Source organism: Intrasporangium sp. Soil_C_50 (assembly GCF_057656595.1).
The window spans coordinates 912896-967836 of record NZ_JBDGKB010000001.1 but is presented as its reverse complement, the minus strand read 5'-3'; the positions used below and the strand labels follow the sequence as shown (position 1 = coordinate 967836).

Genomic DNA, 54941 nt, shown 5'->3' with positions numbered 1-54941 from the left:
CCGCTCATCAAGGACGACGTCGCCCAGCTGCGGACGCTGTCGACGACGCTCAACAAGCCCGCCAACGTCAAGGAGTTCGAGGACTTCATCTCCTCGGCACCGAAGCGAATCGAGACCCTGACCCGCACCGCGACGTACGGCTCGTGGTTCAACTTCTACCTGTGCCGCTTCGACACGAAGACCCCGAGCCTGCCGGGCGTCACCCCCTCGTACGACGTCGCGGCCGCGAGGTGCCAGCCATGAGATCGCGCAGTGTCCCCTTCCGCGAGCGCAACCCGGTGCCGATCGGCATCGCCGGGCTCGTCGTCATCGCCCTCATGCTCTACCTCGCGTTCAACGCCTCGAGCCTGCCGATCATCGGCGGCGGCACCGGCTACAGCGCGGCCTTCACCGAGGCCGGAGGAATCCGCCCCGACGACGACGTCCGCCTCGCCGGCGTCAAGGTCGGCAAGGTCACCGGCGTCGACCTCGAGGGCTCGCACGTGCGAGTCGACTTCGTCGTCACCGACGACGCGGTCGAGCTCGGCTCGCTCACCGGCGCCTCGATCCGGATGAAGACGCTCCTCGGGGCGAAGTACGTGGCGCTCGACCCCAAGGGCAGCGGGCAGCTCGACGCCGGGGCCCAGATCCCGACCTCGCGCACGGTCAGCTCCTACGACGTCATCAACGCCTTCCAGGACCTCACGACCACGACCGAGCGCATCGACACCGACCAGCTCGCGAAGTCGCTGACGGTCATGGCGACCGAGTTCCGCGACAGCCCGAAGTACGTCCGGTCGACGCTAGACGGCCTGTCCCGCCTCTCGCGCACCGTCGCGAGCCGCGACGAGCAGCTCTCCGCGCTGCTCCAGCGCGCCAACCGCGTCACCGGGCTGCTCAAGAGCCGCAACGAGCAGGTCGGCACGCTGATCCGCGACGCCGACGCGCTCATGGTCGAGCTGGCCAAGCGGCGCGAGGAGATCCGCACGCTCTTCCGCAACACCTCCGCACTGGCCCAGCAGCTGACCGGCCTGTCGCGCGACAACCGGGCCCAGCTCAAGCCGGCCCTCGACGAGCTCGACCAGACCCTCGCCCTGCTCCAGAAGCACGACGCCGACCTCCAGAAGACGATCAAGCTCATGGCCCCCTTCACCCGCGTCTACGCCAACACCCTCGGCACCGGCCGCTGGTTCGACACGTGGGTCAGCAACCTCGTCGTGCCGGTCGGCACGCCGGGCCTGTCCCTGCCCGGCACGTCGCTGCCGCAGCTGCTGGGAGGTGGTCGCTGATGGCCGGCACCGGCACCGCTGCCCGCTCGCGCTCGCTGCTCACGACACTCGTCGCCGCGGTGGCCGTCGTGACGCTCGCCGCCGGGGCGTACACCTTCTGGCCGCGTGCCGAGCAGACGAGCGTCAGTGCCGACTTCACCCGGGCCGTCGGGCTCTACCCCGGTTCGGACGTGCGCATCCTCGGCGTCCGCGTCGGGCAGGTCGACACCGTGGTGCCCCAGGGCGACCACGTGCACGTCACGTTCAGCTACGACTCGAAGTACCGCGTGCCCGCCGACGCCAAGGCCGCGATCGTCGCGCCGTCGCTCGTGTCCGACCGGTACGTGCAGCTGCTGCCGGTGTTCACCTCCGGGCCGGCGCTGACAGCCGGCACCCGGATTCCCTTGGAGCGCACGGCGGTTCCCGTCGAGCTCGACCGGGTGTCGCAGAGCCTCGACGACCTCATGGTCGCCCTCGGCCCCGACGGGGCGAACAAGCAGGGCGCGCTCTCGCAGCTGCTCGAGACGTCGGCCGCCAACCTCGACGGCAACGGCACGAAGATCAACGGCACGGTCCACGACCTCTCCGCGGCCCTGTCGACGCTGTCGGGCAGCCGCGAGGACCTCTTCGGCACGGTGAAGAACCTCCAGTCCTTCACCTCGATGCTCGCCACGAACAACGACCAGGTGCGCCGCCTAAACAGCGACCTCGCCACCGTGGCCGTGCAGCTCTCGGCCGAGCGCGACGACCTGAAGTCGGCGCTGAAGAACCTCGGCGTCGCCGTCGACGAGGTGCAGTCCTTCGTCCGCGACAACCGCGCGGTCATCAAGACCGACCTCGACCGCGCCGTCACCGTCACCGGCTCGCTCGTCAAGCAGCGCGACGCCCTCGCACAGGTGCTCGAGAACGCGCCGACGGCCCTGTCGAACCTGCAGAACGCCTACCACCCGCAGACCGGCACGCTCGACACCCGCAACAACGCCAAGGGCCTCGACGACCCGCTGCTGCTCGTCTGCTCGATCCTCACCGGGCCGACGAAGACCGGCAACACCAAGCTGTGTGACACCCTGCGCTCGGCGCTCGTGCTCAAGCTCCCGCAGCTGCCGTCGCTGCCGAGCGGGACCCTGCTGCGCGGCACGCCGCAGCCCGGCGGCCTCGTCGACCTCCGTGGCGCCGACCCGTCGCTCGGTGGCCTCCTCGGGGGTGGTCGGTGATGACCCCTGTGACCTGCCAGGAGATTCCGATGCGTACGGTCCGGACCGTCCTCAAGGCCACCGCGACCGCCGTCGTCGCGTGCCTCGCCGTCGGGGGCTGCAACGCCTACGACCTGCCGCTGCCCGGTGGGGCCGGCGCCGGCGACGACGCCTACACGGTCACCGCCGAGTTCTCCGACGTGCTCGACCTCGTGCCGCAGTCGTCGGTCAAGGTCAACCAGGTCACCGTCGGCACGGTCGAGGACATCAGCGTCAACGGCTGGACCGCGACGGTGCGGATGCGCCTGCCGCGCTCGGTCGTGCTGCCCGACAACGCGACCGCCGAGCTCAAGCAGACCTCGCTGCTCGGTGAGAAGTACGTCGCGCTCGCGCCGCCCACCGGCGTCCCGCCGCAGGGGCGCCTGTCCGATGGCGACCGCATCCCGCTGTCGCGCACGACGCGCAACCCCGAGGTCGAGGAGGTGCTCGGAGCGCTGTCCCTGCTGCTCAACGGCGGCGGCGTGGCGCAGCTCAAGACGATCGAGGCCGAGCTCAACAACGCGATGCGCGGGCGCACGTCCGACATCCGCGACGTCATCGGCCAGCTCGACACGTTCGTCGGTGGCCTCGACGCGCAGAAGTCCGAGATCGTGCGGGCCATCGACGGCATCGACCGGCTGAGCAAGACCCTCGCCGACCACCGTGACGACATCGGCAAGGCGCTCGAGGAGCTGCCCAAGGGTCTGAAGATCCTCGCCGACCAGCGCCAGCAGCTGACCGCGATGCTCACGGCCCTGGACCACCTCGGCTCGGTCGGCACCCGGGTCATCAAGGGTTCCAAGGCCGACCTCGAGGCCAACCTGCGCGCGATCAGCCCGATCCTGCGCCAGCTGAACAAGGCCGGCGACGACCTGCCGAAGAGCTTCCAGCTGCTGCTGACGTATCCCTTCCCGAACAACGCCCAGTCGACGATCCGGGGCGACTTCACCAACCTCTGGATCACCCTCGACGCCAACGTGGGGACCATCGCCGACAACCTCGGCGTCGGCAAGCTGCCCACCGGCGGCCTTCCGTCGCTGCCGGGCGTGCCTCTGCCGTCGGTGCCCTCGGTGCCGAAGGTCCCGGTGCCCTCGGTCCCGGGGGTGCCCGTGCCCACGACGCTTCCCGGGCTGCCGCTCGGCCCGTCGGCATCCGGCTCGGGCCCCGACGGCTCGGCCTGGTCCTCACTCTTCCCGACCGGAGGCTCCCGGTGATCACCCGTACCGTCCGCATCCAGCTGACCGTCTTCGCGCTGCTGACCGTCGTGCTCGTCGCCGTGCTGTCGGCCAACTACGTCGGACTCACCGACAAGATCATCGGCGGCAGCTACGTCGTGTCGGCCGACCTCGCCGAGTCCGGCGGCATCTTCGTCGGCGCCGAGGTCACCTACCGCGGTGTCACCGTCGGACGCGTCGAGGCAATGCGATTGTCCGGCAACGGAGTTCGCGTCGACGCGCGACTCGACCGGGGTACCGAGGTGCCCAAGGACACCAAGGCCGTCGTCGAGAACCGTTCGGCCGTCGGCGAGCAGTACCTCGACCTCCAGCCGCGCACCGACCGCGCGCCCTACCTGGCGGCGGGCGACGTCGTACCCCGCGACGACACCGCGTTCCCGATCCGCATCGACCAGCTGCTCCGGCACGTCGACCGCACTGTCGCCTCGGTGCCGCGCGACGCCCTCGTCACGACGGTCGACGAGCTGGGCGATGCCTTCGCGAACGGCGGCTCCGACCTGCAGCGCCTCGTCGACTCCGGAGACGCCTTGACCACCGCCGCCACGCAGGCCCTGCCCGAGACGACGCGCCTCATCGACGACGGCCGCATCGTCATGACGACGCAGAAGAAGAGCGGCGACGACATCCGCACCAGCGTCGCGGGCTTCGCCGACGTCGCGGACGCACTGAAGCAGGCCGACCCCGACCTGCGCCTCGTCCTCGACCGCGGAGCCGTGGCCGTCAACCAGCTCGACGGGCTCATCGCCGAGAACAAGCAGAGCCTGGCGGCCCTGCTCGCGAACTTCATCACCATCGGCAACGTCACGACGGCCCGCCTCGACGGCATCGAGCAGATGCTCGTCACCTACCCCGACGTCGTCACCGGCGGGTTCACCGTCATCCCGGGCGACGGCACCGCCCACTTCGGGCTCGTGCTCAACGCCGACAACCCCAAGGCCTGCGAGGCGGGGTACGGCGGCACGAAGAAGGTCGAGCCCCACCAGACCCAGAACCTGCCGCCGACGAACTTCGACGCGCACTGCGCGGCGGCCCGCGGCTCGGGCGTCAACGTCCGCGGTGCCCAGAACGAGCCGAAGCCGCGTCCCGGCGCCCAGGGCGGCGCGAGCTACCCGATGGCCTTCGGCGCGACGCCGGTCGCGCTCGGCAACCCGGCCGTGACCTCCGACAGCCCCGCCTCGTTGTCCGTTCAGGCACCGGTCGCCCCGACCGGTGGACCCGGTTCGACAGCGAACCCGACCAGCACCACCGACAACGGACCGAGCTGGCTCTGGATGATGCAGGAGGCGCTCCGGTAGGCGCCCCACCCGCACCACCCAGGGCACCCAGGCCTCGGGGCCGGTGACGGAAGGACACCCCTCGAATGACCACGGTCACCCACCAACCCTCCGGCAGGCGCGACCCCGCCTCCGACGAGCCCCACGTCGCCGACGTACCGGACGCCCCGGACACGCCTGACGCTCCCGACGCGTCCGACGGCCCGGCGGGCCCCGACGCCGAGCAGTCCGAGCCGGGTGAGCAGCGTGACGTGCGGCGCGCCCGGACGTGGCGGCCCACGCCGCGCGTCCTGTGGGCGCTCGCGGCGGTGCTCGTCCTCGCGGCCGTCGCGGTCGCGGCGACGCTCGGACGCTCGGCCTTGCAGGCCCGGCAGGCCGACGAGTCGCGGGCCGCGGCGCTCGCAGCCGGCAGGCAGATCGCCGTCAACTTCGTGACGATGCGGGCCTCGACCTTCGACGCCGACACCAAGCGCGTCCTCGACGAGGCCACCGGTCAGTTCCGCACCGAGTACGCCTCGACCCTGGCCCAGCTCAAGCCCGTCGTCACGGCGAACAAGACGGTCTCGACCGTCGAGCGCGCCGAGGCCTCGCTCGTGTCCTCCGACGACGACTCGGCCCGCGTCATCGTCGGGGTCGTGGCTCCCACGACCAATGCGTCGACGAGCACCCCGGAGAAGAAGACCTACCGCCTGCGCCTCGACCTCGTGCGCGTCGGCGACGCCTGGAAGGTGAACGCCCTTGACTTCGTCAGCTGACACCCGCCGGACGCCGCAGCCCGCCGCGTCGGCCAAGACCCCATCCCGCCGCCGCGTCGCCGGGTCTCGACGCCGCGAGCCCGCCGGCGCGGACCGCCGCCCGGACGCGCTGCGCGCCGTCACGGCGCCCGCTGCGCCCGAGAACCCGAGCACCGATGTCCCCATCGACGCCCCCATCGACGCGCCCGCCGGCCGCACCACCGAGGCGGCCGCCAAGGACGCGACGCCCACCCCGGAGGCACCCGAGGTCGACGCACGCGCTGGGGACACGGCGTCCGACATGTCCGAGGCGGCCGACGGGTCGACCCCGCGCCACCGGCTGTGGCCCGCCGCCACGGCGGCCGTCCTCGCTCTCGCGCTGCTCGTGACGACGCTCGTCCTGTCGCTGCGCCCGAGCGTCTCCGACGCCGACCGCGGCGCGGCCGCCGGTTCGGCCCGCACGACGCTCGAGAGCCTCCTCAGCTACACCGGCACCACCTTCGACCAGCACGTCGCCCAGGTGACGCCGCAGCTCGACTCGCCCTTCCGCGAGCAGTTCGCCAAGGTCGCCACGGCCGACATCAAGCCGATGGCGGTCAAGAACGGCGCGACCGTCCAGGCCAAGGTCTACGACGTCGGCGTCATGGACACGACCGGCGACGGCGGCGAGGGCACCACGGTGCGCGTCATGGCCTTCGTCAACCAGGCGACGACGACGAAGGCGAGCACGACCCCCGCGATCGACCAGAACCGGGTCATCGCGACGATGCGGAAGGTGGGGGAGCGCTGGCTCGTCAGCGACCTGGCCGCATTCTGACGGGGGCTGGTCCCGGGCGTCCCCAGGGGTCGTCCGGGACCGGGGCCGGGGTGGCCCGCGGGTTGGCATACTGCCCCCTGTGAAGCTCATCCAGGCCAATGGTGTCCCCGAGTCCCTCGCCCGCGTCGACGCGCCGCAGGCCCCTCCGGTCCGGGTCGGACTCGTGCAGCACGCGTGGGTGCAGGACCCCGCCGCGCTCGTCGAGACGCTGCGTGACGGCATCCGCACCGCCGCCGAGGCCGGTGCCTCGGTCGTCTTCCTGCCCGAGCTGACGCTGTCGCGCTACCCGGCCGACACCCTGCCCGAGGGCACCCCGAACGCCATCGCCGAGGACCTCGAGACCGGCCCGACCGTGACGTTCGCCCGCGAGGCCGCCCGCGACTTCGGCGTCCACGTGCACGCCTCGCTCTACGAGAAGGCGGACGCCCCCGACGGCTCGGCCGACGGGCTCGGCTTCAACACCGCCGTCGTCGTGGCGCCGAGCGGCGAGGTCGTCGCGCGCACCCGCAAGACCCACATCCCCGTGACGGCCGGCTACTACGAGGACAAGTACTTCCGCCCGGGGCCGCCCGAGGCGGCGTACCCCGTCGTGGAGATCGCCGACCCGGCGCTCCGCCTGGGACTGCCGACGTGCTGGGACGAGTGGTTCCCGGAGGTCGCGCGCCTCTACTCCCTCGGCGGCGCCCAGGTGCTCTGCTACCCGACGGCGATCGGCTCCGAGCCCGACCACCCCGACTTCGACACCCAGCCGCTGTGGCAGCAGGTCATCGTCGGCAACGGCATCGCCAACGGCCTGTTCATGGTCGTGCCGAACCGCTACGGCACCGAGGGCCTCATCACCTTCTACGGCAGCTCGTTCATCTCCGACCCGTACGGGCGGATCCTCGCGCAGGCGCCGCGCGACGAGGCGGCCGTGCTCGTCGCCGACCTCGACCTCGCCCAGCGCCAGGACTGGCTCGACCTCTTCCCGTTCCTCGCCACCCGGCGCCCCGACTCCTACGCCGCGCTCGCCGAGCCCGTCCGGCCCGAGCACCGACGCGAGGTGGCGGGGTGACTCCGCCCGTCCCCGACGCGTCGGGCGGGTCCGACGCGCCCAGCGGACCCGACGCGTCGGGCTGGCGGATGCCGGCGGAGACCGACCTGCACGACTGCACGTGGATGGCGTGGCCCAGCCAGGGCTACACGCTCGGCGACACCCCGGAGGAGGTCGCGACGGCTCGGGCCACGTGGGCCGCCGTCGCCGCCGCCGTCGTCGAGTTCGAGCCGGTGCGGATGGTCGTGACGCCGGCAGACCTGCCGGTCGCCGAGTCGCTCCTTCACCCCGACGTCGAGCTGGTGCCGACCGCCCTCGACGACGCGTGGATGCGCGACATCGGCCCGACCTTCGTCCGCTCGGCCGACGGCGCCCGGCTCGGGGCCGTCGACTGGGTCTTCAACGGTTGGGGCGCGCAGGCCTGGGCCAGCTGGGAGCACGACGCGCGGATCGGCACCTTCGTCGGCGAGATGGCCGGGGCGCAGCGCATCGGCTCCGACCTCGTCAACGAGGGCGGCGGCATCCACGTCGACGGGCTCGGCACGGTGCTGCTCACCGAGACCGTGCAGCTCGACCCGGGCCGCAACCCGGGCCTGGCCCGCGCCGACGTCGAGGCCGAGCTGGCCCGCACCATCGGCGCCACGGCGTTCGTCTGGCTGCCCCGTGGCCTGACCCGCGACTACGACGAGTTCGGCACCCGCGGGCACGTCGACATCGTCGCCACGATCCCGAGCCCCGGCGTCGTGCTGCTGCACGAGCAGCAGGATCCGAGCCACCCGGACCACGCGGTGTCCCGGCAGCTGCGCGAGCTGCTCGAAGATGCCCGCGACGCCCGGGGTCAGCGGTTCGAGGTCGTCGGGGTGCCGGCGCCACGCACGCTCGCCGACGCCGAGGGCCCGGTCGACTGGTCCTACATCAACCACCTCGTCGTCAACGGCGGCGTCATCGCCTGCACGTTCGGCGACCCCCAGGACGACGCGTCGCTCGGCGTCCTGCGCGAGGCCTACCCGGGACGTCGGGTCGTCGGCGTGGACGCGCGGCCGCTCTTCGACCGCGGCGGCGGCATCCACTGCATCACCCAGCAGCAGCCCACCCTCTGACCGGTTCGCCGTCGGTCGTCACCGACCACATCGAAAGAGCAGTTCGTCCGCTCGGCCGTGGACGGCCTCGCGACGAACTGCTCTTTCGATGTGGGCCTCGCGACGAACTGCTCTTTCGATGTGGGCCTCGCGACGAACTGCTCTCTCGATCAGGCTCAGGCCTGGGGGAGGCGGCGGTGGACGTCCTCGCTCATCCGCACCACCGAGATGCCGAACTCCAGCCCGATGCGCACGACGGCGAGCCAGATGATCGCGACGATCGGCCCGAACACCAGCGCGACGAGGCCGGTGGTGATGCTCGAGGCGAAGCCCCCGATGACGGCGAAGAGGTAGCCGAGGCCCGCCCACACGACGGCGAGCACGTAGACGATCCGGACGATCTTCGGCGTCACGAACGTGTTGAAGGTGAAGTCGAACAGCGCGGGGAAGAACCCGGTCGAGGAGTCGGCGAGGGCCTCGCCGCCGGCGGTGACGAAGGCGCCGGGGCCGCCGGAGGACTGGTGGGGCTCGTGGTGCGGCTCGTGGTGCGGCTCGGGGTGCGGTGGGCCGGCCTCGCCGGGCGAGCCAGGACCGACGGGGGGCGGGGGCGGCGTGCCCAAACCACCGGCACCGGACGCCGGCGCCGGGGGCGGTGCCGACGGGGTCGACGGCGCCGCTCCGGGGCCGGGGGCGGTCGGGATCGGCTCCGTACCGGGGGCGCCGCCCTGCGGGCCGGGACCACCGGGCGTCGGCGCGCCGGGACCGGAGGATCCTGGCGCGGGGGAGCCGAAGGCACCCTGCTCCGGCGGGTTCTGGTCGGACATCGTGCGATCTCCTTCTCGAGTGGGCGAGGGGCGGAGCCGGGGTCGTACCCGCCGCCGGGCTCCACCGCTCAGCCTAGGGACGACGCGTCGTGCCCGACAGGTCCGACGTGCCCCGACTCGCGCCTCGCCGCCTCCCGCGACGCGGCGACGACCACCCCTCGGCGGGCCGGCCACGTGCCTGCGACGCGCCCACGAGGCGAGTGGCCCTTGACGCGCCGCCCGTTGACCGTCATATTCGACGCGTTCGCTTCGCGAGCTCCCGGTCCGGGAGCGTGGCAGGCAGCCGCCGCGGCCGACACGGATGGAAATCCGTGGGCAGGTCCCCGGCAGGCGTCTCCGCTCTTGACCCGGCTGGACACTCCTGCCCTTTAGGGCTAGGCTGGGCCTTTGCGCTGCCCTTGCCCTCTCTCCGCGTGTCCAGTCAGGCTGACCACCGTGCCGTCCGGTACGAGTTCTGACCCCGGGTCCCGCGAGCGGAGCCATGCGGCAACGCGGATCTGAAGATTCGAAAAGGCCCGTGGAAGGACCCTCCTTGGCTGCCTCGCGTACTGCGACGAACATGTCCACTGCACAGACCCCTTCGGGGCGTCTGTCCTTCGCGAAGATTCGCGAACCGCTCGAGGTCCCCGACCTCCTGGCCCTTCAGACGGAGAGCTTCGACTGGCTGCTCGGCAACGAGCGCTGGCAGGCCCGCGTCGCTGCGGCCAAGGCCGAGGGGCGCACCGACGTCCCGGACCGGTCCGGGCTCGAGGAGATCTTCGAGGAGATCTCGCCGATCGAGGACTTCAGCGGCTCCATGTCGCTGTCGTTCCGCGACCACCGCTTCGAGGAGACGCGCAAGACGATCGAGTCGTGCAAGGAGCGCGACCAGACGTACGACGCCCCGCTCTTCGTCACCGCCGAGTTCATGAACGCCCAGACGGGTGAGATCAAGAGCCAGACGGTGTTCATGGGCGACTTCCCGCTCATGACCGAGCGCGGCACCTTCATCATCAACGGCACCGAGCGTGTCGTCGTGTCCCAGCTCGTCCGCAGCCCGGGCGTCTACTTCGAGCGCACGCCCGACAAGACGTCCGACAAGGACATCTACACGGCCAAGATCATCCCGAGCCGCGGCGCCTGGCTCGAGTTCGAGATCGACAAGCGCGACATGGTCGGCGTCCGCGTCGACCGCAAGCGCAAGCAGTCGGTCACGGTGCTCCTCAAGGCCCTCGGCTGGACCGAGGCCCAGATCCTCGAGGAGTTCGGCGAGTTCGAGTCGATGCGCCTGACCCTCGAGAAGGACCACACCCAGGGCCAGGACGACGCGCTGCTCGACATCTACCGCAAGCTGCGCCCGGGCGAGCCGCCGACGAAGGAGGCCGCGCAGACCCTGCTCGACAACCTCTACTTCAACGGCAAGCGCTACGACCTTGCCAAGGTCGGCCGGTACAAGATCAACAAGAAGCTCGGCCTCGACGCGTCGATCAACGACTCGACGCTGTCGATCGACGACATCGTCAAGACGATCAAGTTCATCGTCACGCTGCACGACGGCGGCGACTCGATGAAGGGCGTCAAGAAGGGCGAGGAGATCGACGTCCGCGTCGAGGTCGACGACATCGACCACTTCGGCAACCGTCGTCTCCGCTCCGTCGGCGAGCTCATCCAGAACCAGGTCCGCACCGGCCTGTCCCGCATGGAGCGCGTCGTCCGCGAGCGCATGACCACGCAGGACGTCGAGGCGATCACGCCGCAGACCCTGATCAACATCCGCCCCGTGGTGGCCTCGATCAAGGAGTTCTTCGGCACCTCGCAGCTGTCGCAGTTCATGGACCAGAACAACCCGCTCGCGGGCCTGACGCACAAGCGGCGTCTGTCGGCCCTCGGCCCGGGTGGTATCTCCCGTGACCGCGCGCAGATGGAGGTCCGTGACGTCCACCCGTCGCACTACGGCCGCATGTGCCCGATCGAGACGCCGGAAGGCCCGAACATCGGCCTCATCGGCTCGCTCGCTTCGTACGGCCGCATCAACGCGTTCGGCTTCATCGAGACGCCGTACCGCAAGGTCGAGGGTGGCCACGTCACCGACGAGATCCACTACCTGTCCGCCGACGAGGAGGACCGCTACGTCGTCGCGCAGGCCAACGCCCAGCTCGACCTCGAGAACAACTTCGTCGACGAGCGCGTCCTCGTGCGCACCAAGGGCGGCGAGGTCGAGCTCGTGCCCGGCAACGACGTCGACTACATGGACGTCTCGCCGCGCCAGATGGTCTCGGCCGCGACCGCGATGATCCCGTTCCTCGAGCACGACGACGCCAACCGTGCGCTCATGGGCGCCAACATGCAGCGTCAGGCCGTCCCGCTCGTCAAGAGCGAGGCGCCGCTCGTCGGTACCGGCATGGAGTTCCGCGCCGCCCTCGACTCGGGCGACGTCGTCCGCGCCGACAAGCCGGGCGTCGTGCAGGAGGTCTCCGCCGACCTCGTCACGGTGGCCAACGACGACGGCACGTACCAGACGTACCGCATCGCGAAGTTCGCCCGCTCCAACCAGGGCACGAGCTACAACCAGGTCGTCGTCGTCAACGAGGGCGACCGTCTCGAGGCCGGCTCGGTCATCGCCGACGGTCCCGCCACCGACAAGGGCGAGATGGCGCTGGGTCGCAACCTGCTCGTCGCGTTCATGTCGTGGGAGGGCCACAACTACGAGGACGCGATCATCCTGTCGCAGCGCCTCGTCCAGGACGACGTCCTCTCCTCGATCCACATCGAGGAGCACGAGGTCGACGCCCGCGACACCAAGCTCGGCCCCGAGGAGATCACCCGGGACATCCCGAACGTCTCCGAGGACGTCCTCGCCGACCTCGACGAGCGCGGCATCATCCGCGTCGGCGCCGAGGTGCGCGACGGCGACCTCCTCGTCGGCAAGGTCACGCCCAAGGGTGAGACCGAGCTGACGCCGGAGGAGCGCCTGCTCCGCGCGATCTTCGGTGAGAAGGCCCGCGAGGTCCGCGACACCTCCCTCAAGGTGCCGCACGGCGAGACCGGCACGGTCATCGGCGTCAAGGAGTTCCGCGCCGACCAGGGCGACGACCTGCCGCCCGGCGTCAACCAGCTCGTCCGCGTCTACGTGGCCAACAAGCGCAAGATCACCGACGGTGACAAGCTCGCCGGCCGCCACGGCAACAAGGGCGTCATCTCCAAGATCCTCCCGGTCGAGGACATGCCGTTCCTCGAGGACGGCACGCCGGTCGACGTCGTGCTCAACCCGCACGGTGTGCCGCGTCGTATGAACCTCGGCCAGATCCTCGAGCTGCACCTCGGCTGGGCCGCCTCGCGCGGCTGGAAGATCGAGGGCAACCCGGAGTGGGCCAAGGAGATCGCCCCCGACGCGCACGAGGCCCCGCCCGGCTCGCGTGTGGCGACGCCCGTCTTCGACGGTGCGTCCGAGGACGTCGTCACCGGTCTGCTCGACTCGACGCTGAAGACGCGCGACGACGTGCGCCTCATCGACGCCTCGGGCAAGACGCGCCTCTTCGACGGCCGCTCCGGCGAGCCGTTCCCGGAGCCCGTCGCGGTCGGCTACATGTACATCCTCAAGCTCCACCACCTCGTCGACGACAAGATCCACGCGCGCTCGACGGGCCCGTACTCGATGATCACCCAGCAGCCGCTCGGCGGTAAGGCCCAGTTCGGTGGCCAGCGCTTCGGTGAGATGGAGGTCTGGGCGCTCGAGGCGTACGGCGCGGCCTACACGCTCCAGGAGCTGCTGACGATCAAGTCCGACGACGTCCCCGGACGCGTCAAGGTCTACGAGGCGATCGTCAAGGGCGAGAACATCCCCGACTCGGGCATCCCGGAGTCCTTCAAGGTCCTCCTCAAGGAGATGCAGTCGCTGTGTCTCAACGTCGAGGTCCTGAGCTCCGACGGCACGACGATCGAGATGAAGGAGTCCGACGAGGAGGTCTTCCGCGCGGCGGAGGAGCTCGGCATCGACCTGAGCCGGCGCGAGCCGTCCAGCGTCGAAGAGGTCTGACCAGACCCATCCGACCCCGGCACGGGTGCCGCCCGCCGGCTCATCCACGACGAGCGTGGTGAGCGGCACCCGGGCCACCGGTCGACGAGACACCAGTCAGACCACAAGACTTAACGAGAGTTACGAGAGAAGGAACCACGTGCTCGACGTCAACTTCTTCGACGAGCTGCGCATCGGCCTTGCCACCGCGGAGTCCATCCGCCAGTGGAGCCACGGCGAGGTCAAGAAGCCCGAGACCATCAACTACCGCACCCTCAAGCCGGAGAAGGAGGGCCTGTTCTGCGAGCGCATCTTCGGCCCGACCCGCGACTGGGAGTGCAACTGCGGCAAGTACAAGCGCGTCCGCTTCAAGGGCATCATCTGTGAGCGCTGTGGCGTCGAGGTCACCCGTGCCAAGGTGCGCCGTGAGCGGATGGGCCACATCGAGCTCGCCGCCCCCGTCACCCACATCTGGTACTTCAAGGGCGTCCCGTCGCGCCTCGGCTACCTGCTCGACCTCGCCCCGAAGGACCTCGAGAAGGTCATCTACTTCGCGGCCTACATGATCACGTCCGTCGACGACGAGCAGCGTCACGCCGACCTGCCCTCGCTCGAGGCCCAGATCCAGGTCGAGAAGAAGGAGATCGAGAACCGCCGCGACGCCGACGTCGAGTCCCGCGCGCAGCTGCTCGAGAAGGACATCGCCACGCTCGAGGCCGAGGGCGCCAAGGCCGACGCCAAGCGCAAGGTCCGCGACTCCGCCGAGCGCGAGATGAACAACATCCGCAAGCGCGCCGACCAGCAGGTCGAGCGCCTCGAGCAGGTCTGGGACCGCTTCAAGAACCTCAAGGTCCAGGACCTCGAGGGCGACGAGATCCTCTACCGCGAGATGCGTGACCGGTTCGGCCTCTACTTCGAGGGCGGCATGGGCGCGGCGGCGATCCAGAAGCGTCTGCAGTCCTTCGACCTCGAGGCCGAGGCCGAGTCGCTGACCGAGATCATCGCCACCGGCAAGGGCCAGAAGAAGACCCGCGCCATCAAGCGTCTCAAGGTCGTGTCGGCGTTCCAGACGACGACGAACCACCCGACCGGCATGGTCCTCGACGCGATCCCGGTCATCCCGCCTGACCTGCGCCCGATGGTGCAGCTCGACGGTGGCCGCTTCGCGACCTCGGACCTCAACGACCTCTACCGTCGCGTCATCAACCGCAACAACCGCCTCAAGCGACTGCTCGACCTCGGCGCGCCCGAGATCATCGTCAACAACGAGAAGCGGATGCTCCAGGAGGCCGTCGACAGCCTCTTCGACAACGGCCGTCGTGGTCGCCCGGTCACGGGCCCCGGCAACCGTCCGCTCAAGTCGCTGTCCGACATGCTCAAGGGCAAGCAGGGGCGTTTCCGCCAGAACCTGCTCGGCAAGCGCGTCGACTACTCCGGCCGTTCGGTCATCGTCGTCGGCCCGCAGCTCAAGCTGCACCAGTGCGGTCTGCCCAAGCAGATGGCGCTCGAGCTGTTCAAGCCGTTCGTGATGAAGCGTCTGGTCGACCTCGACCACGCACAGAACATCAAGTCGGCCAAGCGCATGGTCGAGCGTGCCCGCGCCGTCGTGTGGGACGTGCTCGAGGAGGTCATCACCGAGCACCCGGTGCTGCTCAACCGTGCACCCACGCTGCACCGTCTCGGCATCCAGGCCTTCGAGCCGCAGCTCGTCGAGGGCAAGGCCATCCAGATCCACCCGCTCGTCTGCTCGGCCTTCAACGCCGACTTCGACGGGGACCAGATGGCCGTGCACGTGCCGCTGTCGGCGGAGGCGCAGGCCGAGGCCCGCATCCTCATGCTGTCGAGCAACAACATCCTCAAGCCGGCCGACGGTCGCCCCGTCACGATGCCGACGCAGGACATGATCACCGGCATCTACCACCTGACCGACGCGGTCGACGGTGGCGGTCTCGGTGCGGGTCGTGCGTTCATGTCGCCGGCCGAGGCCCGGATGGCCTTCGACCGCGGCGAGATCCAGCTCGGCTCGGCGATCAAGCTGCGCCTGACCGACGTCGTGCCGCCGCTCGGCTACGCCCTCCCCGAGGGTGTCGAGGTCGGCGAGGACGGGATGCTTCCCGCCCTGACGCTCGAGACGACCCTGGGCCGCGCGATCTTCAACGACACGCTGCCGGTGGACTACCCGTTCGAGAACCGGCCGGTCGACCGCAAGCGCCTCTCGGCGATCGTCAACGACCTCGCGGAGCGCTTCTCCAAGGTCCAGGTCGCCGCGTCGCTGGACGCCCTCAAGGAGGCCGGTTTCCACTGGTCGACCCGCTCGGGCTGCACCGTCTCGATCGCCGACGTCACGACGCCGGCCAACAAGACGGACATCCTCGAGGGCTACGAGACCAAGGCCGCCAAGGTCCAGACCCAGTACGAGCGCGGTCTCATCACCGACGACGAGCGTCGTCAGGAGCTCGTCGAGATCTGGACCCAGGCGTCCAACCAGGTCGCCAAGGAGATGGAGACCAACTTCCCGCGCACGAACCCCATCTACCGGATGGTGTCCTCGGGTGCTGGTGGTAACTGGTTCCAGATCCGTCAGATCGCCGGCATGCGTGGCCTCATGGCCAACCCGAAGGGCGAGATCATCCCGCGCCCGATCAAGGCGAACTTCCGCGAGGGCCTGACCGTGGTCGAGTTCTTCATCTCGACCCACGGTGCCCGAAAGGGTCTGGCCGACACCGCTCTGCGTACGGCCGACTCGGGTTACCTCACGCGTCGTCTCGTCGACGTGTCGCAGGACGTCATCATCCGTGAGGACGACTGCGGCACCGAGCGCGGCCTCAAGCTGCCCATCGCGGCGACCAACGAGGTCACGGGCACGCGGACCAAGAGCGAGGTCGTCGAGGCCTCGGTCTACGCCCGCACGTTCGCCGAGGACGTCGTCGGCAGCGACGGCACCGTCCTCGCGGAGGCCGGCACCGACGTCGGTGACGTCGCGATCGAGGCGCTGTACCAGGCCGGGATCGACGAGATCAAGGTCCGCTCGGTCCTGACGTGCGACAGCCGCGTCGGCACGTGCGCGAAGTGCTACGGCCGTTCGCTCGCGACCGGCAAGCTCGTCGACATCGGCGAGGCCGTCGGCATCATCGCGGCCCAGTCGATCGGTGAGCCGGGCACGCAGCTGACGATGCGTACCTTCCACACCGGTGGTGCGGCCGCGGCCGACGACATCACGCAGGGTCTGCCGCGTGTCGTCGAGCTCTTCGAGGCGCGCACGCCCAAGGGTGTCGCCCCGATCGCCGAGGCCACCGGCCGCATCGAGATCGAGGACACCGACAAGGCCCGTCGCATCCTGCTCACGCCGGACGACGGCTCCGACCAGCACGCCTACCCGGTCAGCAAGCGTTCGCGCCTGCTCGTCCAGGACGGCGACCACGTCGGGGTCGGCACCAAGCTCGTGCAGGGTGCCATCGACCCGAAGCAGGTGCTGCGCATCCTCGGCCCGCGTGCCGCGCAGAAGCACCTCGTCGACGAGGTGCAGGCCGTGTACCGCCAGCAGGGTGTGTCGATCCACGACAAGCACATCGAGGTCATCGTGCGCCAGATGCTGCGTCGCGTGACGATCATCGAGTCGGGCGACACCGAGCTGCTGCCGGGCGAGCTGGCCGAGCGTGGTCGCTTCGAGGAGGCCAACCGCAAGGCGATGGCCGAGGGCGGTCGCCCGTCCGCGGGTCGTCCCGAGCTCATGGGCATCACGAAGGCGTCGCTCGCGACCGAGTCGTGGCTGTCGGCCGCGTCCTTCCAGGAGACGACCCGCGTGCTCACGCAGGCCGCCATGGAGGGCAAGTCCGACCCGCTGCTGGGCCTCAAGGAGAACGTCATCCTCGGAAAGCTCATCCCGGCCGGTACGGGTCTGCCCCGCTACCGCAACATCAAGGTCGAGCCCACCGAGGAGGCCAAGGCCGCCATGTACTCGCTGCCGAACTACGACGCGTACGACTACGCGGGCTTCGGTGGCGGTTCCGGCGAGGCGATCCGCCTCGACGACGAGGCGCTCGGTCTCGACAAGTTCTGACCGGTCGCGACCGAAGGGTCGCACCGCACGAACACCGTCCGCAGGGCCGGTTCCCCACCCGGGGAGCCGGCCCTGCGGCCGTTCCGGGTCGAGGTCGCCTGCGCTCGCGCGCCTCGGTCGCCGGGGGAGTCTCGACCGGCGAAAGCGGACAAAGCGGACTAGCCTGCCGGGCAGGGTGATCGGACCGGCAGCGCCGGACTGCCGGACGCGCGCCCGTCGACGCGATGCCCCTGGAGGCCGCCGTGACCCGTCCGCCGCGTGTCCTGTCCAGCCCCCTGCGCACCCGCCCGGGGACCCGTCCACGCAGGGGAGGGGGGCCCGACCACCGACGGCGGACGGCGGGCATCGTCGTCGCGGCGGTCGTGACCGTGGCCGCCGTCGTCACCGCGACGGCCCAGGACTCCCGGGCCGCCGGGTACCAGTCGAGGGACGCAGCGCTCCGGCGCGAGGTGACTCGGGTCATGACCGACCCGAGGGTCACCGCGTCCTCGGCGCGGGTCGGCGTCACCGTGCAGGACGCGTCGACGCGGGTGCCCGTGTACGCGCGCTACGGGAACACCCCGCTCATGCCCGCCTCGACGCAGAAGGTCTTCACCGCTGCGGCCGCCATGAACATCCTCGGCCGCGGGTTCCGTTGGAACACCGACGTGCTCGCGCCCAAGGCATCGGCGGGCGGAGTGGTGGGCCGCCTCTACCTCAAGGGCCGCGGCGACCCGACGCTCATGGAGAAGGACCTCACCGCCCTGGCGTCGGCGCTCCGGTCCAAGGGCGTGACGCGCGTCGCGGGCGACGTCGTCGGTGACGCCACGTACTTCGACGAGCAGCGGTACAGCCCGTACTGGTCGACCGCGTACGCGTCGGACTACTACGCGGCCCAGGTGTCGGGCCTGACGCTCGCGCCCGACACCGACTACGACGCGGGCACCGTCATCGTCAACGTCGTGCCGGCCGGCACGGCGGGGGCCCGGCCGCGTCTCACCCTGACGCCGCCGTCGGCCGCTCGCACCGTCACCCTCGTCAACCGGGCCTCGACCGGGTCGAAGGGCTCGGGCACGACGCTGTCGCTGACGCGCCGCTCCGGCACGAACGTCGTCACGGTCAGCGGACGCGTCGCGCTCGGTCGCTCGACCGCCAAGAAGTGGGTCACCGTCAACGAGCCCGCGCTCCTGGCGGCCCGGGCGTTCCGCGACCGCCTCATCGCGGCGGGCATCCGCGTCGACGGGACGGCCGTCAAGGGGCGCACGCCCACCGGCCAGACGCTGCTCGCGCGGCACGCGTCGATGCCCCTGGCCCAGCTGCTCGTGCCGTTCCTCAAGCTGAGCAACAACTCGCACGGCGAGGCGATCGTCAAGACGCTCGGCGCGCGCACCGGCCGGCCCGGCAGCTGGGCCGACGGCACGGCGGCCGTGCGCGCCTTCGCCGCGCGCGTCGGCATCGACGTGCGCGGGCTGCGGTTCGTCGACGGTTCGGGACTGGCCCGTGCCAACCGCCTGACCCCGAACCAGCTCGCCGCCCTGCTCGACAAGGTCCAGCACACGAGCTGGGCCGGCACCTTCCGGGCCGCCCTGCCGGTGGCCGGCGCAAACCCGGTCCGGTGGAGCGGCGGCACCCTCGCGAGCCGTATGAGGGGGACGGCCGCGGCCGGCAACCTCCGCGCCAAGAACGGCTCGCTCACGGGCGTGTCCACGCTGGCCGGCTACGTCACCGGCGCCGACGGGCGTCGCTACGTCTTCGTCATGATGGGCACCTACGGCGGCTCCTCGACGCGACCGGTCGAGGACCGCCTCGGCGTCCTGCTCGCGGGGTGGCGCATGACCAACCGCTGAGGTCCGCGGGGCGCGCTGCCGCCACGGCGGCCGGCTCTATAGGCTGGCCGGCATGACCGAGCCCACGGCCGACGCCCCGACCGACACCGGCAGCGACACCGGCAGCGACGACACCACCGCCGCCCCGGCTACCCCCGCCGAGACCGCACCCGCAGGCGCGACCGGCGGCGCCGACGCCGGCACCCCGGCCCCGACGATCATCATCCTCACCGAGGAGTCGCTCAAGCCCGGCGACGTCGACAAGATCGTGGCGCTGCACGAGGACGAGGCGCCCACCTACCGCGTGCTCGTCCCGGCCGACACCGAACGCAACCTGCTCTCGACCTTCCTCAACCACCTCAGCCTCTTCGAGATGCGCGAGGCGATCGACACCCTGCGCCCGGTCGACCGCGAGGAGGCGCGCGTCGACGCCGACACCGCGCTGTCGACGACGCTGTCCGAGCTCGCCCGCCACGAGGCCACCGCGACCGGCGAGATCACCGCCGACGACCCGGTGCCGACGCTCGTCGAGGAGGTGGCGCGCCTCGACGCCGCCGAGGTCGTCATCGTCACCGAGCCGCACGCCGTCGAGGACACCTTCCACACCGACTGGGCCTCCCGCGCCCGCGAGGTGCTCGGCGTCCCCGTCCTGCACATGTACGCGGGGGACTGGCGCCTCGGCTGAGCCGGCCACCGACGGTCGGGCCCTCCGGCCCGGTGCTCCCGGCCGCCGTGGTCGTCCGCGCCGTCCCACGTGCGGTCCTCCGTGTCGTCGTCGCGCCCGCGGCGGTGCTGTGCCGGGCGTCGCCCGGGGTGCCCCGACCGATTTGGTCGCCGTGCCGCCCGCCGGTACGCTTGAACACTGTGTCTGAGGCATGCCCTCAGGCATGCGCGATGACGGCCCTCGTGCCCTGTCCACCGCCTCCGGCGGCCGCGACATCACCGGGGTCCAGAGCACACCTCCCGCCGGGCAACCTGCGCGGGCCGACCCGGTCGGTCCCGTGGGGAGTGCAGGGGGGAGAACCGGCACGGACAGCCCCGGGACACACCCGACCTCGGGGGTCGAAGGGCCGAACAGCCAAGGAGCCGCCCAGCAGGGCGACTGACAACAAGCAACGTTACGGAGTCACAGGTTGCCTACCATCAACCAGCTGGTCCGCAAGGGCCGCCAGGACAAGGCCTCCAAGGCCAAGACCCCGGCGCTCAAGGGCTCGCCCCAGCGTCGTGGTGTGTGCACGCGTGTGTACACGACCACCCCCAAGAAGCCGAACTCCGCCCTCCGCAAGGTCGCCCGTGTGCGCCTGTCGAGCGGCATCGAGGTCACGGCCTACATCCCCGGCGTCGGCCACAACCTGCAGGAGCACTCGATCGTGCTCGTGCGTGGCGGTCGTGTGAAGGACCTTCCCGGCGTCCGCTACAAGATCATCCGCGGCACGCTCGACACCCAGGGTGTCAAGAACCGCAAGCAGGCTCGTAGCCGCTACGGCGCGAAGAAGGAGAAGAGCTGATGCCTCGCAAGGGACCCGCTCCGAAGCGCCCGCTCGTCGTCGACCCCGTCTACGGCAGCCCGCTAGTCACCCAGCTCGTCAACAAGATCCTCCTCGACGGCAAGAAGTCCATCGCGGAGACGATCGTCTACGGCGCCCTCGAGGGTGTCCGCAGCAAGACGGGCACCGACCCGGTCGCGACGCTCAAGCGCGCGCTCGACAACGTCAAGCCGGCCATGGAGGTCAAGTCCCGCCGCGTCGGCGGTGCGACCTACCAGGTGCCGATCGAGGTCAAGCCGGGCCGCAGCACGACGCTCGCCCTGCGCTGGCTCGTCGGCTACTCGCGTCAGCGTCGTGAGAAGACGATGACCGAGCGCCTCATGAACGAGATCCTCGACGCCTCCAACGGCCTCGGTGCCGCGGTGAAGCGTCGCGAGGACACGCACAAGATGGCCGAGTCGAACAAGGCCTTCGCGCACTACCGCTGGTGACCCCTTCCCGCGCCGGGTGGCGCGGCCCCGCCCACGGCGGGTCGACGCGCCACCCGGCCGGGAACACCGGCTCCCGCCACCCGCGTTGAACGGGTGCCCCACCGGGAAACGCCCGGCGTCTCGCGACCGAGGCCCATGGGCACGAGACGGATGCGGGAAAACCGCAGACTTCACTACACGAATGAGACGAGACAACTGACGTGGCACTTGACGTCCTGACGGACCTGAACAAGGTCCGCAACATCGGCATCATGGCGCACATCGACGCTGGCAAGACCACGGTGACGGAGCGCATCCTCTTCTACACCGGTGTCAACCACAAGATCGGTGAGACGCACGACGGTGCGTCGACGACCGACTGGATGGAGCAGGAGAAGGAGCGCGGCATCACGATCACGTCTGCCGCCGTGACCTCCTTCTGGGAGGGCACCCAGATCAACATCATCGACACGCCCGGCCACGTCGACTTCACGGTCGAGGTCGAGCGGTCCCTGCGCGTCCTCGACGGCGCGGTCGCCGTCTTCGACGGCAAGGAGGGTGTCGAGCCCCAGTCCGAGACGGTGTGGCGTCAGGCCGACAAGTACGACGTCCCGCGCATCTGCTTCGTCAACAAGATGGACAAGCTCGGCGCCGACTTCTACTTCACGGTGCAGACGATCAAGGACCGCCTCGGTGCGGAGCCGCTCGTCATGCAGCTGCCGATCGGTGCGGAGAACGACTTCCTCGGCGTCGTCGACCTCATCTACAAGCGCGCCCTGGTCTGGCCGGGCGACGCCAAGGGTGACGTCACGATGGGCGCGAAGTACGAGATCCAGGAGATCCCGGCGGACATGCTCGACAAGGTCGAGGAGTACCGCCAGGTGCTCGTCGAGCGTGTCGCCGAGTCCGACGACGACCTCATGGAGAAGTACCTCAGCGGTGAGGAGCTGACGCCGGAGGAGATCAAGGCCGGCATCCGCAAGCTGACGGTCAACTCCGAGCTCTACCCGGTGTTCTGTGGCTCCGCCTTCAAGAACCGCGGCGTGCAGCCGATGCTCGACGCCGTCGTCGACTACCTCCCGTCCCCGCTCGACGTGCCCGCCATGATCGGTCACAAGCCGGGCGACGAGAGCGTCGAGCTGACGCGTGAGCCGAGCAAGGACGCCCCGTTCTCGGCCCTGGCCTTCAAGGTCGCCGCGCACCCGTTCTTCGGCACGCTCACCTTCATCCGCGTGTACTCCGGCCGCATCGCCGCCGGCTCGCAGGTCATCAACACGACCAAGGGCCGCAAGGAGCGCATCGGCAAGCTCTTCCAGATGCACGCCAACAAGGAGAACCCGGTCGAGGAGGCCCTCGCCGGCCACATCTACGCGGCCATCGGCCTCAAGGACACGACGACCGGCGACACGCTGTCGGACCCGAACGAGCAGATCGTCCTCGAGTCGATGACGTTCCCGGACCCGGTCATCCAGGTCGCCATCGAGCCGAAGACCAAGGGCGACCAGGAGAAGCTCTCCACGGCCATCCAGAAGCTCTCGGCCGAGGACCCGACCTTCCAGGTCCACCTCGACGAGGACACCGGCCAGACGATCATCGCCGGCATGGGCGAGCTGCACCTCGACATCCTCGTCGACCGCATGAAGCGCGAGTTCAAGGTCGAGGCCAACGTCGGCAAGCCGCAGGTGGCCTACCGCGAGACGATCCGTCGCTCGGTCGAGAAGTACGACTACACGCACAAGAAGCAGACCGGTGGTTCCGGCCAGTTCGCGAAGGTCCAGGTGTCCTTCGAGCCGCTGGGCGAGACCGAGGACGGCTCGATGTACGAGTTCGTCAACGCCGTCACCGGTGGTCGCGTGCCGCGCGAGTACATCCCGTCGGTCGACGCCGGCATCCAGGACGCCATGCAGTACGGCGTGCTCGCCGGGTACCCCCTCGTGGGCATCAAGGCGACCCTGAACGACGGTGCGTACCACGACGTCGACTCCTCGGAGATGGCGTTCAAGATCGCCGGCTCGATGGTCCTCAAGGAGGCCATCCGCAAGGCCGACCCGGTCCTGCTCGAGCCGATGATGGCCGTCGAGGTCCGTACGCCCGAGGACTACATGGGCGACGTCATCGGTGACATCAACTCCCGTCGTGGCCAGATCCAGGGCATGGAGGACATCAGCGGAGCCAAGGTCGTCAAGGGCCTCGTCCCGCTGTCCGAGATGTTCGGCTACGTCGGTGACCTGCGGTCCAAGACGCAGGGTCGCGCGAGCTTCTCCATGGAGTTCGACTCCTACGCAGAGGTCCCCAAGGCCGTTGCCGAGGAGATCATCAAGAAGACCCGCGGCGAGTGACGACGGGTCATCCCGGTAGTCTCTTTCTTCGGAAATCCCAACCCATCGCGCCACGTCCTGCCCTGGTCGTACGGCGTAACACTAGAAAGTCCTGAGGAGGACACACAGTGGCGAAGGCAAAGTTCGAGCGGACCAAGCCGCACGTCAACATCGGCACCATTGGTCACATCGACCACGGCAAGACGACGCTGACGGCTGCGATCTCCAAGGTCCTGCACGACAAGTACCCCGACCTCAACCCGCAGTTCGCGTTCGAGGACATCGACAAGGCTCCTGAGGAGCGCCAGCGCGGTATCACGATCTCGATCGCGCACATCGAGTACCAGACCGAGGGTCGTCACTACGCCCACGTCGACTGCCCGGGCCACGCCGACTACGTGAAGAACATGATCACGGGTGCGGCTCAGATGGACGGCGCGATCCTCGTGGTCGCGGCGACCGACGGCCCGATGCCGCAGACGAAGGAGCACGTCCTCCTGGCCCGCCAGGTCGGCGTCCCCTACATCGTCGTGGCCCTCAACAAGGCCGACATGGTCGACGACGAGGAGATCATGGAGCTCGTCGAGATGGAGGTCCGTGAGCTCCTCTCGCAGTACGAGTTCCCGGGCGACGACCTGCCGGTCGTCCAGGTCTCGGCGCTCAAGGCCCTCGAGGGCGACGAGAAGTGGGGCCAGTCGGTCCTCGACCTCATGGACTCCGTGGACAACTACATCCCGGAGCCCGAGCGCGACATCGACAAGCCGTTCCTGATGCCCGTCGAGGACGTCTTCACGATCACCGGTCGTGGCACCGTCGTCACCGGTCGTATCGAGCGCGGCATCCTCAAGGTCAACGAGGAGGTCGAGATCGTCGGCATCCACACCGGCCCGCCGGCCAAGACCACCGTCACCGGTGTCGAGATGTTCCGCAAGCTCCTCGACGAGGGTCGCGCCGGTGAGAACGTCGGCCTCCTGCTCCGTGGCACGAAGCGCGAGGACGTCGAGCGTGGCCAGGTCGTCGTGAAGCCGGGTTCGATCACCCCGCACACCGACTTCGAGGCTCAGGTCTACATCCTGTCCAAGGACGAGGGCGGCCGTCACACGCCGTTCTACGACAACTACCGTCCGCAGTTCTACTTCCGTACGACGGACGTGACGGGTGTCGTGCACCTGCCCGAGGGCACCGAGATGGTCATGCCCGGCGACAACACCGAGATGACGGTCGAGCTCATCCAGCCGATCGCCATGGAGGACGGCCTCAAGTTCGCCATCCGTGAGGGTGGCCGCACGGTCGGCGCCGGTCGCGTCACGAAGATCATCAAGTGATCTGACGCTGCACCTGCAGCACCAGCTTCACCGGTTGGGCCCGTTCCGCTTCGGCGGGGCGGGCCCATTCCGGGTTCCCAGTCCGGTCGCGCGTGACCCGCTCGTCCCGGTCTGCGGGCGTGGCGGGCTCAGCCGTCGAGGACGGCGAGGGCGCGGCCGACGGCACTGATGCTCTCGGTCGTGATGGGGTCGAGGACGAGCTGGACGTGCTCCGCGCCTGCCTCGGCCATCGCGTGGAGGTGCTCCGCCAGTGCTCCGGGATCGCCGCTGACGGGCGCCACCGAGGCGGCGTATCCGGAGTCGCCCATGACGCGGCCCGCCCCGCCGGCGAGCTGGACGAAGACAGCCGCCGTCGCGCCGACGGGATCGGTCCGACCCGCCGCCGACACCGCCGCGTCGACCCGCGCCTTGAGCCGTGCGAACTCGGCCGGGGAGTTGGCGTAGTCGCTCCACCAGGTGTTCCAGAGGTCGACGTGGGGCAGCCCGATGCGCAGCATGCGCGGCCCGGTCGAGCCGAGCATGAGCGGTGGCCCGCCCGGACGCGTCGGGCCGGGGTCGAGGACGCAGCCCGTGAGTTCGTGGAAGCGGCCGTGGTGGTCGATGCGTCCCTCGCGCAGGAGGGTGCGGATGACGGTGAAGGCCTCCTCGAAGCGCGTGACCCGCTCGTCGAACGGGAAGCCGTACGCGGTGTACTCCCGCTCGTTCCAACCGGCCCCGAGTCCGAGCACCAGACGGCCGCCGGAGATGCCGTCGACGGTCGCGGCCATCTTGGCGAGCATCGCCGGCGCGTGGAAGGCGGTCGAGGCCACGAACGGTCCCAGCTCGACCCGTGAGGTGGCGGCGGCGACCGCGGCCAGCGAGGTCCACACCTCCCACGGCCCACGGGTGAGCCCACCCGGAAGGTCGTAGAGCAGGTGGTCACCGAGCCAGAGCGAGTCGAGCCCGACCTCCTCGGCCGTGCGGGCCATGGTGAGCAGCTCGGGCCACTCGACCCGCCGCTCGACCTCGGGCAGCTGGACGCCGACCCGCAGTGGGCGGCTCATCGGCACAGGTGCGGACGGTGGGTGCTCATGCCCCGATCCAACCCGAGGACGCCGCCACCGTCACGGGTTCCCGGCCCGAGGGTCACTGGCCGAGGGCCACGAGCACGACGGTGTCGGAGTCGGCCGCCAGGTAGGCCCGGGCGCGGAACGAGCCCTCGGCGAAGGCGGCATCCAGCGCGTCGGAGCGGAGCAGCCGCCCGGCCGGCAGGGCCGAGCGGACGCCGTCCTCGACGTCGGGGGTCGCCGTCGTCGGTGCGGGGGAGTCGGCGCGCAGCGCGGACGCGGCGTCGGGGGACAGCTGGACGACGGCGTCGATCCAGTACGTCGACGGGCCGGGTGCGTCACCGGCGAGCGTGCCCGACATCCACGTCGCGGAGACCGGCGCTCCCAGGGCGGTGAAGCGCTTCGTCAGCGGGTCGAGGTCGTGGCGCACCTCGCCGGTGCCGGTCTTCGTCGCTGCGCTCACGGTGCTCCTCGTTCGGTCGTCGGGCGGCGTGGGGGACGACGTGCTGCACGCGGCGGTCGTCAGGGCGAGCAGGGCGGTGGTCGCGGACAGCGTCACGGCGGTGACGCGTCGAGAGCGGGTCATCGACTGCTCCCTCGCTCGTCGGCGCGGTCCTCACGACCGAGCCCCGGGGTGCGCTCGACGTCGCCGGGGCCGACGTGGAGGTCCGCAGGGGGCGAGCCGACCGGCCAGGTGACCGTCCGGGCGACGTCGCCGCTCGAGGGGAACGGCTTGGCCCACCCGATCTCGGTGAACCGGCCGTTCTCGTTGTCGCCGGCGCCGCTGGCGATGTCCTTCTGGTCCGGGTTGAAGTTGTAGTAGTCCTCGGCGTGGACGGTGACCGTCATCGTGACCTGGCCGTTCTCGACGGTGACGTCGGCGCTGCTCCACTGCTGGTAGCCGCCGATCGTCTTCTGCCAGTTCTCCGTCTGCGGGTAGGCGGTGGCCGGGTGGGCGCCGCCCGTCATGCTGAAGTGCGTGTTGCCGTGGCGCACCATCTCGTCGACGGCGGCGGCCGTGCGCGACACCTCGCCGTCGACGTTGCGGGCGATGGAGGGGTCCTCCGTGTAGCCCTCCTCGTAGTCGAACCGGGCGGGCTCGCCGTCGTTGTCCCAGTAGTGGGCGTACATCGCGGTCGCGTCGTCGAGGTCGGACTTGAGCGCCCGACCGGCCTCGAGCTTCGCCATCCACTCGGCCTTCGCGATGTAGTCGTGCCACGTCGAGTCCTTCGAGTCGTACTCGAAGCCCTCGTCCCACTCGATGTCCGGCTTCTTCGGCTCCCCGAAGTCGTAGCCGTCGACAGGGCCGCCCGTGCCCGTCGTGGCCGGTGGCGGGGGACTGGTGGGCGTCGGGGCCGGTCCGGGGGAGGGCGACGGGCTGGGGCCGAACGACATGGGCACTGCGGCTCCGAGGGGGCCGCCACCGCTGCCGCCGCTGCCACCGCCGGTGTCGCCGCGTCCGCTGCCGCCGACACCTCGACCGCTGGCGGACCGCTGCCTGGCAGCGTTCTCGCGCAGCGTCGCGCCGAGGCCGCCCAGCGCGCGCTCGAGGGCGTCGATGCCCGGACCGGAGGACCGCCAGTCGCCGCGGAAGGCATCGAAGTCGCGCCCACCCCAAGCGCTCCCGAGCCGCGCGACCGCCTGGTCGACGGCGCCGCGGGCGGCCCGGCACTCGCCGGCGCAGCGGTCGAGCCGACCCGCCGCCCGTTCGAGCGCGTCGGGATCGGCTCCCTTCCTGTACACGACCACGGTCCGGTCCCCCTGTGACGACGGCTGCCGACGGCTCCCGCGCGCAGACGCGGGTGGCTCTTCCCCAGACCCTAGGCAGGCACGCGTCGGTCGGCCAATGGGGAGCGCTACCCACTGGCCCGAGCCGCGGGCCGGGCGGGTCGCCAGAACCAGGGCGTCACGACGCCGAGCACGTCCGCGACCGCGTGGCGCACCTCGCTCGCGTGGGGCACGTCGACCGGTCGGCCGTCGTGGAGCACCTGCTCGCCGAGGGCGACCTGCAGCGACCGGAGGGCGCGCATCGTGTTCGACACGTGGGGCGGCACGGGCCCGGGCTCGCCGGAGTCGAAGAGCGCACGGACGCGGTCGAGCCAGGCCACGGCGCCGGCGGCGTCGAGCTCGGGGTGCGTCAGCACGAGCGCCACCGCACAGGCGACGCGGTCCTCCTCCTGGTCGCGCCACACGGCGTCCGTCGGCTCCACCAGCCGCGCCGCGAGGGCGTCGAGCAGCTCCGCGGGGTCACCGACGCCGACCACGCCGCACGTCCCGTAGAAGTCGGCGCCGGAGCCCCGCGTGCACCCAGCCGAGCACGGGGTCGTGGCCGCGCAGGTCGCGCTCGCCGACCCACCACCGCGTCACGGCGGACACCCACGCCGGGTCGCCCTCGCCTTCCGCGACGAGCCCGGCGAGGACCAGCGGCGCGAACGCCCGGGCCTCGACGCGCGGGTGGTGCAGCCGCTCGAGCATCGCCTCGCCGAGCCAGGCGCGGTCCTCGACGCCGAGCGCGCCCTCGCGCACGAGCCGCGCCAACGACGTGTACGCCCCGTCGTCGCGCACGTGGGGGTCGGGGGAGGCGAGGTCGTCGACGAGCGAGGTCAGCACTCCATCAGGCATGAGCCCGATCCTGTCAGGCCGACGGCAGGCGGACGGGCGCCGGTGGGTAGGGTCGGGAGCCATGGCGCACTCCTTCGACACCGACTCCGAGGCCCAGGGGCTCATCGACTACGTGGATGCGTCCCCGACGCCGTTCCACGCGTGCGAGCAGGCGGCGCGCCGTCTCGCCGAGGCCGGCTTCACCGAGGTCGTCGAGACCGACCCGTTCCCGACCGAGCCGGGGCGCCACTGGCTCGTCCGTGGCGGCTCGCTCATCGCGTGGGACACCACCGGGGCGCACGCCTCGGGCGCCGGGCCGGCCGCAGGCTTCCGCGTCGTCGGAGCGCACACCGACAGCCCGAACCTGCGTGTCAAGCCGAACGCCGACCACGTCAAGGCCGGCTGGCAGATGCTCGCCGTCGAGCCGTACGGCGGCCTGCTGCAGAACTCGTGGCTCGACCGCGACCTCGGCCTCGCCGGCCGCGTCACGGTCCGCACGGCGTCCGGGGTGCAGGAGCGCCTCTTCCACGACAGTGACCCGATGCTGCGGGTGCCCCAGGTGGCGATCCACCTCGACCGCACCCAGAACGAGGCGCTGACCCTGAACCGGCAGCAGCACCTGGTGCCGGTGTGGGGCGTCGGTGACACCCCGGGCGACTTGCCCGCCTACCTCGCGGCGCACGTCGGCGTCGACCACGAGGACGTCCTCGCGTGGGACGTCATGACCCACCCGGTGCAGCCCTCGGCCCGCATCGGCCGCGACCGCGACCTCATCGCCGCCCCGCGCCTCGACAACCTGGCCACCTCGTACGCGGGCGTCCGCGCCATGGTCGACGCCTCGGCGTCCGAGCCGGGCCACGTGCCGGTCCTCGTCCTCTTCGACCACGAGGAGATCGGCAGCACCTCCGAGCGCGGCGCGGTCTCGACGCTGCTGCCCTCGGTCCTCGAGCGCATCGTCCTCGCCGCCGGCGGCACCCGCGACGACTTCTTCCGGGCGCTCGCGGCCACCGTCATCGCCTCGGGCGACATGGGCCACGCGACCCACCCGAACTACTCCGAGCTGCACGAGCCGCTGCACCAGATCCGCGTCAACGGCGGTCCGGTGCTCAAGGTCAACACCAACCTGCGCTACGCCACCGACTCGGTCGGCGCCGCGGCGTTCCGGCTCGCGTGCGAGCAGGCCGGCGTGCCGATGCAGACCTTCGTGGTGCGCAGCGACCTGCCGTGCGGCTCGACCATCGGCCCGGTCACCTCGGCCCTCACCGGTGCCACCACGGTCGACTTCGGCGCGGCGACCCTGTCGATGCACAGCGCGCGCGAGCTCATGGGTGCCGAGGACCCGGCCATGTACGCCGGCGCGCTCAGCGCCTTCCTCGCGCCCGCCTGACGGCCCGACCCGACGCGTCGACCGTGGTGGGAGCGCCGGGCAGCGGACGCGTCGGCCTGCCGTGGGAGGATCGACGCGTGGAGCTGACCGTGCCCGACCGGCCGACGCTGGTGTACGACGCCGACTGCGGCTTCTGCACCCGCAGCGCGCAGTTCGCCCGGCGCTGGGTCGACCGGCGCGGCCGCTACGACGTGCGGCCCTGGCAGGAGCTCGACCTCGGCGCCGTCGGGCTCAGCCCGCAGGACTGCGACGAGGCAGCCCAGTTCGTCACCGCCGACGGCTCGATCCGCTCGGGTCACCGGGCGGTGGCCAGCGCCGTGACGCACGGCGCTCCCGCCTGGCGCCCGCTCGGGTACCTCCTGCTGGCACCGGGAGTGTCGCGCCTCGCGGCCCGCGTGTACACGTGGGTCGCCGACCACCGGTACCGGCTGCCGGGCGGCACCGCCGCCTGCGCGCGACCGGCGCCCGACGCCGGCCGCGACGCCGCGTCCGGCTGATCGCCGGGGGAGGGCGGCGACGCCGGGCTCCCGCGCGCGACCTGCGACGACGCGGCCGGGAGCGTCCGGAGGACCGGCGACGCGCCACGGTCGGGGGTGGTGCGCGCGGTCCGGGCCTCGATTTGATAGGGCCCGTACCCCTCTGGCACACTGTTCAGGTTGCTTGACGCGCGTCGCTGACCCATGTCGGCGGAGCCGCCCCTCGAGAGCCTCCTGACGGGGACTCGCCAGGACTCCTCTCGGAGGCCCGAGGGAAGCGCAATGCAACCCGGTTCGGCCGGGACTCACGACGAAAGTGGCACTTCCGTGCGCACTTTCTCCTCGTGGAGAGGGCGACACGCCCGACCTCGGGGGTCGGAGGCCAAGGGAACCGGCAGTCAGAAGCGAGAGAGAGACGTTCATCAGATGGCGGGACAGAAGATCCGCATCCGGCTGAAGTCGTACGACCACGAGGTCATCGACAACTCGGCCCGGAAGATCGTTGACACAGTGACGCGCGCCGGCGCGACCGTGGTGGGCCCCGTCCCGCTGCCGACGGAGAAGAACGTCTTCGTCGTCATCCGGTCGCCGCACAAGTACAAGGACAGCCGCGAGCACTTCGAGATGCGCACGCACAAGCGCCTCATCGACATCATCGACCCGACGCCCAAGGCCGTCGACTCGCTGATGCGTCTCGACCTGCCGGCGGACGTCAACATCGAGATCAAGCTCTGAGGCGGTTGGTGAACATGACGACTGTTGCTCAGCAGAAGACCATCAAGGGCGTCCTCGGCGAGAAGCTCGGCATGACCCAGGTGTGGGACGCCGACAACCGCCTCGTGCCCGTGACCGTGGTCAAGGCCGGCCCCTGTGTCGTGACCCAGGTCCGCAGCGGCGACGCCGACGGCTACGACGCCGTCCAGATCGCCTTCGGCGCCATCGACCCGCGCAAGGTCAACAAGCCGATGACCGGCCACTTCGAGAAGGCCGGCGTGACGCCGCGCCGTCACCTCGTCGAGCTGCGCACCGCCGACGCCGGCGAGTACGAGCTCGGCCAGGAGATCACCGCCGAGTCCTTCGAGGCCGGCCAGCGCGTCGACGCCACCGGCACCACCAAGGGCAAGGGCTTCGCCGGTGTCATGAAGCGTCACGGCTTCCACGGCGTGTCCTCGTCGCACGGTGCGCACCGCAACCACCGCAAGCCTGGCTCCATCGGCGGCTGCGCCACGCCGGGCCGTGTCTTCAAGGGCATGCGCATGGCCGGTCGCATGGGTGGCGTTCGCCAGACGACCCAGAACCTCCAGATCCACGCCGTTGACGCCGAGAAGGGCCTGCTGCTCATCAAGGGTGCCGTCCCCGGCCCCCGCGGTGGCATCGTCCTGATCCGCACGGCTGCGAAGGGTGCATGAACGACATGGCAACCAAGACGCAGAACCTGCCCGCCGAGATCTTCGACGTCCAGACCAACGTCCCGCTGATCCACCAGGTCGTGGTGGCGCAGCTGGCCGCCGCTCGTCAGGGCACGCACTCGACCAAGACCCGCGGCGAGGTCCGCGGCGGTGGGCGCAAGCCGTACCGCCAGAAGGGCACCGGTCGTGCCCGTCAGGGCTCGACGCGTGCGCCGCAGTTCGCCGGCGGTGGCGTCGTCCACGGTCCGCAGCCGCGCGACTACGCCCAGCGCACCCCCAAGAAGATGAAGGCCGCCGCCCTGCGCGGTGCCCTCTCCGACCGGGCCCGCTTCGAGCGCATCCACGTCGTCGACTCCATCGTGTCGGGCGACGTGCCCTCGGCGAAGGACGCCGCGGTGTTCCTCGCCGGCCTGACCGAGCGTCCGAACCTGCTCGTCGTCCTCGAGCGTGGCGACGACCTGACGTTCAAGTCGGTCCGCAACCTGCAGAACGTCCACGTCCTGGTCTCCGACCAGCTCAACACCTACGACGTCCTCTGCGCCGACGACATCGTGTTCACCCAGGCCGCCCTCGACGCCTTCGTCGCCGGCAGCACCAAGGGTGCCGAGGCCGACAAGGAGGCCACCAAGTGAGCATCCACGCCAAGGACCCCCGCGACATCCTCATCGCGCCGGTCGTCTCCGAGAAGTCCTACGGGCTGCTCGACGAGGGCAAGTACACCTTCATCGTCGACCCGAGGGCCAACAAGACGGAGATCAAGATCGCCATCGAGCAGATCTTCGACGTCAAGGTCGACAAGGTCCACACCCTGAACCGTCAGGGCAAGAGCCGTCGCACCCGTTTCGGCATCGGCAAGCGCAAGGACACCAAGCGTGCGATCGTCTCCCTCCGCGAGGGCACGATCGACATCTTCGGTGCGGGCGCCTGAGACCGACGAAGAATCGTAAGGACTTAACGAACATGGGTATCCGCAAGTACAAGCCGACCACACCGGGCCGTCGCGGCTCGTCGGTCGCCGACTTCGTCGAGATCACGCGCAGCACCCCGGAGAAGTCGCTCGTCCGACCGCTCTCCAAGACGGGTGGCCGCAACAACGCCGGACGCATCACGACGCGTCACATCGGTGGCGGTCACAAGCGCGCCTACCGCGTCATCGACTTCCGTCGCCACGACAAGGACGGCGTGCCGGCCAAGGTCGCGCACATCGAGTACGACCCCAACCGCACGGCGCGCATCGCGCTCGTCCAGTACGCCGACGGCGAGAAGCGCTACATCCTGGCGCCGAACCGCCTCAAGCAGGGCGACCCGATCGAGAACGGCCCCGCGGCCGACATCAAGCCGGGCAACAGCCTGCCGCTGCGCAACATCCCCGTCGGTACGGTCGTGCACGCCATCGAGCTCAAGCCGGGTGGCGGCGCCAAGATCGCCCGTTCCGCCGGTGCGCGCGTCCAGCTCGTCGCCAAGGACGGCCCCTACGCGCAGCTGCGCATGCCGTCCGGTGAGATCCGCAACGTCGACGTGCGCTGCCGCGCCACCGTCGGCGAGGTGGGCAACGCCGAGCAGAGCAACATCAACTGGGGCAAGGCCGGCCGCATGCGCTGGAAGGGCAAGCGCCCGACCGTCCGTGGTGTCGCCATGAACCCGGTCGACCACCCGCACGGTGGTGGTGAGGGCAAGACGTCCGGTGGTCGTCACCCCGTCAGCCCTTGGGGTCAGGCCGAAGGCCGCACCCGCAAGGGACACAAGGAAAGCGACAAGCTCATCGTGCGTCGCCGTCGTACTGGCAAGAAGCGCTGATAAGGAGCCTTTGGAATGCCTCGTAGCCTGAAGAAGGGCCCCTTCATCGACGACCACCTTCAGAAGAAGGTGGACGCCCAGAACGAAGCGGGCACCAAGAACGTCATCAAGACCTGGTCGCGTCGTTCGGTCATCAGCCCGGACATGCTGAACCACACCTTCGCCGTCCACGACGGCCGCAAGCACGTCCCGGTGTTCGTCACCGAGTCGATGGTCGGCCACAAGCTCGGCGAGTTCGCACCGACCCGCACGTTCAAGGGTCACGTGAAGGACGACAAGAAGGGTCGTCGTCGCTGATGGCCATCGAATCCAAGGAAGTTGTCATGGAAGCCAAGGCTTCGGCCCGGCACGTCCGGGTCAGCCCGCAGAAGGCCCGCCGTGTCGTGGACCTGATCCGCGGCAAGGCCGCGACCGACGCCGTCACGGTGCTCACGTTCGCCCCGCAGTCGGCGTCCGACCCGGTCAAGAAGGTGCTCGAGAGCGCCATCGCCAACGCCCGGTTCAAGGCCGACAAGGAGTCGGTGGCCTTCGACGAGCGCAACCTCGTCATCACGGCCGCCTTCGTCGACGAGGGCCCGACCATGAAGCGTTTCCGTCCGCGAGCCCAGGGCCGCGCCGGTCGCATCAACAAGCGGACGAGCCACATCACCGTCGTCGTCACCCAGCCCGAGAACACGAAGGGAGCCCGCTGATGGGTCAGAAGGTCAACCCCCACGGCTTCCGTCTGGGCATCACCACCGACCACAAGAGCCGTTGGTTCGCCGACTCCACCAAGCAGGGTCAGCGCTACCGCGACTACGTGAAGGAAGACGTCGCCATCCGTCGCCTCATGGCGACCGGCATGGAGCGCGCGGGCATCGCCTCGGTCGAGATCGAGCGCACCCGTGACCGCGTCCGCGTCGACATCCACACGGCCCGCCCGGGCATCGTCATCGGCCGCCGCGGCGCCGAGGCCGACCGCATCCGCGGCGAGCTCGAGAAGCTCACCGGCAAGCAGGTCCAGCTCAACATCCTCGAGGTGAAGAACCCCGAGATCGTGTCCCAGCTGGTCGCCCAGGGCATCGCCGAGCAGCTCTCGGCCCGCGTGGCCTTCCGCCGCGCCATGCGCAAGGGCATGCAGTCCGCCCAGCGCGCCGGCGCCAAGGGCATCCGCGTGCAGGTCTCCGGCCGCCTCAACGGCGCCGAGATGAGCCGCACCGAGTTCTACCGCGAGGGTCGCGTCCCGCTGCACACCCTGCGTGCGCAGATCGACTACGGCTTCTACGAGGCCCGCACCACCTTCGGCCGCATCGGCGTCAAGGTGTGGATCTACAAGGGCGACATGACGGCCAAGGAGCTCGCGGCCCAGCAGGCCGCCGCTCCGCGCCCGTCGCGTGGTCCGCGTCGTGACGGCGGTGACCGTCCGAACCGCGCCCGTCGTGGTGACCGCAACGAGACCGCCGCTGCTCCGGCAGTGAACGAGACCGCTGCTGCCGAGGCCCCTGCCGCGGCCAGCACCGAGAATGAGCAGGCCTGACCATGTTGATTCCCCGTCGAGTCAAGCACCGCAAGCAGCACCACCCGGATCGTCACGGTGCTGCCAAGGGTGGAACGAAGATCGCCTTCGGTGAGTACGGCATCCAGGCTCTCGAGCCGGCCTACGTCACCAACCGCCAGATCGAGTCCGCTCGTATCGCGATGACCCGCTACATCAAGCGTGGCGGAAAGGTCTGGATCAACATCTACCCGGACCGTCCGCTCACGAAGAAGCCCGCCGAGACCCGCATGGGTTCCGGTAAGGGTTCGCCCGAGTGGTGGGTCGCGAACGTCAAGCCGGGTCGCGTCATGTTCGAGCTCTCGGGCGTGGCCGAGCCGGTCGCCCGCGAGGCCATGCGTCTCGCGATGCACAAGCTCCCGATGAAGTGCCGCTTCGTCCAGCGTGAGGGTGGTGACAACTGATGGCAGTCGGAACGAAGGACCTGGCTCCGAACCAGCTGCGTGGTCTCGATGACACGAAGCTCGCCGATGAGCTGAAGAAGGCCAAGGAGGAGCTGTTCAACCTCCGGTTCCAGTCCGCCACGGGCCAGCTGGACAACCACGGTCGTCTGCGCGCGGTCAAGAAGGACATCGCGCGGATCTACACCGAGATGCGCGAGCGCGAGCTCGGCATCGGCTCGGCCCCGGTCGAGCAGGCTGTCCCGGCCAAGGCCGAGGACGACAAGGCCGAGAAGAAGGCCAAGAAGGCTGACAAGAAGGCCGAGAAGAAGGCCGACAAGAAGGCCGAGGCCGACACGGCTGAGGAGACCCAGGCATGAGCGAGAAGGACACCGTGACCACGGACGCGACCACCGGTTCGACCAGCGAGCGCAACAACCGCAAGACCCGTCAGGGCTACGTGGTGAGCGACAAGATGGACAAGACCGTCGTCGTCGAGGTCGAGGACCGCGTCAAGCACGCGCTCTACAGCAAGGTCATCCGTCGGACCTCCAAGGTCAAGGCGCACGACGAGAAGAACGAGGCCGGCCTCGGTGACCGCGTGCTCATCATGGAGACGCGTCCGCTCTCCGCGACGAAGCACTGGCGTGTCGTCGAGATCCTCGAGAAGGCCAAGTAAGCCACCCCCCATTTCCGTTCGGCAAGGCTCACCCGGGTGACCGGGTGAGAACCAGCACGACGACAGGAGTTAGACAGTGATTCAGCAGGAGTCGCGACTGCGCGTCGCCGACAACACCGGTGCCAAGGAGATCCTGTGCATCCGTGTTCTCGGCGGTTCGGGCCGTCGATACGCCGGCATCGGCGACACCATCGTCGCCACCGTCAAGGACGCCATCCCGGGCGGCAACGTCAAGAAGGGCGACGTGGTCAAGGCCGTCATCGTCCGGACCGTCAAGGAGCGTCGTCGTCCCGACGGCTCGTACATCAAGTTCGACGAGAACGCCGCGGTCATCCTGAAGAACGACGGTGACCCGCGTGGTACCCGCATCTTCGGTCCCGTCGGCCGTGAGCTGCGCGAGAAGAAGTTCATGAAGATCATCTCGCTCGCGCCGGAGGTGCTCTGACCCATGGCGAAGATGAAGATCAAGAAGGGTGACCTCGTCCAGGTCATCTCGGGCCGCAGCCAGAAGAACGGCGGCGACCGGGGCAAGCAGGGCAAGGTCATCGCGGTGTACCCCGAGACGCAGCGCGTGCTCGTCGAGGGCATCAACCGTGTCACCAAGCACGTCAAGGCCGGCGCCACCGCCCGTGGCACCCGCACCGGTGGCCTGACCCACACCGAGGCCGCGATCCACGTGAGCAACGTGGCCGTCGTCGACCCGGAGACGAAGAAGCCGACCCGCGTCAAGACGCGCGTCGAGACGGTCGAGCGCAACGGTCGCCAGAAGGCGTCCCGCGTGCGCGTCGCCGTGAAGTCGGACAAGGACCTCTGAACATGACGCAGACCACCACCAAGCCGCGCCTCAAGCAGCGCTACCAGGACGAGATCAAGGGCGCCCTGCAGGAGCAGTTCGGCCACGCCAACGTCATGCAGGTCCCCGGCGTCGTCAAGGTCGTCGTCAACATGGGCGTCGGTGACGCGGCGCGCGACAGCAAGCTCATCGAGGGTGCTGTCCGTGACCTCACCGCGATCACCGGCCAGAAGCCGATCGTGACGCGGGCCCGCAAGTCCATCGCCCAGTTCAAGCTCCGCGAGGGCATGCCGATCGGTGCGCACACGACGCTGCGCGGCGACCGCATGTGGGAGTTCCTCGACCGTCTCGTCACGATCGCGCTCCCGCGCATCCGTGACTTCCGTGGCCTGTCGCCGAAGCAGTTCGACGGCAACGGCAACTACACGTTCGGCCTGACGGAGCAGTCGATGTTCCACGAGATCGACCAGGACCGCATCGACCGCGTCCGTGGCATGGACATCACCGTCGTCACCACGGCCACCAACGACGACGAGGGTCGCGCGCTGCTCAAGCAGCTCGGCTTCCCCTTCAAGGAGAACTGACATGGCCAAGACCGCCCTGATCAACAAGGCGAACCGGAAGCCGAAGTTCAAGGTCCGCGCCTACACGCGGTGCCAGAAGTGCGGTCGCCCGCACTCGGTGTACCGCAAGTTCGGCCTGTGCCGCATCTGCCTTCGCGAGATGGCGCACGCGGGCGAGCTGCCGGGCGTGACCAAGAGCTCCTGGTAATCCACCGGTAGCCACCCAAAGACCAGCCAAAACCTCTGGCACCGTAGGTCGGCCCGGAGCGCCCGCAAGGCGCCTCGGTGTCCGAAACCCCGGTGAGGAAGGGCAAAGAGCCCACCATGACCATGACTGACCCGATTGCGGACATGCTGACCCGCGTCCGGAACGCCAACTCGGCGCACCACGACGTCGTCTCCATGCCGTACTCGAAGCTCAAGAAGAACATCGCCGAGATCCTCCAGGCCGAGGGCTACATCGCCTCCTGGAAGGTCGAGGAGGCCGAGGTCGGCCAGACGCTGACCATCGACCTCAAGTACGGCCCGAACCGCGAGCGCTCCATCGCCGGCGTGCGTCGCGTGAGCAAGCCCGGCCTGCGCGTCTACGCCAAGTCGACGAACCTGCCCAAGGTTCTCGGTGGCCTCGGCGTCGCGATCCTGTCGACGTCGAACGGTCTGCTGACCGACCGCCAGGCACACGAGAAGGGCGTGGGTGGGGAAGTCCTCGCCTACGTCTGGTAAGGAGACGCTGACATGTCGCGAATCGGACGACTCCCTGTCTCCATCCCCTCGGGTGTGGACGTCAACGTCGCGGGCCAGGACGTCACCGTCAAGGGCCCCAAGGGTGAGCTCTCGCTGACCGTCGTCACGCCGATCACCGTCGAGGTCGCCGAAGGCACCCTCGAGGTCAAGCGGCCCGACGACGAGCGTGACTCGCGCGCCCGCCACGGCCTGACGCGCTCGCTCATCAACAACATGGTCCTCGGTGTGACCGAGGGCTACGAGAAGAAGATGGAGATCCACGGCACGGGTTACCGTGTCGCCGCGAAGGGCTCGGACCTCGAGTTCTCGCTCGGATACTCGCACCCGATCCTCATCCAGGCTCCCGCCGGCATCAGCTTCGCCGTCGAGAACCCGACCCGCTTCTCGGTGCAGGGCATCGACAAGCAGCTCGTCGGTGAGGTCGCGGCCAACATCCGCAAGCTGCGCAAGCCCGACCCGTACAAGGGCAAGGGCGTTCGCTACGCGGGCGAGCAGATCCGTCGCAAGGTTGGAAAGGCCGGTAAGTAAGCCATGGCAATGATCATCAAGCGCGGCAAGTCCAAGGCTGCCGCCCGCATCCGTCGCCAGGTGCGCGGTCGCAAGAAGATCGCCGGCACGACGGCCCGTCCCCGCCTCGTCGTCTCGCGCTCGAGCCGTCACCTCTTCGTCCAGGTCGTCGACGACACGGTCGGCAAGACCGTCGCCTACGCCTCGACGATGGAGGCCGACCTCCGCGCGTTCGACGGCGACAAGACGGCCAAGGCCAAGAAGGTCGGCGAGCTCGTCGCCGCCCGCGCCAAGGACGCCGGCGTCGAGTCCGTCGTGTTCGACCGTGGTGGCAACAAGTACCACGGCCGCGTCGCGGCGATCGCCGAGGGCGCCCGCGAAGGCGGTCTGGCCCTGTGAGCAACTTCGTGAACGCAATTGTTGAGATGAGGAACATCTGATGCCCGGACAGCAGCGTCGAGGCACCGGCCCCGCCGGTGGCGGCGAGCGCACCGAGCGCGGAGACCGCCGTGACAACCGCGGTGGCCGCGACAACCGCGACAGCCGTGACGACAAGAACCAGTACGTCGAGCGCGTCGTGACCATCAACCGTGTCGCCAAGGTCGTCAAGGGTGGTCGTCGCTTCAGCTTCACGGCCCTCGTCGTCGTCGGTGACGGTGACGGCACCGTGGGCGTCGGCTACGGCAAGGCCAAGGAAGTTCCCTCGGCCATCGCCAAGGGTGTCGAGGAGGCCAAGAAGAACTTCTTCAAGGTCCCGCGCATCCAGGGCACCATCCCGCACCCCGTCCAGGGTGAGGCCGCGGCCGGTGTCGTCATGCTCCGTCCCGCCGCCCCCGGTACCGGTGTCATCGCCGGTGGTCCGGTGCGTGCGGTCCTGGAGTGCGCCGGCATCCACGACGTCCTCTCCAAGTCGCTGGGCTCGGACAACGCCATCAACATCGTGCACGCGACCGCGCAGGCCCTGCGCGACCTCGAGCGCCCCGAGTCGGTCGCTGCCCGTCGTGGCAAGACCCTCGAGGAGGTGGCCCCGGCCGCCATGCTCAAGGCCCGTGCCGCCGGTCTCGCCGAGGCCAAGGCCGCGGCCGACAAGGCTGGTGCGTGATGGCTCGTCTCAAGGTGACCCAGACCCGTTCCGAGATCGGTGGCAAGCAGAACCAGCGTGAGACGCTGCGCAGCCTCGGTCTGAAGCGCATTGGCGACGTCGTCGTCAAGGAGGACCGTCCAGAGATCCGCGGGATGGTCAAGACGGTGACGCACCTCGTGACCGTCGAGGAGGTTGACTGACCATGGCTGAGGCCAAGAAGACCGAGGGTTCGGCCCTCAAGGTCCACCACCTGCGTCCGGCCCCCGGTGCCAAGACCCCCAAGACCCGCGTCGGTCGTGGTGAGGGCTCCAAGGGCAAGACCGCTGGTCGCGGTACCAAGGGTACGAAGGCTCGCTACCAGGTCCCGGAGCGCTTCGAGGGTGGCTCGATGCCGCTGCACATGCGCCTTCCCAAGCTCCGTGGCTTCAAGAACCCGTTCCGCACCGAGTACCAGGTCGTGAACCTGGACCGCCTGCAGACCCTCTTCCCGGAGGGTGGCCAGGTCTCGGTCGCCGACCTCGTGGCCAAGGGCGCCGTCCGCGACGGCTTCCCGGTCAAGGTGCTCGGCACGGGTGAGATCTCCGTCAAGGTGCAGGTCGAGGCGCACAAGTTCTCGGCTTCCGCCAAGGAGAAGATCGAGGCCGCCGGCGGCTCGGTCACGCCCCTCGCGGGCTGACCACCACCCGGTCGGACTCGATCCGGACCCACCCCACACCTCGTGTGAGCAACGCCCCGGGCAGTCGCACCGCGGGTCGACGTGACGTCGACCACCGCGGAGCGGTGCCCGGGGCGTTGCGCCTTTGCGTTAACCTTCCACGGATTGCATGACTCAGGCCGCGCCACCCGCGCGGCACCCTCAGGAGGACCCTGTGCTCGCCGCCTTCGTCCGCGCGTTCCGCACCCCGGACCTGCGCAAGAAGCTGCTCTTCACGCTCGGCATCATCGTGCTGTTCCGGCTCGGGTCCCACGTGCCCACACCCGGCATCAGCTACACCCTGGTGCAGCAGTGCCTCCAGGCCGGCAAGGCCGCCGGGGGCAGTGACCAGAGCGGGTTCCTCAACCTCGCCAACCTCTTCTCCGGTGGCGCGCTCCTGCAGCTGTCGGTGTTCGCGCTGGGGATCATGCCGTACATCACGGCGAGCATCATCATCCAGCTGCTCACGGTCGTCATCCCGCGCTTCGAGGCGCTCAAGGAGGAGGGCCAGTCGGGGCAGTCGAAGCTGACGCAGTACACGCGCTACCTGACGATCGGCCTCGCGATCCTCCAGTCGGCGACGCTCGTCACCTTCGCGCGCAACCCCTCCAGCCTCTTCGGCGGCCAGTGCGACACGATCATGGTCGACCAGTCGATGGTCACCATCGTCATCATGGTCCTGACGATGACGGCCGGCACCGGCCTCATCATGTGGTTCGGCGAGCTCGTCACCGACAAGGGCGTCGGCAACGGCATGTCCCTGATGATCTTCACGTCCATCGCGGCCGGCTTCCCGGGCTCGCTCTGGGCCATCAAGGAGAACAAGGGCTGGGGCACGTTCCTGCTCATCATCATCCTCGGCATGTTCGTCATCGCCGCGGTCGTCTTCGTCGAGCAGTCCCAGCGCCGCATCCCGGTGCAGTACGCCAAGCGCATGGTCGGACGCCGCATGTACGGCGGCACGTCCACCTACATCCCGCTCAAGGTCAACATGGCCGGCGTCATCCCCGTCATCTTCGCCAGCTCGCTGCTGGCACTGCCCGGACTCGTCGCGCAGTTCAACAACCGTGCCGACGGCAACAACGCGGCGTGGGTGACGTGGGTCCAGACCAACCTCGTCAAGGGTGACCACCCGATCTACATGGCGGTCTACGTCGCCCTCATCCTCTTCTTCACGTTCTTCTACGTGTCCATCACGTTCAACCCGACCGAGGTCGCGGAGAACATGAAGAAGTACGGCGGCTTCATCCCGGGTATCCGGGCCGGGCGACCCACGGCCGAGTACCTCAACTACGTCCTGACCCGAATCACCGTGCCGGGTGCCATCTACCTCGCGCTCGTCTCGCTCATCCCGCTCGTGGCACTCGTGCTCGTCGGTGCGAACCAGAACTTCCCGTTCGGTGGCACCTCGATCCTCATCGTCGTCGGCGTGGGACTCGAGACGGTCAAGCAGATCGAGGCGCAGCTCCAGCAGCGTCACTACGAAGGGTTCCTCCGCTGATGCCAGCCCCCACGCGACTGATCATCCTCGGCCCGCCCGGCGCCGGGAAGGGCACCCAGGCCGCTCGCATCGCCGAGCGCCTGTCGATCCCGGCGATCTCCACCGGCGACATCTTCCGCTCGAACATCAAGAACGAGACCGAGCTCGGGCTCAAGGTCAAGGACATCCTCGCGTCGGGGGGCTACGTGCCCGACGAGGTCACCAACGAGATCGTCGAGGACCGCCTGTCCTGGGACGACGCTGTGAACGGCTTCCTGCTCGACGGCTACCCCCGCACGTCGGGCCAGGTCGACGCGCTCGACGCGATGCTCGCCAAGCACGACCACGCGCTCGACGCCGTCATCGAGCTCGTCGTCGACGAGGACGCCGTCGTCCAGCGACTCCTCAAGCGCGCCGAGATCGAGGGCCGCGCCGACGACACCGAAGAGGTCATCCGCGAGCGCCAGGCGATCTACCGCAAGGAGACCGCGCCGCTGGCCGCGCACTACCAGCTGGCGGGCCTGCTCGTTCAGGTCGACGGCATGGGTGAGGTCGACGAGGTCACCGACCGCGTCATCGCGGCCCTGCCCCAGCACTGAGGGCACCCGCCCCCTCCACCAGCACGAACCACCCCGAAGGACGACGAGCAGACCCGTGTTCGGACGCAACCGACTGACCGGCCGCACCGACGAGCAGCTGCGCCTCATGCGCGAGGCGGGGCTGCTCGTCGGGCGCACCCTGGAGATGCTCCGGAGCGAGGTGCGCGAGGGCGTCACGACCCTCCAGCTCGACGCCCTCGCCGAGGAGTTCATCCGCAGCCACGGCGGCATCCCGAACTTCCAGCTCGTCCCGGGCTATCGGCACACGCTGTGCACGAGCGTCAACGAGGAGGTCGTCCACGGCATCCCCGGCGACCGCGTCCTGCGGGCCGGTGACGTGCTGTCCGTCGACTGTGGGGCCGAGGTCAAGGGCTGGAACGGTGACGCCGCGTTCACCACCGTCGTCGGTGGCGCCGAGGCCGCGCGCCCCGAGGACCAGCACCTCATCGACGCCACCGAGGCGAGCCTGTACGCCGGCATCGCCGCGATGCGCGTCGGCGGGCGGCTCTATGCCGTCGGCGACGCCGTCGAGGCGAGCATCGAGGCGGCCGCCGAGCGCGACGGCCACACCTACGGCGTCATCGACGAGTACGTCGGCCACGGCATCGGGCCGCAGATGCACATGGACCCCCAGATCCCGAACTACGCGGTGCGGGAGAGCGGCCCGAAGCTCGTCGACGGATTCACCGGGGCGATCGAGCCGATGGTGACCCTGGGCACGAGCGACACCCGCGTCCTGTCCGACGACTGGACCGTCGTCACCACCGACGCCTCCCGCGCGGCCCACTGGGAGCACTCGGTCGCCGTGCGCCAGGACGGGCTGTGGATCCTCACGGCCGTCGACGGCGGCGAGGAGGCGCTCGAGCGCCTCGGCGCGCCGTACGCGCCGCTCGACTGACCCGAAGCCACCGACCCACGAGCCCACGGATGCCCGGCACCGCGTAGCGTGCCGCCGTGACCCTTCCCCGCAGCACCCCCTCCGCCCAGGACGTCGACGCCTCGGGCCTGCTCGCGTTCGTCGACGCCGTCGAGTCCGGCCGCCTCGGCCTGCACAGCCTGATGGTCGCCCGGCACGGGCACGTCGTCGCCGAGGGCTGGTGGCGTCCGTACTCGGCCGACCGCGTCCACCTCGGCTACTCCCTGTCCAAGACGCTGACGGCCACGGCCGTCGGCTTCCTCGTGCAGGAGGGGCGGCTGTCCCTCGAGGACCGGGTGCTGTCCCACTTCCCCGAGTACGACCCGGCCACGGTGCCGGCCGGCTGGCACGACGTGCGGGTCAAGCACTGCCTCTCGATGACGGTCGGGCACGAGGAGGACGCCTGGGCCCACGTCTTCGACCGGATGAGCGGCGTGGCGGCGGCGGAGCACGACGACTGGGTGCCCCGCGTCCTCGCGACCGAGCCCACGCGCGAGCCGGGCACCCACTTCGCGTACAACCAGGTGGCCACCTACCTGCTGTCGGTCATCGTCGGCCGTGTCACCGGCGTCGGCCTGGCCGAGGCCCTGCGGCCCCGGCTGCTGTCCCCGCTCGGGCTGCCCGACGTGCCGTGGCACCGGGACCCGCTCGGCCGCGAGCTCGGCTTCACCGGGGCGCACCTGACGACCGAGGGCATCGCGTCCGTCGCCCAGCTCTACCTCGACCGCGGTCGCTGGCAGGGCAGGCAACTGCTGTCGGAGGGATGGGTCGACGAGGCGAGTCGCGGTTTCGGGCCGCTGCCCGAGGACCCCGGCATGGAGCCGGACTCCTCCCGCGGGTACGGCTACTCGTTCTGGATGCAGCGGCACGGCTTCCGCGGCGACGGCGCCTTCGGCCAGTTCCTCGTCGTGCTGCCCGAGCACGACACCGTCGTGGCCATCACCGCCGAGCAGGACCGCACGCAGCCGACGCTCGACGCCCTGTGGGAGCACGTCGTGCCGGCGATCGGGCACCCGGGCTCGCGGGCTGCCGACGCGGCCCTGGCCGATCGGCTTGCGGCACTTGAGATCCCGGCCATGGCCGGGGAGGCGCTCGGGCCCGACTACGCCGAGTTCCTGCGGTCCGACGCCTCCGACCTCGCGGCCGAGTACACGGCGGTCTCGGTGACCAGGGCCGAGGGCGGGCACACCCTCGGTTTGCTGCGTCGTGACACGTGGCTCACGGTGCCGGTCGCCTCGGGCGGCTGGCGCGAGTCCGAGCTCGTCGGCGGGCGAGCGACCCTGCCCGTCGTCGCGAGCGGCGGCTGGGTCGACGAGGACACCTTCCGGGCCGAGGTCATCGCGATCGAGACCCCGCACCGCTTCCGCGTCGAGGCCCGGCTGCGCGGTGGCGACGCCGACCTGACGTGGCGGATGGTGCCGCTGACCGGCCGCGACCCGCTCTGGCTGGCCACCCGCTGGGCCTGAGCGCGTACCCGGACCCTGGGCCTGGCGACGGCCCGACGCCGACCTTCCCGGGAAAACACGGGGTGCGTTGTCGGTGGGGAGGCGCAGAATCGGGTGGGTACGACGACGCGTCGAAAGGGGACGGACATGGCCGGGGACGAGCAGGCAGCCGAGCGCACGGCGGGACGGGGGGATGCGTCGGTCGACGTCGGCGCCGACGTCCGACCCGATGCGTCGGGGGCCGCGGCCGCCGGGGCGGCCCCGGGCGCTGCGGCGCGTGCCGTCCCGGTCGACGGGGTCCCCGAAGGGCACAACCCGTGGCCGGCCCTGTGGGCCATGGTCATCGGGTTCTTCATGATCCTCGTCGACTCGACGATCGTCTCGGTCGCGACGCCGGCGATCATGCGTGGCCTCGACTCGGACGTCAACGGCGTCATCTGGGTCACGAGCGCCTACCTGCTCGCCTACGCCACGCCGCTGCTCATCACCGGGCGGCTCGGCGACCGGTACGGGCCGAAGAACCTCTACCTCGTCGGGCTGGCCGTCTTCACGGCCGCGTCGCTCTGGTGCGGCCTGACCACCACGATCACCATGCTCGTCGTGGCCCGCGTCGTCCAGGGCCTCGGCGCCGCGATGCTGACGCCGCAGACGATGGCCGTCATCACCCGCACGTTCCCGGCCACCTCACGCGGTCAGGCCATGGCGCTGTGGGGCGCCACGGCCGGCGTGGCCATCCTCGTGGGCCCCATCGTGGGCGGGCTGCTCGTCGACGGCCCCGGCTGGGAGTGGATCTTCTTCATCAACGTCCCGGTGGGCATCATCGGCTTCGTCCTCTGCAGCCGGCTGGTGCCGCACCTGCAGACCCACAGCCACACCTTCGACTGGCTCGGCGTCGCGCTCTCGGCCGTCGGCATGTTCCTGCTCGTCTTCGGCGTGCAGGAGGGCGAGACCTACGACTGGGGCGCCATCAGCGGCTTCGTCTCGGTGCCGTTGCTCATCGGCGCGGGCCTCGTGGTGCTCGCCCTGTTCGTCGTCTGGCAGGCCCGCAACCGCCGCGAGCCGTTGCTGCCGCTCGGGCTGTTCAGCGACCGCAACTTCTCGCTGGCCAACATCGCCATCACCACCATCGGCTTCTCCATCACGGCGATGGGCTTCCCGTTCATGCTCTACGCCCAGGTGGTCCGGGGCCTGACGCCGACGCAGTCGGCCCTGCTGCTCGTGCCGATGGCCGTCATCAGCGGTGGCCTCGCGCCGGTGGCCGGTCGGATGGCCGACCGGGTGCACCCGCGGGGCATCACCGCGGTCGGCATCGCACTGACGTCGGCCTCCCTCGTGTGGGTCGCGCTCATCATGAAGCCGGAGACGCAGACCTGGCAGCTGCTCCCGCCGATGGCCCTCATGGGCCTCGGCAACGCCTTCATGTGGGGGCCGCTCGGGGCGACCGCCACCCGCAACCTGCCGCTGCGTGCGGCCGGCGCCGGCTCCGGCGTCTACAACACGACGCGCCAGGTGGGTGCGGTGCTCGGGAGCGCGGCCATCGCCGCGCTCATCGAGGCCCGTCTCGCCGCCAACCTGCCCGGCATGACCGCCGGCGCCGGTGGGATGCAGCAGGCCTTCGGTCGCACGCTGCCGCCACAGGTGCGTGAGGGCTTCTCGAGCGCCATGAGCGAGGCGATGCTCCTGCCCGGGCTCGTCCTCCTCGTCGGTGTCGTCGCCGTCCTCTTCTTCGAGCGCCCGCAGACCCACCCCGCCTGAGCGGCGGCGCCCCGCGAGTCGCCGCTTCGGTGACGTCCCAGGACGAGTCAGCGTCCGAGGCGTCCCGCGCGGCCGCCGAGGTGGACGACGAGCCGCTCCGCGACGACCCGGGCGTTGGTCTGGAGGACGTCCAGCGGTACGCGCGGGAGGTTCTCCTCCCAGTCGATGAGGGGAGAGCCCCGGAACTGGAGCATCCGGGCGGGGCGGCCGAGGAAGAACAGGTGCAGGTGGGCGCCGCCGTCGCCGTACTTGGCCAGCTGGACCCGTCCCACGCTCGGCACGTGCTCGACCCCGTCGGAGACCGCGACGACGAGCTGGCCCATCTCGGCCGCGAGGTCGCCGGGCAGTGACGGCAGGTCGTGGTGCTCGAGGGGAGTGAGCACGAGCATGACGGGCAGGCCGGTGTCGGCGGTGAGGGTGAGGCGCCACCGGTCGTTGTTCCAGACGAGCCGCGAGTCGGCGTCGGGGATGGCCTCCGGTGCCGTGGCGCCGGGTTGGGCGCACCAGCAGTCGGCCGCCTGCTCGCCGCGTCGGAGCGGTTCCTCGTCGACGGGCGGCTGGACCGGCTTGAGGCGAAGGCTCTCGACCTCGTAGGGGTAGATGTCCCAGCCGGGCATCTCCTCGACGGCGACCTGCAGCCGGCCGTCCGGACCGGCGGCTGCGGCGATCCGTGCGTAGTAGTCCTCGACGCTCTCGGCCGCCTCGGGTGGCGCGGTGACCGCGTCCGTGACGTCGGGCGGGGTCCTGGCGTCGGTGCGCTCGCTCATCCCGTCAGTATGCCGTCGCCCCGACGCGGGCGCCGGGGCGCGACCGGGCGGGCCGGCCGCGCCCCGGCGTCGGGTTCGCGGAAAGGGTGGGGCGACCTGGGTGTCAGCTCGGCTGGGGTGTCGTGCAGCCGATCCGGGGGTCGATGCCCACGTAGTTGAGCGGGCCGGCGACGATCGTCACGGCTGCGCTTGCGACGCGGCTGCAGTTCGGCGCCGAGGAGCCGAAGTAGCCGCGCTGGAACGCGGCGATGACGCCGACGAGGAGCCAGACGAGAACGACGATGGAGGTGATGCGGGTCCCTGAACGCCTGCGGACTGCCATGGTGACCTTTCGTGGAGGGCTCCGCCGGACGGCGAAGCGGTCGGGACGGCGGGTGCCGGGCCGTGCGGTGACCGGGCCGTCCGGACGAGCGGGGGCGGCCGCGGTCCCCGCAGGACCGGCGACGTGGTCGACGCCCCCGCGTGGACCACCACGGGGACGCGTACCCGATCTGCCCGTGATGCCCTCACGGGGTCCGGCGGGTCGGTCCGGAACGCCCCGCCGGTGCGATCCCCGCGGCACCATGGAGGCGTGGGACCCCTCACCGACTACCTGGCCGACCTGCCCGAACCCGAGCAGCAGGCACTGCGCCACGTCGCCGACCTCGCACGGCGCCTCGCCCCGGACGCCGAGGAGGGCACGAGCTACGGCATGCCGGCCCTGCGTCTCGGCGGCCGGCCGCTCGTCGGGTTCACCGCGGCGAAGGGCCACCTGTCGCTCTTCCCCTTCAGCCCGGCCGTCGTCGACGCCGTCCGGGGCGACCTCGAGGGTTTCTCGCTGTCGAAGGGGACGATCCGCTTCGGCGTCGACCGGCCGCTGCCGGACGCCGTGGTCGAGCGGGTCGTCGCCCTGCGCCGGGCCGAGCTGGACGTCTGAGCCCGCCGCGGGCCGAGGGGCCGGCGTCGGTCCGGACGTCTCAGAGCAGGTCCGCGTCGAGGGTCGCCCGGGCCTGCGACACCCACCATGCGAGGTCGTCGCGCTCGCGCTCGCGCTTGTCGGGGTCCGGGTGCAGGGCCGCGTCGAGCGCCTTGTTCCAGCCGAGCCAGACGAGGCCGGCGAGCAGCGCGAGGCGCATCGCCGGCTCGTCGTGGGCCGGGCCGAGGGCATCCGCGTACTCGGCGAGGACCTCCTCCCGGCTGGCGTCGACCACCTGGGAGCATCCGGCGACGAACCGGGCGACATCGACCGCTCCCGGCCCGCGCACCGCCATCGCCCAGTCGATGAGGACCAGCCGGTCGCCCTCGAACGCCATGTTCACGGTCGCGAGGTCGCCGTGCAGCAGCGTCGACGGCCGGCGCAGCAGGGCCTGGGCGAGGGGCCGCGGATCGTCCAGGAGCCCAGCCACGGCGTCTGCGACGTCGTCGGGGACCTGCTCGCCGAACAGCTCCCAGCCACGCAGGGTCGCGGCGCCCAGGGGGTTCCCGTCGTCGACGTGGGCTCGCATCCGCGTCGGGGCGAACAGGGCGAGGTGGTCGGTGAGCGGGGTGAGTCCCTCGACGGGGCGGCCGAGGAAGGCGAGGTGGAGGTCGGCGACGCGGCGGACCATCCAGCGGACCCGGGGACGGTCGAGCCGGTGGTCCCACGTCAGCACCTCGTCGCCGAGGTCACGCATGACGACGACGGTCGTGTCGTCCTCCACCCAGGCCCCGACGACCGGGTGGCCGACGCTCGAGGGCAGCCGGTCGAGCAGTCCGGTCGACCACGCGACGTACTCGGACCCGACCTGCTCGCCCCGGCTGGCCATCAGCACGTCGTCGCGCGGCGAGAACCGCTTGACGACGAGCCGGCGCCCGTCGGCGAGGACCACCCGTTCCAGCGCAGCCCCCGACTTGCCGGCGTGCTCCGCGAGCGTCGTCCGCGACCGGGCGTGCTCCACCTGCTCCCGCAGCGGCGTCGGACCGTCGGACGCCGTACCGTCGGACACTGGCAACGCCCACCTCCGACACCCTCGCTCGAACCCGCCCCGGCGGGGTCGGCCGGCTACTCCGCCGGCCCGTCCAGGGACGTTCCTGCGATCCAGTCTGCGTGCTCCGGGGGGGAGCCCGGCGACGATTTCAGGAACGGCGGGATCTGGCGTAGTCTTGTGCGTTGGGTGTCGTGTGCCGCGACACCCGTTGTTCGCCTGCGCCGCGTGCGTGGGCACCACGGCACATTCGAGGTCGGGCCACACCGCGGTCCGGCCACCGACAGATTGATGGAGGACATGGCCAAGAAGGACGGTGTCATCGAGATCGAGGGCACGATCGTCGAGGCTCTCCCGAACGCGATGTTCCGGGTCGAGCTCACCAACGGTCACAAGGTGCTCGCCCACATCTCGGGCAAGATGCGTCAGCACTACATCCGGATCCTCCCCGAGGACCGGGTCGTCGTCGAGCTCTCGCCCTATGACCTGACCCGCGGTCGGATCGTCTTCCGCTACCGCTGATCGCCTGGGCCGGAGCGCGCGCACCCACGGGTGCGGGTCGTCCCGGCACGAGCGTGAGGCACCACTCCCGATTCCCCAACCAGCACCTGCGCGTCACGGGCCGACCACGGCCCGCGAGGAGCAGGCGCGCGATCTGAAGACAGCAGGCAGATGAAGGTTCAGCCGAGCGTCAAGAAGATCTGCGACAAGTGCAAGGTGATCCGCCGCAACGGGCGGGTCATGGTGATCTGCGAGAACCTGCGCCACAAGCAGCGCCAGGGCTGAGCAGACCCACCACCTTCGCCGTCGACAGTCTTCGACAGCACGCAACACATGCATGACAGCAGCACCCGGCCCCTGATGACCGACCGTCGAGTCGGCGCAGGATGTCACCCCCGGCACGGAGGCCGGGGACCGGCGGTCGTCCTTCTGCGAGGCGACCGGGCACCGGACCGGTGACTGCTCCAGACCTCCGAGTACACAGAAATCAGGAGAACACCCAACATGGCTCGTCTTGTTGGCGTCGACCTTCCGCGCGAGAAGCGCGTCGAGGTCGCTCTGACCTACATCTTCGGTGTGGGTCGCACCCGTTCCAAGGAGGCGCTGGTTGCCACCGGCGTCGACCCCAACACCCGCGTCAAGGACCTCGGTGAGGCCGAGCTCGTGGCGCTTCGTGACTTCCTCGAGGGCAACTTCCGCCTCGAGGGCGACCTTCGCCGTGAGGTCCAGGCCGACATCCGTCGCAAGGTCGAGATCGGCTCCTACGAGGGTCTTCGTCACCGTCGCGGTCTGCCGGTGCGCGGTCAGCGCACCAAGACCAACGCGCGCACCCGCAAGGGCCCGAAGCGCACCGTGGCCGGCAAGAAGAAGGCCAAGTGACGCTGACCGCCCAGCGGTCGCGTCCCACCGACACACTCTGACGTAGGAGAAACATGCCTCCCAAGGCTCGTACGACGAAGGTTCGTCGTAAGGAAAAGAAGAACGTCGCCCACGGGCACGCTCACATCAAGAGCACGTTCAACAACACCATCATCTCGATCACGGACCCCACCGGCGCCGTGATCGCGTGGGCCTCCGCCGGCCAGGTCGGCTTCAAGGGCTCGCGCAAGTCCACCCCGTTCGCTGCCCAGATGGCGGCCGAGGCTGCGGCCCGGCGTGCGATGGAGCACGGCATGCGCAAGGTCGACGTCTTCGTCAAGGGCCCGGGCTCGGGCCGCGAGACGGCGATCCGCTCGCTGACCGCCACCGGCCTCGAGGTCGGCGCGATCAGCGATGTCACGCCCACGCCGCACAACGGTGTCCGTCCGCCCAAGCGCCGTCGCGTTTGATCCGGCCTGAGCGAAGGAAGTAGAGAACCATGGCTCGTTACACCGGCCCGATCACCAAGAAGTCGCGTCGTCTCAAGATGGACCTCGTCGGCGGCGACAAGAACTTCGAGCTCCGCCCGTTCCCGCCCGGCCAGCACGGCCGTCGCCGGATCCAGGAGAAGGAGTACCTCACCCAGCTGCAGGAGAAGCAGCGCGCTCGCTTCACCTACGGCGTCATGGAGAAGCAGTTCGTCCGGTACTACAAGGAGGCGGCCCGCCGCCCCGGCAAGACCGGTGAGAACCTGCTCCAGATCCTCGAGTCCCGTCTCGACAACGTGGTCTACCGCGCGGGCCTGGCCCGCACGCGTCGCCACGCGCGTCAGCTCGTGACCCACGGTCACTTCGAGGTCAACGGCGTGCGCGTCGACGTCCCGAGCTACCGCGTCGAGCAGTACGACATCATCACGGTCCGCAAGCAGTCCGTCGAGAGCTTCCCGTTCGAGCTGGCTCGCCAGACGTTCGGCGAGCGTCCCGTCCCGGCCTGGATGCAGGTCGTCGACGGCTCGCTGCAGATCCTCATCCACCAGCTCCCGGTGCGTGCGCAGATCGACTCGCAGCTCACCGAGCAGCTGATCGTCGAGCTCTACTCGAAGAACTGACGCTTCCCGGTGCGTGCCGCGGGGTCCGCCCACCGGCACGCACCGGACGCGTCCGCGGGGCCAGGTCGCAGACAGAGTCGACCAGGCCCGCCCGGCTCGCGACCGGGCAGTTTCACGAGGCGTCATATGGCGGGCGCCCGTGGGAAGGAACTGAACAGTGCTCATCGCACAGCGTCCCGTGCTCTCCGAAGAGGTCGTGGTCGAGAACCGCAGCCGCTTCACCATCGAGCCGCTCGAGCCGGGCTTCGGCTACACGCTCGGCAACTCCCTGCGTCGCACCCTGCTCTCGAGCATCCCGGGTGCCGCGGTGACCTCCATCCGCATCGACGGCGTGCTCCACGAGTTCACGACGGTGCCGGGGGTCAAGGAGGACGTCACCGAGATGATCCTCAACATCAAGGGCCTCGTCGTCTCCTCGGAGCACGACGAGCCGGTCGTCATGTACCTGCGCAAGCAGGGACCGGGCGTCGTCACCGCCGCCGACATCACGCCTCCGGCGGGTGTCGAGGTGCACAACCCCGACCTGCAGATCGCGACGCTGAACGACAAGGGCAAGCTCGAGATGGAGCTGACGGTCGAGCGTGGCCGTGGCTACGTGTCGGCGCAGCAGAACAAGTCCGGTGACCAGGAGATCGGCCGCATCCCGGTCGACTCGATCTACAGCCCGGTGCTCGCCGTGACCTACAAGGTCGAGGCGACCCGTGTCGAGCAGCGCACCGACTTCGACAAGCTCATCGTCGACGTCGAGACGAAGAACTCGATGACCCCGCGCGACGCCATGGCCTCGGCCGGCAAGACGCTGGTCGAGCTCTTCGGCCTGGCCCGCGAGCTCAACGTCGAGGCCGAGGGCATCGACATGGGCCCGTCGCCGACCGACGCCGCGCTGGCCGCCGACCTGGCGCTGCCGATCGAGGACCTCGACCTCACGGTGCGTTCCTACAACTGCCTCAAGCGCGAGGGCATCCACACCGTGGGTGAGCTCGTGGGCCGCAGCGAGGCCGACCTGCTCGACATCCGCAACTTCGGTGCGAAGTCGATCGACGAGGTCAAGGCCAAGCTCGCCGGTATGGGCCTCGCGCTCAAGGACAGCCCGCCCGGGTTCGACCCGTCGGCCCTCGTCGAGGGCTACGGCGACGACTACGACGACGACGACCAGTCGTTCGTCGAGGACGAGCGTCTCTGAACCACCCTGCCTGACCAACGCCTCTGACCATTTCTGACCGGGTCACCACGCGCGAGAGCGCAGCCCGGGCAGTCCTCCTAGGAGATACGAAATGCCCACGCCCACCAAGGGTCCCCGCGTCGGTGGCGGCCCCGCCCACGAGCGGCTGATCCTGGCCAACCTCGCGACGTCGCTCTTCGAGCACGACCGCATCACGACGACCGAGGCCAAGGCCAAGCGCCTGCGCCCGCTCGCCGAGCGCCTCATCACGTTCGCCAAGCGTGGCGACCTGCACGCGCGTCGTCGGGTCCTCACCGTCGTGCGTGACAAGGGTGTCGTCCACCGCCTCTTCGCCGAGATCGCCCCCGACATGGCGGCTCGCGAGGGTGGCTACACCCGCATCACGAAGATCGCCCCGCGCAAGGGTGACAACGCCCCCATGGTCGTCATCGAGCTCGTCCGCGAGCCGCTGTCGGCCAAGAAGGCGACGGTCAAGGAGGCCGAGGCCGCCACGAAGCGCGCTGCCAAGCAGAGCGAGTCGAAGAAGGCCGCCGCCGACACCAAGGCCGCCGAGGACGCCGAGGCTGCTGAGACGCCGGCCGTCGAGGTGCCGAAGGGCGCCGTCGCGGCGAACGAGGACGGATCGGCCCCTGAGGGCTACACCGTCAAGGGCAACGCCGACTCCGGCAAGTACCACGAGCCGGACGGCCAGTGGTACGACCAGACGATCGCCGAGTTCTGGTTCAAGTCGGCCGAGGACGCCGAGGCCGCCGGCTTCACGAAGGCCGGTTCCGGCTCCTGAGCCACGGCTTCACGCCGCACACCATCGAAAGAGCAGTTCGTCCCATCGGACGAACTGCTCTTTCGATTTTCTGGGAAGGCCGGGCGCTGTCTCGATGGCGGGCAGCAGCCGTCGGTCACCAGTGGTGGGCGACGTCGACGACGAGGCGCCGCCCGCCGTCGGCGTCGGTGAGCACGAACGCTCGCATCGGCAGGCGGGCCCGCACCCCGAGGCCGTAGTCGGTGTAGCCCTCGAAGCTGCCGACGTTCTTCAGCTGCCGGAAGGTGCGCCAGCCGGTGAAGGTCCGCGTGCTCGTGCCGAGGGTCGAGGGCGCGTCGACGGTGACCTGCAGGCGGGCGCCGCCGGGGACGGGCACGGGCAGGCCGCTGCCCGGCCCGGTGACCGCGTTGACGTAGCGGACGTTGTAGCCCACGCGACCCCGGCCGGGGGCGAGGTCGAGCACGAGCCGGTCGAAGCAGGCGTGCTGCCCGGCCCGGGCGCCGGTGACGCGTCCGGACCACAGCGCTGCGGGGCTGGTCGCCTTGGCGAGCGAGCCCCAGGTGATGCCGCAGTAGGGCGCGGCGGAGGCGTCGGTTGACGCGGTGGCGGCGCCGGCGGTGGTCGCCAGGACGGCGGCCGCGGCGGCGACGGCGAGGCGACGGCGTGGTGTCGCGAACATGTGAGCCCCCTTGGTGCTGAGGAGCCGGGCCCCGTGCCCGGCCCCACCTGTAGACGGCTGACCCGGGCCGAGGGTTGACGCGGGGCGCGCCGAGGCGGCAGGTGGCGCCACGACGTGGCCGGATAGGTTGTGCGGCATGACGGGCGACGTGACGCCGGACGAGCCGGGGGTGGCGGAGGCGACGGGGACCGTGCGGATCCGGCTCGACCTCGCCTACGACGGCACCGACTTCTCGGGGTGGGCCCTGCAGCCGGACCGGCGCACCGTCGAGGGTGTCCTCGGGGAGGGACTCACCACCGTCCTTCGCCCCGCCGACCCG

At 70.1% G+C, this 54941-nt stretch carries 64 protein-coding genes (2 of these 64 running past the window's edge); 54 read left to right on the top strand and 10 right to left on the bottom strand.

Annotated features, from left to right (window positions below):
- From AC3A5R_RS04495 to AC3A5R_RS04455, 9 genes are all read left to right on the top strand, one after another.
- Window positions 1-243, top strand: partial view of an MCE family protein gene (locus AC3A5R_RS04495; protein WP_487619536.1) — the 3' end only. 789 nt of this gene lie to the left of the window's left edge; the window shows 243 of its 1032 coding nt (coding positions 790-1032); its start codon lies beyond the left edge, outside the window; it ends in the stop codon at window positions 241-243.
- Window positions 240-1268, top strand: a complete 1029-nt coding sequence (locus AC3A5R_RS04490) for an MCE family protein (RefSeq protein WP_487619535.1) — start codon at window positions 240-242, stop codon at window positions 1266-1268. Before AC3A5R_RS04495 ends, AC3A5R_RS04490 begins: the two co-directional genes overlap by 4 nt.
- On the top strand, window positions 1268-2461 hold the full coding sequence (locus AC3A5R_RS04485) for an MCE family protein (RefSeq protein WP_487619534.1): 1194 nt from the start codon (window positions 1268-1270) through the stop codon (window positions 2459-2461). The genes AC3A5R_RS04490 and AC3A5R_RS04485 overlap by 1 nt, the downstream gene beginning before the upstream one ends.
- Window positions 2462-2490: 29 nt before the next feature.
- A complete protein-coding gene (locus AC3A5R_RS04480; protein ID WP_487619533.1) occupies window positions 2491-3693 on the top strand; it encodes an MCE family protein in 1203 nt (400 codons plus the stop codon).
- The gene (locus AC3A5R_RS04475; RefSeq protein WP_487619532.1) at window positions 3690-5009 is read left to right on the top strand and encodes an MCE family protein; all 1320 of its coding nucleotides are present in this window, start codon (window positions 3690-3692) and stop codon (window positions 5007-5009) included. Before AC3A5R_RS04480 ends, AC3A5R_RS04475 begins: the two co-directional genes overlap by 4 nt.
- 65 nt (window positions 5010-5074) lie before the next feature.
- Window positions 5075-5743: a hypothetical protein gene (locus AC3A5R_RS04470; RefSeq protein WP_487619531.1), complete on the top strand. Its 669-nt coding sequence runs from the start codon at window positions 5075-5077 to the stop codon at window positions 5741-5743.
- Window positions 5727-6539 carry a hypothetical protein gene (locus tag AC3A5R_RS04465; RefSeq protein ID WP_487619530.1) on the top strand — a complete coding sequence of 271 codons (813 nt, stop codon included), beginning with the start codon at window positions 5727-5729 and terminating at the stop codon, window positions 6537-6539. The genes AC3A5R_RS04470 and AC3A5R_RS04465 overlap by 17 nt, the downstream gene beginning before the upstream one ends.
- Before the next feature lie 79 nt (window positions 6540-6618).
- Window positions 6619-7593 (top strand): nitrilase-related carbon-nitrogen hydrolase, encoded by a 975-nt coding sequence (locus AC3A5R_RS04460; protein WP_487619529.1) that lies wholly within the window; start codon window positions 6619-6621, stop codon window positions 7591-7593.
- A 68-nt stretch (window positions 7594-7661) separates the two neighbouring features.
- On the top strand, window positions 7662-8672 hold the full coding sequence (locus AC3A5R_RS04455; protein WP_487620119.1) for an agmatine deiminase family protein: 1011 nt from the start codon (window positions 7662-7664) through the stop codon (window positions 8670-8672).
- 155 nt (window positions 8673-8827) lie between these two features.
- Here the strand turns inward: AC3A5R_RS04455 and AC3A5R_RS04450 are convergent, their stop codons facing one another.
- Window positions 8828-9475 (bottom strand): DUF4282 domain-containing protein, encoded by a 648-nt coding sequence (locus AC3A5R_RS04450; RefSeq protein ID WP_487619528.1) that lies wholly within the window; start codon window positions 9473-9475, stop codon window positions 8828-8830.
- A gap of 532 nt (window positions 9476-10007) precedes the next feature.
- Here AC3A5R_RS04450 and rpoB point away from each other — a divergent pair.
- From rpoB to tuf, 8 genes are all read left to right on the top strand, one after another.
- A complete protein-coding gene (rpoB, locus tag AC3A5R_RS04445; RefSeq protein WP_487619527.1) occupies window positions 10008-13490 on the top strand; it encodes a DNA-directed RNA polymerase subunit beta in 3483 nt (1160 codons plus the stop codon).
- Between the two features lie 139 nt (window positions 13491-13629).
- The gene (locus AC3A5R_RS04440; RefSeq protein ID WP_487619526.1) at window positions 13630-17529 is read left to right on the top strand and encodes a DNA-directed RNA polymerase subunit beta'; all 3900 of its coding nucleotides are present in this window, start codon (window positions 13630-13632) and stop codon (window positions 17527-17529) included.
- A gap of 224 nt (window positions 17530-17753) precedes the next feature.
- On the top strand, window positions 17754-19355 hold the full coding sequence (gene dacB / locus AC3A5R_RS04435) for a D-alanyl-D-alanine carboxypeptidase/D-alanyl-D-alanine endopeptidase (RefSeq protein ID WP_487619525.1): 1602 nt from the start codon (window positions 17754-17756) through the stop codon (window positions 19353-19355).
- A gap of 52 nt (window positions 19356-19407) precedes the next feature.
- On the top strand, window positions 19408-20019 hold the full coding sequence (locus tag AC3A5R_RS04430) for a hypothetical protein (protein WP_487619524.1): 612 nt from the start codon (window positions 19408-19410) through the stop codon (window positions 20017-20019).
- 448 nt (window positions 20020-20467) lie between these two features.
- Window positions 20468-20842, top strand: coding sequence for a 30S ribosomal protein S12 (rpsL, locus tag AC3A5R_RS04425; protein ID WP_076264083.1), 375 nt, complete (start codon window positions 20468-20470; stop codon window positions 20840-20842).
- A complete protein-coding gene (gene rpsG, locus AC3A5R_RS04420; protein WP_323096478.1) occupies window positions 20842-21312 on the top strand; it encodes a 30S ribosomal protein S7 in 471 nt (156 codons plus the stop codon). The genes rpsL and rpsG overlap by 1 nt, the downstream gene beginning before the upstream one ends.
- A 200-nt stretch (window positions 21313-21512) precedes the next feature.
- The gene (fusA, locus tag AC3A5R_RS04415) at window positions 21513-23630 is read left to right on the top strand and encodes an elongation factor G (protein WP_487619523.1); all 2118 of its coding nucleotides are present in this window, start codon (window positions 21513-21515) and stop codon (window positions 23628-23630) included.
- A 107-nt stretch (window positions 23631-23737) separates the two neighbouring features.
- Complete coding sequence (gene tuf / locus AC3A5R_RS04410) at window positions 23738-24934, top strand: elongation factor Tu (RefSeq protein ID WP_323096480.1); 1197 nt, start codon at window positions 23738-23740, stop codon at window positions 24932-24934.
- A gap of 128 nt (window positions 24935-25062) precedes the next feature.
- On the opposite strand, the gene AC3A5R_RS04405 is transcribed toward tuf, so the two are convergent.
- The 5 genes from AC3A5R_RS04405 to AC3A5R_RS04385 form a co-directional block, all read right to left on the bottom strand.
- Entirely contained in the window at window positions 25063-25977 is a 915-nt protein-coding gene (locus AC3A5R_RS04405; protein ID WP_487619522.1) for an LLM class flavin-dependent oxidoreductase, read from the bottom strand.
- Between the two features lie 82 nt (window positions 25978-26059).
- Window positions 26060-26566 (bottom strand): hypothetical protein, encoded by a 507-nt coding sequence (locus tag AC3A5R_RS04400; protein ID WP_487619521.1) that lies wholly within the window; start codon window positions 26564-26566, stop codon window positions 26060-26062.
- Window positions 26563-27729, bottom strand: a complete 1167-nt coding sequence (locus tag AC3A5R_RS04395) for a WXG100 family type VII secretion target (RefSeq protein WP_487619520.1) — start codon at window positions 27727-27729, stop codon at window positions 26563-26565. The genes AC3A5R_RS04400 and AC3A5R_RS04395 overlap by 4 nt, the downstream gene beginning before the upstream one ends.
- 107 nt (window positions 27730-27836) lie before the next feature.
- Complete coding sequence (locus tag AC3A5R_RS04390) at window positions 27837-28244, bottom strand: DUF2785 domain-containing protein (RefSeq protein ID WP_487619519.1); 408 nt, start codon at window positions 28242-28244, stop codon at window positions 27837-27839.
- Entirely contained in the window at window positions 28228-28602 is a 375-nt protein-coding gene (locus AC3A5R_RS04385; protein ID WP_487619518.1) for a DUF2785 domain-containing protein, read from the bottom strand. The genes AC3A5R_RS04390 and AC3A5R_RS04385 overlap by 17 nt, the downstream gene beginning before the upstream one ends.
- 61 nt (window positions 28603-28663) lie before the next feature.
- Here AC3A5R_RS04385 and AC3A5R_RS04380 point away from each other — a divergent pair, with 61 nt between their 5' ends.
- From AC3A5R_RS04380 to AC3A5R_RS04245, 28 genes are all read left to right on the top strand, one after another.
- Window positions 28664-29968, top strand: a complete 1305-nt coding sequence (locus tag AC3A5R_RS04380) for a M18 family aminopeptidase (protein ID WP_487619517.1) — start codon at window positions 28664-28666, stop codon at window positions 29966-29968.
- Window positions 29969-30045: 77 nt separating this feature from the next.
- On the top strand, window positions 30046-30465 hold the full coding sequence (locus AC3A5R_RS04375) for a thiol-disulfide oxidoreductase DCC family protein (protein WP_487619516.1): 420 nt from the start codon (window positions 30046-30048) through the stop codon (window positions 30463-30465).
- A gap of 405 nt (window positions 30466-30870) precedes the next feature.
- Complete coding sequence (gene rpsJ / locus AC3A5R_RS04370) at window positions 30871-31179, top strand: 30S ribosomal protein S10 (RefSeq protein ID WP_009775966.1); 309 nt, start codon at window positions 30871-30873, stop codon at window positions 31177-31179.
- Between the two features lie 14 nt (window positions 31180-31193).
- Window positions 31194-31853, top strand: coding sequence for a 50S ribosomal protein L3 (rplC, locus tag AC3A5R_RS04365; protein ID WP_076264128.1), 660 nt, complete (start codon window positions 31194-31196; stop codon window positions 31851-31853).
- A complete protein-coding gene (gene rplD / locus AC3A5R_RS04360; RefSeq protein WP_487619515.1) occupies window positions 31850-32485 on the top strand; it encodes a 50S ribosomal protein L4 in 636 nt (211 codons plus the stop codon). The genes rplC and rplD overlap by 4 nt, the downstream gene beginning before the upstream one ends.
- Window positions 32482-32781, top strand: a complete 300-nt coding sequence (gene rplW / locus AC3A5R_RS04355) for a 50S ribosomal protein L23 (protein ID WP_076264094.1) — start codon at window positions 32482-32484, stop codon at window positions 32779-32781. Before rplD ends, rplW begins: the two co-directional genes overlap by 4 nt.
- 32 nt (window positions 32782-32813) lie before the next feature.
- On the top strand, window positions 32814-33650 hold the full coding sequence (gene rplB / locus AC3A5R_RS04350) for a 50S ribosomal protein L2 (RefSeq protein WP_323096488.1): 837 nt from the start codon (window positions 32814-32816) through the stop codon (window positions 33648-33650).
- Window positions 33651-33665: 15 nt separating this feature from the next.
- Entirely contained in the window at window positions 33666-33947 is a 282-nt protein-coding gene (rpsS, locus tag AC3A5R_RS04345; RefSeq protein WP_323096489.1) for a 30S ribosomal protein S19, read from the top strand.
- Window positions 33948-33973: 26 nt separating this feature from the next.
- Entirely contained in the window at window positions 33974-34342 is a 369-nt protein-coding gene (gene rplV, locus AC3A5R_RS04340; protein WP_076264096.1) for a 50S ribosomal protein L22, read from the top strand.
- Complete coding sequence (rpsC, locus tag AC3A5R_RS04335; RefSeq protein ID WP_323096491.1) at window positions 34342-35166, top strand: 30S ribosomal protein S3; 825 nt, start codon at window positions 34342-34344, stop codon at window positions 35164-35166. The genes rplV and rpsC overlap by 1 nt, the downstream gene beginning before the upstream one ends.
- Before the next feature lie 2 nt (window positions 35167-35168).
- The gene (gene rplP / locus AC3A5R_RS04330) at window positions 35169-35588 is read left to right on the top strand and encodes a 50S ribosomal protein L16 (protein ID WP_076264098.1); all 420 of its coding nucleotides are present in this window, start codon (window positions 35169-35171) and stop codon (window positions 35586-35588) included.
- Entirely contained in the window at window positions 35588-35944 is a 357-nt protein-coding gene (rpmC, locus tag AC3A5R_RS04325) for a 50S ribosomal protein L29 (protein WP_076264099.1), read from the top strand. Before rplP ends, rpmC begins: the two co-directional genes overlap by 1 nt.
- Window positions 35941-36243 (top strand): 30S ribosomal protein S17, encoded by a 303-nt coding sequence (gene rpsQ / locus AC3A5R_RS04320; protein ID WP_323096493.1) that lies wholly within the window; start codon window positions 35941-35943, stop codon window positions 36241-36243. The genes rpmC and rpsQ overlap by 4 nt, the downstream gene beginning before the upstream one ends.
- 76 nt (window positions 36244-36319) lie before the next feature.
- Window positions 36320-36688: a 50S ribosomal protein L14 gene (gene rplN, locus AC3A5R_RS04315; protein WP_076264101.1), complete on the top strand. Its 369-nt coding sequence runs from the start codon at window positions 36320-36322 to the stop codon at window positions 36686-36688.
- 3 nt (window positions 36689-36691) lie between these two features.
- Window positions 36692-37057, top strand: a complete 366-nt coding sequence (rplX, locus tag AC3A5R_RS04310) for a 50S ribosomal protein L24 (RefSeq protein ID WP_076264102.1) — start codon at window positions 36692-36694, stop codon at window positions 37055-37057.
- 2 nt (window positions 37058-37059) lie between these two features.
- On the top strand, window positions 37060-37620 hold the full coding sequence (rplE, locus tag AC3A5R_RS04305; protein WP_487619514.1) for a 50S ribosomal protein L5: 561 nt from the start codon (window positions 37060-37062) through the stop codon (window positions 37618-37620).
- A gap of 1 nt (window position 37621) precedes the next feature.
- Window positions 37622-37807 (top strand): type Z 30S ribosomal protein S14, encoded by a 186-nt coding sequence (locus tag AC3A5R_RS04300; protein WP_013493557.1) that lies wholly within the window; start codon window positions 37622-37624, stop codon window positions 37805-37807.
- A gap of 116 nt (window positions 37808-37923) precedes the next feature.
- On the top strand, window positions 37924-38322 hold the full coding sequence (rpsH, locus tag AC3A5R_RS04295; protein WP_487619513.1) for a 30S ribosomal protein S8: 399 nt from the start codon (window positions 37924-37926) through the stop codon (window positions 38320-38322).
- A gap of 12 nt (window positions 38323-38334) precedes the next feature.
- Window positions 38335-38871: a 50S ribosomal protein L6 gene (rplF, locus tag AC3A5R_RS04290; RefSeq protein ID WP_487619512.1), complete on the top strand. Its 537-nt coding sequence runs from the start codon at window positions 38335-38337 to the stop codon at window positions 38869-38871.
- Between the two features lie 3 nt (window positions 38872-38874).
- Complete coding sequence (gene rplR / locus AC3A5R_RS04285; RefSeq protein WP_076264106.1) at window positions 38875-39249, top strand: 50S ribosomal protein L18; 375 nt, start codon at window positions 38875-38877, stop codon at window positions 39247-39249.
- 40 nt (window positions 39250-39289) lie between these two features.
- Window positions 39290-39952 (top strand): 30S ribosomal protein S5, encoded by a 663-nt coding sequence (gene rpsE, locus AC3A5R_RS04280; protein WP_323096499.1) that lies wholly within the window; start codon window positions 39290-39292, stop codon window positions 39950-39952.
- Entirely contained in the window at window positions 39952-40134 is a 183-nt protein-coding gene (rpmD, locus tag AC3A5R_RS04275) for a 50S ribosomal protein L30 (protein WP_034715233.1), read from the top strand. Before rpsE ends, rpmD begins: the two co-directional genes overlap by 1 nt.
- Window positions 40135-40136: 2 nt before the next feature.
- Complete coding sequence (rplO, locus tag AC3A5R_RS04270) at window positions 40137-40610, top strand: 50S ribosomal protein L15 (RefSeq protein WP_076264109.1); 474 nt, start codon at window positions 40137-40139, stop codon at window positions 40608-40610.
- A 193-nt stretch (window positions 40611-40803) separates the two neighbouring features.
- Window positions 40804-42129 carry a preprotein translocase subunit SecY gene (secY, locus tag AC3A5R_RS04265; RefSeq protein ID WP_487619511.1) on the top strand — a complete coding sequence of 442 codons (1326 nt, stop codon included), beginning with the start codon at window positions 40804-40806 and terminating at the stop codon, window positions 42127-42129.
- The gene (locus tag AC3A5R_RS04260; protein ID WP_487619510.1) at window positions 42129-42707 is read left to right on the top strand and encodes an adenylate kinase; all 579 of its coding nucleotides are present in this window, start codon (window positions 42129-42131) and stop codon (window positions 42705-42707) included. The genes secY and AC3A5R_RS04260 overlap by 1 nt, the downstream gene beginning before the upstream one ends.
- 55 nt (window positions 42708-42762) lie before the next feature.
- On the top strand, window positions 42763-43605 hold the full coding sequence (gene map / locus AC3A5R_RS04255) for a type I methionyl aminopeptidase (RefSeq protein WP_487619509.1): 843 nt from the start codon (window positions 42763-42765) through the stop codon (window positions 43603-43605).
- A 56-nt stretch (window positions 43606-43661) separates the two neighbouring features.
- Window positions 43662-45089: a serine hydrolase domain-containing protein gene (locus AC3A5R_RS04250; RefSeq protein WP_487619508.1), complete on the top strand. Its 1428-nt coding sequence runs from the start codon at window positions 43662-43664 to the stop codon at window positions 45087-45089.
- 315 nt (window positions 45090-45404) lie between these two features.
- Window positions 45405-46823, top strand: coding sequence for a DHA2 family efflux MFS transporter permease subunit (locus AC3A5R_RS04245; RefSeq protein ID WP_487620118.1), 1419 nt, complete (start codon window positions 45405-45407; stop codon window positions 46821-46823).
- A gap of 47 nt (window positions 46824-46870) precedes the next feature.
- On the opposite strand, the gene AC3A5R_RS04240 is transcribed toward AC3A5R_RS04245, so the two are convergent.
- Complete coding sequence (locus AC3A5R_RS04240) at window positions 46871-47590, bottom strand: hypothetical protein (protein ID WP_487619507.1); 720 nt, start codon at window positions 47588-47590, stop codon at window positions 46871-46873.
- Window positions 47591-47693: 103 nt separating this feature from the next.
- The gene (locus AC3A5R_RS04235; protein ID WP_487619506.1) at window positions 47694-47912 is read right to left on the bottom strand and encodes a hypothetical protein; all 219 of its coding nucleotides are present in this window, start codon (window positions 47910-47912) and stop codon (window positions 47694-47696) included.
- A 249-nt stretch (window positions 47913-48161) separates the two neighbouring features.
- On the opposite strand from AC3A5R_RS04235, the gene AC3A5R_RS04230 reads away from it, so the two are divergent.
- The gene (locus tag AC3A5R_RS04230; protein ID WP_487619505.1) at window positions 48162-48506 is read left to right on the top strand and encodes an iron chaperone; all 345 of its coding nucleotides are present in this window, start codon (window positions 48162-48164) and stop codon (window positions 48504-48506) included.
- Window positions 48507-48546: 40 nt separating this feature from the next.
- Here AC3A5R_RS04230 and AC3A5R_RS04225 read toward each other — a convergent pair whose 3' ends face one another.
- Window positions 48547-49554 (bottom strand): phosphotransferase family protein, encoded by a 1008-nt coding sequence (locus AC3A5R_RS04225; RefSeq protein ID WP_487619504.1) that lies wholly within the window; start codon window positions 49552-49554, stop codon window positions 48547-48549.
- Window positions 49555-49833: 279 nt separating this feature from the next.
- Here AC3A5R_RS04225 and infA point away from each other — a divergent pair, with 279 nt between their 5' ends.
- From infA to rplQ, 7 genes are all read left to right on the top strand, one after another.
- Entirely contained in the window at window positions 49834-50055 is a 222-nt protein-coding gene (gene infA, locus AC3A5R_RS04220; protein ID WP_006946284.1) for a translation initiation factor IF-1, read from the top strand.
- A gap of 150 nt (window positions 50056-50205) precedes the next feature.
- Complete coding sequence (rpmJ, locus tag AC3A5R_RS04215) at window positions 50206-50319, top strand: 50S ribosomal protein L36 (RefSeq protein WP_006592630.1); 114 nt, start codon at window positions 50206-50208, stop codon at window positions 50317-50319.
- 219 nt (window positions 50320-50538) lie between these two features.
- A complete protein-coding gene (gene rpsM, locus AC3A5R_RS04210) occupies window positions 50539-50913 on the top strand; it encodes a 30S ribosomal protein S13 (protein ID WP_076264117.1) in 375 nt (124 codons plus the stop codon).
- Window positions 50914-50966: 53 nt separating this feature from the next.
- Window positions 50967-51362: a 30S ribosomal protein S11 gene (rpsK, locus tag AC3A5R_RS04205; RefSeq protein ID WP_323096510.1), complete on the top strand. Its 396-nt coding sequence runs from the start codon at window positions 50967-50969 to the stop codon at window positions 51360-51362.
- A 29-nt stretch (window positions 51363-51391) separates the two neighbouring features.
- Window positions 51392-52000: a 30S ribosomal protein S4 gene (rpsD, locus tag AC3A5R_RS04200; protein ID WP_487619503.1), complete on the top strand. Its 609-nt coding sequence runs from the start codon at window positions 51392-51394 to the stop codon at window positions 51998-52000.
- A 157-nt stretch (window positions 52001-52157) separates the two neighbouring features.
- The gene (locus AC3A5R_RS04195; RefSeq protein WP_323096512.1) at window positions 52158-53183 is read left to right on the top strand and encodes a DNA-directed RNA polymerase subunit alpha; all 1026 of its coding nucleotides are present in this window, start codon (window positions 52158-52160) and stop codon (window positions 53181-53183) included.
- 91 nt (window positions 53184-53274) lie between these two features.
- Complete coding sequence (rplQ, locus tag AC3A5R_RS04190; protein ID WP_487619502.1) at window positions 53275-53964, top strand: 50S ribosomal protein L17, sunset domain variant; 690 nt, start codon at window positions 53275-53277, stop codon at window positions 53962-53964.
- Between the two features lie 115 nt (window positions 53965-54079).
- On the opposite strand, the gene AC3A5R_RS04185 is transcribed toward rplQ, so the two are convergent.
- A complete protein-coding gene (locus AC3A5R_RS04185; RefSeq protein ID WP_487619501.1) occupies window positions 54080-54622 on the bottom strand; it encodes an AMIN-like domain-containing (lipo)protein in 543 nt (180 codons plus the stop codon).
- A gap of 136 nt (window positions 54623-54758) precedes the next feature.
- Here AC3A5R_RS04185 and truA point away from each other — a divergent pair, with 136 nt between their 5' ends.
- Window positions 54759-54941, top strand: partial view of a tRNA pseudouridine(38-40) synthase TruA gene (truA, locus tag AC3A5R_RS04180; RefSeq protein WP_487619500.1) — the beginning only. The gene runs 732 nt beyond the window's last position; the window shows 183 of its 915 coding nt (coding positions 1-183); the start codon lies at window positions 54759-54761; its stop codon lies beyond the right edge, outside the window.

Excerpts from the sequence above, each read along its gene's own strand:
- AC3A5R_RS04490 (WP_487619535.1), top strand. The coding sequence starts at position 240 with ATGAGATCGCGCAGTGTCCCCTTCCGCGAGCGCAACCCGGTGCCGATC.
- AC3A5R_RS04485 (WP_487619534.1), top strand. The coding sequence starts at position 1,268 with ATGGCCGGCACCGGCACCGCTGCCCGCTCGCGCTCGCTGCTCACGACA.
- AC3A5R_RS04480 (WP_487619533.1), top strand. The coding sequence starts at position 2,491 with ATGCGTACGGTCCGGACCGTCCTCAAGGCCACCGCGACCGCCGTCGTC.
- AC3A5R_RS04470 (WP_487619531.1), top strand. The coding sequence starts at position 5,075 with ATGACCACGGTCACCCACCAACCCTCCGGCAGGCGCGACCCCGCCTCC.
- AC3A5R_RS04455 (WP_487620119.1), top strand. The coding sequence starts at position 7,662 with ATGCCGGCGGAGACCGACCTGCACGACTGCACGTGGATGGCGTGGCCC.
- AC3A5R_RS04450 (WP_487619528.1), bottom strand. The coding sequence starts at position 9,475 with ATGTCCGACCAGAACCCGCCGGAGCAGGGTGCCTTCGGCTCCCCCGCG.
- dacB (WP_487619525.1), top strand. The coding sequence starts at position 17,754 with ATGCCCCTGGAGGCCGCCGTGACCCGTCCGCCGCGTGTCCTGTCCAGC.
- AC3A5R_RS04430 (WP_487619524.1), top strand. The coding sequence starts at position 19,408 with ATGACCGAGCCCACGGCCGACGCCCCGACCGACACCGGCAGCGACACC.
- rpsG (WP_323096478.1), top strand. The coding sequence starts at position 20,842 with ATGCCTCGCAAGGGACCCGCTCCGAAGCGCCCGCTCGTCGTCGACCCC.
- AC3A5R_RS04405 (WP_487619522.1), bottom strand. The coding sequence starts at position 25,977 with ATGAGCCGCCCACTGCGGGTCGGCGTCCAGCTGCCCGAGGTCGAGCGG.
- AC3A5R_RS04400 (WP_487619521.1), bottom strand. The coding sequence starts at position 26,566 with ATGACCCGCTCTCGACGCGTCACCGCCGTGACGCTGTCCGCGACCACC.
- AC3A5R_RS04385 (WP_487619518.1), bottom strand. The coding sequence starts at position 28,602 with ATGCCTGATGGAGTGCTGACCTCGCTCGTCGACGACCTCGCCTCCCCC.
- AC3A5R_RS04380 (WP_487619517.1), top strand. The coding sequence starts at position 28,664 with ATGGCGCACTCCTTCGACACCGACTCCGAGGCCCAGGGGCTCATCGAC.
- rpsJ (WP_009775966.1), top strand. The coding sequence starts at position 30,871 with ATGGCGGGACAGAAGATCCGCATCCGGCTGAAGTCGTACGACCACGAG.
- rplC (WP_076264128.1), top strand. The coding sequence starts at position 31,194 with ATGACGACTGTTGCTCAGCAGAAGACCATCAAGGGCGTCCTCGGCGAG.
- rplD (WP_487619515.1), top strand. The coding sequence starts at position 31,850 with ATGAACGACATGGCAACCAAGACGCAGAACCTGCCCGCCGAGATCTTC.
- rplB (WP_323096488.1), top strand. The coding sequence starts at position 32,814 with ATGGGTATCCGCAAGTACAAGCCGACCACACCGGGCCGTCGCGGCTCG.
- rpsS (WP_323096489.1), top strand. The coding sequence starts at position 33,666 with ATGCCTCGTAGCCTGAAGAAGGGCCCCTTCATCGACGACCACCTTCAG.
- rplV (WP_076264096.1), top strand. The coding sequence starts at position 33,974 with ATGGAAGCCAAGGCTTCGGCCCGGCACGTCCGGGTCAGCCCGCAGAAG.
- rpsC (WP_323096491.1), top strand. The coding sequence starts at position 34,342 with ATGGGTCAGAAGGTCAACCCCCACGGCTTCCGTCTGGGCATCACCACC.
- rplP (WP_076264098.1), top strand. The coding sequence starts at position 35,169 with ATGTTGATTCCCCGTCGAGTCAAGCACCGCAAGCAGCACCACCCGGAT.
- rpmC (WP_076264099.1), top strand. The coding sequence starts at position 35,588 with ATGGCAGTCGGAACGAAGGACCTGGCTCCGAACCAGCTGCGTGGTCTC.
- rpsQ (WP_323096493.1), top strand. The coding sequence starts at position 35,941 with ATGAGCGAGAAGGACACCGTGACCACGGACGCGACCACCGGTTCGACC.
- rplX (WP_076264102.1), top strand. The coding sequence starts at position 36,692 with ATGGCGAAGATGAAGATCAAGAAGGGTGACCTCGTCCAGGTCATCTCG.
- rplE (WP_487619514.1), top strand. The coding sequence starts at position 37,060 with ATGACGCAGACCACCACCAAGCCGCGCCTCAAGCAGCGCTACCAGGAC.
- AC3A5R_RS04300 (WP_013493557.1), top strand. The coding sequence starts at position 37,622 with ATGGCCAAGACCGCCCTGATCAACAAGGCGAACCGGAAGCCGAAGTTC.
- rpsH (WP_487619513.1), top strand. The coding sequence starts at position 37,924 with ATGACCATGACTGACCCGATTGCGGACATGCTGACCCGCGTCCGGAAC.
- rplF (WP_487619512.1), top strand. The coding sequence starts at position 38,335 with ATGTCGCGAATCGGACGACTCCCTGTCTCCATCCCCTCGGGTGTGGAC.
- rplR (WP_076264106.1), top strand. The coding sequence starts at position 38,875 with ATGGCAATGATCATCAAGCGCGGCAAGTCCAAGGCTGCCGCCCGCATC.
- rpsE (WP_323096499.1), top strand. The coding sequence starts at position 39,290 with ATGCCCGGACAGCAGCGTCGAGGCACCGGCCCCGCCGGTGGCGGCGAG.
- rpmD (WP_034715233.1), top strand. The coding sequence starts at position 39,952 with ATGGCTCGTCTCAAGGTGACCCAGACCCGTTCCGAGATCGGTGGCAAG.
- rplO (WP_076264109.1), top strand. The coding sequence starts at position 40,137 with ATGGCTGAGGCCAAGAAGACCGAGGGTTCGGCCCTCAAGGTCCACCAC.
- AC3A5R_RS04260 (WP_487619510.1), top strand. The coding sequence starts at position 42,129 with ATGCCAGCCCCCACGCGACTGATCATCCTCGGCCCGCCCGGCGCCGGG.
- AC3A5R_RS04245 (WP_487620118.1), top strand. The coding sequence starts at position 45,405 with ATGGTCATCGGGTTCTTCATGATCCTCGTCGACTCGACGATCGTCTCG.
- AC3A5R_RS04240 (WP_487619507.1), bottom strand. The coding sequence starts at position 47,590 with ATGAGCGAGCGCACCGACGCCAGGACCCCGCCCGACGTCACGGACGCG.
- AC3A5R_RS04235 (WP_487619506.1), bottom strand. The coding sequence starts at position 47,912 with ATGGCAGTCCGCAGGCGTTCAGGGACCCGCATCACCTCCATCGTCGTT.
- infA (WP_006946284.1), top strand. The coding sequence starts at position 49,834 with ATGGCCAAGAAGGACGGTGTCATCGAGATCGAGGGCACGATCGTCGAG.
- rpmJ (WP_006592630.1), top strand. The coding sequence starts at position 50,206 with ATGAAGGTTCAGCCGAGCGTCAAGAAGATCTGCGACAAGTGCAAGGTG.
- rpsM (WP_076264117.1), top strand. The coding sequence starts at position 50,539 with ATGGCTCGTCTTGTTGGCGTCGACCTTCCGCGCGAGAAGCGCGTCGAG.
- rpsK (WP_323096510.1), top strand. The coding sequence starts at position 50,967 with ATGCCTCCCAAGGCTCGTACGACGAAGGTTCGTCGTAAGGAAAAGAAG.
- rpsD (WP_487619503.1), top strand. The coding sequence starts at position 51,392 with ATGGCTCGTTACACCGGCCCGATCACCAAGAAGTCGCGTCGTCTCAAG.
- rplQ (WP_487619502.1), top strand. The coding sequence starts at position 53,275 with ATGCCCACGCCCACCAAGGGTCCCCGCGTCGGTGGCGGCCCCGCCCAC.
- AC3A5R_RS04185 (WP_487619501.1), bottom strand. The coding sequence starts at position 54,622 with ATGTTCGCGACACCACGCCGTCGCCTCGCCGTCGCCGCCGCGGCCGCC.